General features: G+C 63.2%; 45 protein-coding genes (2 of these 45 only partly in view). 17 read left to right on the top strand and 28 right to left on the bottom strand.

Features of this window, described 5'->3' with window-relative positions; translation table 11 throughout:
- The 3 genes from OPIT5_14935 to OPIT5_14925 form a co-directional block, all read right to left on the bottom strand.
- A protein-coding gene (locus OPIT5_14935; GenBank protein AHF91315.1) for a hypothetical protein crosses the window boundary here: on the bottom strand, positions 1 to 1,182 show its 5' portion. The gene continues 219 nt to the left of window position 1, outside the view; 1,182 of the gene's 1,401 nt are visible here — the first part of the coding sequence; the start codon lies at positions 1,180 to 1,182; the stop codon falls past the left edge of the window.
- 549 nt (positions 1,183 to 1,731) lie between these two features.
- Positions 1,732 to 3,606, bottom strand: coding sequence for a DNA ligase (locus OPIT5_14930; protein AHF91314.1), 1,875 nt, complete (start codon positions 3,604 to 3,606; stop codon positions 1,732 to 1,734).
- Between the two features lie 3 nt (positions 3,607 to 3,609).
- On the bottom strand, positions 3,610 to 4,443 hold the full coding sequence (locus tag OPIT5_14925) for a hypothetical protein (protein AHF91313.1): 834 nt from the start codon (positions 4,441 to 4,443) through the stop codon (positions 3,610 to 3,612).
- Between the two features lie 302 nt (positions 4,444 to 4,745).
- Here OPIT5_14925 and OPIT5_14920 point away from each other — a divergent pair, with 302 nt between their 5' ends.
- Entirely contained in the window at positions 4,746 to 5,690 is a 945-nt protein-coding gene (locus OPIT5_14920) for a 4-diphosphocytidyl-2C-methyl-D-erythritol kinase (protein AHF91312.1), read from the top strand.
- A 193-nt stretch (positions 5,691 to 5,883) separates the two neighbouring features.
- Here OPIT5_14920 and OPIT5_14915 read toward each other — a convergent pair whose 3' ends face one another.
- Positions 5,884 to 7,479 (bottom strand): phosphoglyceromutase, encoded by a 1,596-nt coding sequence (locus tag OPIT5_14915; GenBank protein ID AHF91311.1) that lies wholly within the window; start codon positions 7,477 to 7,479, stop codon positions 5,884 to 5,886.
- A gap of 174 nt (positions 7,480 to 7,653) precedes the next feature.
- Between OPIT5_14915 and OPIT5_14910 the strand changes: the two genes are divergently transcribed.
- A complete protein-coding gene (locus OPIT5_14910; GenBank protein ID AHF91310.1) occupies positions 7,654 to 7,968 on the top strand; it encodes a hypothetical protein in 315 nt (104 codons plus the stop codon).
- Between the two features lie 21 nt (positions 7,969 to 7,989).
- On the opposite strand, the gene OPIT5_14905 is transcribed toward OPIT5_14910, so the two are convergent.
- The 7 genes from OPIT5_14905 to OPIT5_14875 form a co-directional block, all read right to left on the bottom strand.
- Positions 7,990 to 8,916 carry an ROK family transcriptional regulator gene (locus tag OPIT5_14905; protein AHF91309.1) on the bottom strand — a complete coding sequence of 309 codons (927 nt, stop codon included), beginning with the start codon at positions 8,914 to 8,916 and terminating at the stop codon, positions 7,990 to 7,992.
- Positions 8,917 to 9,054: 138 nt separating this feature from the next.
- Positions 9,055 to 10,920 (bottom strand): phosphomannose isomerase, encoded by a 1,866-nt coding sequence (locus OPIT5_14900; GenBank protein AHF91308.1) that lies wholly within the window; start codon positions 10,918 to 10,920, stop codon positions 9,055 to 9,057.
- Positions 10,921 to 11,239: 319 nt separating this feature from the next.
- On the bottom strand, positions 11,240 to 12,490 hold the full coding sequence (locus OPIT5_14895) for an Alginate lyase (GenBank protein AHF91307.1): 1,251 nt from the start codon (positions 12,488 to 12,490) through the stop codon (positions 11,240 to 11,242).
- On the bottom strand, positions 12,490 to 15,147 hold the full coding sequence (locus tag OPIT5_14890; protein ID AHF91306.1) for a heparinase: 2,658 nt from the start codon (positions 15,145 to 15,147) through the stop codon (positions 12,490 to 12,492). Before OPIT5_14890 ends, OPIT5_14895 begins: the two co-directional genes overlap by 1 nt.
- A gap of 48 nt (positions 15,148 to 15,195) precedes the next feature.
- Positions 15,196 to 15,855 (bottom strand): N-terminal cleavage protein, encoded by a 660-nt coding sequence (locus OPIT5_14885; protein ID AHF91305.1) that lies wholly within the window; start codon positions 15,853 to 15,855, stop codon positions 15,196 to 15,198.
- Positions 15,856 to 15,985: 130 nt separating this feature from the next.
- Positions 15,986 to 16,861 (bottom strand): anchor protein, encoded by an 876-nt coding sequence (locus OPIT5_14880; GenBank protein ID AHF91304.1) that lies wholly within the window; start codon positions 16,859 to 16,861, stop codon positions 15,986 to 15,988.
- 216 nt (positions 16,862 to 17,077) lie between these two features.
- Positions 17,078 to 17,941: an AraC family transcriptional regulator gene (locus OPIT5_14875; GenBank protein AHF91303.1), complete on the bottom strand. Its 864-nt coding sequence runs from the start codon at positions 17,939 to 17,941 to the stop codon at positions 17,078 to 17,080.
- 140 nt (positions 17,942 to 18,081) lie between these two features.
- Here OPIT5_14875 and OPIT5_14870 point away from each other — a divergent pair, with 140 nt between their 5' ends.
- Entirely contained in the window at positions 18,082 to 19,590 is a 1,509-nt protein-coding gene (locus OPIT5_14870; protein ID AHF91302.1) for an FAD-dependent oxidoreductase, read from the top strand.
- Here the strand turns inward: OPIT5_14870 and OPIT5_14865 are convergent.
- Together OPIT5_14865 and OPIT5_14860 are read right to left on the bottom strand one after the other, a co-directional pair.
- Positions 19,519 to 21,648 carry a beta-galactosidase gene (locus OPIT5_14865; GenBank protein AHF94412.1) on the bottom strand — a complete coding sequence of 710 codons (2,130 nt, stop codon included), beginning with the start codon at positions 21,646 to 21,648 and terminating at the stop codon, positions 19,519 to 19,521. The two genes, OPIT5_14870 and OPIT5_14865, sit on opposite strands and share 72 nt — an antisense overlap.
- A gap of 47 nt (positions 21,649 to 21,695) precedes the next feature.
- The gene (locus OPIT5_14860; protein AHF91301.1) at positions 21,696 to 22,553 is read right to left on the bottom strand and encodes an anchor protein; all 858 of its coding nucleotides are present in this window, start codon (positions 22,551 to 22,553) and stop codon (positions 21,696 to 21,698) included.
- A gap of 229 nt (positions 22,554 to 22,782) precedes the next feature.
- Here OPIT5_14860 and OPIT5_14855 point away from each other — a divergent pair, with 229 nt between their 5' ends.
- The 3 genes from OPIT5_14855 to OPIT5_14845 all read left to right on the top strand — a co-directional run bounded on the left by OPIT5_14855 (position 22,783) and on the right by OPIT5_14845 (position 24,424).
- Positions 22,783 to 23,007, top strand: a complete 225-nt coding sequence (locus tag OPIT5_14855; GenBank protein AHF91300.1) for a hypothetical protein — start codon at positions 22,783 to 22,785, stop codon at positions 23,005 to 23,007.
- The gene (locus OPIT5_14850) at positions 23,004 to 23,300 is read left to right on the top strand and encodes a plasmid stabilization protein (protein AHF91299.1); all 297 of its coding nucleotides are present in this window, start codon (positions 23,004 to 23,006) and stop codon (positions 23,298 to 23,300) included. The genes OPIT5_14855 and OPIT5_14850 overlap by 4 nt, the downstream gene beginning before the upstream one ends.
- 74 nt (positions 23,301 to 23,374) lie before the next feature.
- Entirely contained in the window at positions 23,375 to 24,424 is a 1,050-nt protein-coding gene (locus tag OPIT5_14845; protein ID AHF91298.1) for a LacI family transcriptional regulator, read from the top strand.
- 20 nt (positions 24,425 to 24,444) lie between these two features.
- Here OPIT5_14845 and OPIT5_14840 read toward each other — a convergent pair whose 3' ends face one another.
- The 8 genes from OPIT5_14840 to OPIT5_14805 form a co-directional block, all read right to left on the bottom strand.
- Complete coding sequence (locus OPIT5_14840) at positions 24,445 to 28,317, bottom strand: hypothetical protein (protein AHF91297.1); 3,873 nt, start codon at positions 28,315 to 28,317, stop codon at positions 24,445 to 24,447.
- A gap of 145 nt (positions 28,318 to 28,462) precedes the next feature.
- A complete protein-coding gene (locus OPIT5_14835; protein ID AHF91296.1) occupies positions 28,463 to 29,788 on the bottom strand; it encodes a dipeptidyl aminopeptidase in 1,326 nt (441 codons plus the stop codon).
- 94 nt (positions 29,789 to 29,882) lie between these two features.
- On the bottom strand, positions 29,883 to 30,578 hold the full coding sequence (locus OPIT5_14830; GenBank protein ID AHF91295.1) for a hypothetical protein: 696 nt from the start codon (positions 30,576 to 30,578) through the stop codon (positions 29,883 to 29,885).
- A gap of 117 nt (positions 30,579 to 30,695) precedes the next feature.
- Positions 30,696 to 31,805 carry a hypothetical protein gene (locus OPIT5_14825; GenBank protein AHF91294.1) on the bottom strand — a complete coding sequence of 370 codons (1,110 nt, stop codon included), beginning with the start codon at positions 31,803 to 31,805 and terminating at the stop codon, positions 30,696 to 30,698.
- A 55-nt stretch (positions 31,806 to 31,860) separates the two neighbouring features.
- Positions 31,861 to 32,658, bottom strand: coding sequence for an anchor protein (locus OPIT5_14820; protein AHF91293.1), 798 nt, complete (start codon positions 32,656 to 32,658; stop codon positions 31,861 to 31,863).
- Between the two features lie 253 nt (positions 32,659 to 32,911).
- The gene (locus tag OPIT5_14815) at positions 32,912 to 34,813 is read right to left on the bottom strand and encodes a hypothetical protein (protein ID AHF91292.1); all 1,902 of its coding nucleotides are present in this window, start codon (positions 34,811 to 34,813) and stop codon (positions 32,912 to 32,914) included.
- 159 nt (positions 34,814 to 34,972) lie between these two features.
- Positions 34,973 to 36,088, bottom strand: coding sequence for an XRE family transcriptional regulator (locus tag OPIT5_14810; protein ID AHF91291.1), 1,116 nt, complete (start codon positions 36,086 to 36,088; stop codon positions 34,973 to 34,975).
- Positions 36,089 to 36,179: 91 nt separating this feature from the next.
- Positions 36,180 to 37,571: a hypothetical protein gene (locus OPIT5_14805; protein ID AHF91290.1), complete on the bottom strand. Its 1,392-nt coding sequence runs from the start codon at positions 37,569 to 37,571 to the stop codon at positions 36,180 to 36,182.
- 217 nt (positions 37,572 to 37,788) lie between these two features.
- Between OPIT5_14805 and OPIT5_14800 the strand changes: the two genes are divergently transcribed.
- The 3 genes from OPIT5_14800 (at position 37,789) to OPIT5_14790 (ending at position 41,750) form a co-directional block, all read left to right on the top strand.
- Positions 37,789 to 38,679, top strand: coding sequence for an ABC transporter permease (locus OPIT5_14800; protein AHF91289.1), 891 nt, complete (start codon positions 37,789 to 37,791; stop codon positions 38,677 to 38,679).
- Positions 38,680 to 38,991: 312 nt separating this feature from the next.
- A complete protein-coding gene (locus tag OPIT5_14795) occupies positions 38,992 to 40,068 on the top strand; it encodes a spermidine/putrescine ABC transporter ATPase (protein AHF91288.1) in 1,077 nt (358 codons plus the stop codon).
- Between the two features lie 509 nt (positions 40,069 to 40,577).
- Complete coding sequence (locus OPIT5_14790; protein AHF91287.1) at positions 40,578 to 41,750, top strand: carbamoyl phosphate synthase small subunit; 1,173 nt, start codon at positions 40,578 to 40,580, stop codon at positions 41,748 to 41,750.
- A 244-nt stretch (positions 41,751 to 41,994) separates the two neighbouring features.
- Here OPIT5_14790 and OPIT5_14785 read toward each other — a convergent pair whose 3' ends face one another.
- Together OPIT5_14785 and OPIT5_14780 are read right to left on the bottom strand one after the other, a co-directional pair.
- Positions 41,995 to 42,783: a hypothetical protein gene (locus OPIT5_14785; protein AHF91286.1), complete on the bottom strand. Its 789-nt coding sequence runs from the start codon at positions 42,781 to 42,783 to the stop codon at positions 41,995 to 41,997.
- 66 nt (positions 42,784 to 42,849) lie between these two features.
- Positions 42,850 to 43,410, bottom strand: coding sequence for a membrane protein (locus OPIT5_14780; protein ID AHF91285.1), 561 nt, complete (start codon positions 43,408 to 43,410; stop codon positions 42,850 to 42,852).
- 358 nt (positions 43,411 to 43,768) lie between these two features.
- Here OPIT5_14780 and OPIT5_14775 point away from each other — a divergent pair, with 358 nt between their 5' ends.
- From OPIT5_14775 to OPIT5_14750, 6 genes are all read left to right on the top strand, one after another.
- Positions 43,769 to 44,950 carry a GntR family transcriptional regulator gene (locus OPIT5_14775; protein AHF91284.1) on the top strand — a complete coding sequence of 394 codons (1,182 nt, stop codon included), beginning with the start codon at positions 43,769 to 43,771 and terminating at the stop codon, positions 44,948 to 44,950.
- An 87-nt stretch (positions 44,951 to 45,037) separates the two neighbouring features.
- Positions 45,038 to 45,811, top strand: coding sequence for an N-terminal cleavage protein (locus tag OPIT5_14770; GenBank protein ID AHF91283.1), 774 nt, complete (start codon positions 45,038 to 45,040; stop codon positions 45,809 to 45,811).
- A gap of 168 nt (positions 45,812 to 45,979) precedes the next feature.
- Positions 45,980 to 47,602 (top strand): alpha-L-arabinofuranosidase, encoded by a 1,623-nt coding sequence (locus OPIT5_14765; protein AHF91282.1) that lies wholly within the window; start codon positions 45,980 to 45,982, stop codon positions 47,600 to 47,602.
- Between the two features lie 72 nt (positions 47,603 to 47,674).
- A complete protein-coding gene (locus OPIT5_14760; protein AHF94411.1) occupies positions 47,675 to 48,436 on the top strand; it encodes a hypothetical protein in 762 nt (253 codons plus the stop codon).
- Positions 48,437 to 48,513: 77 nt separating this feature from the next.
- Positions 48,514 to 49,500 carry a dehydrogenase gene (locus OPIT5_14755; protein ID AHF91281.1) on the top strand — a complete coding sequence of 329 codons (987 nt, stop codon included), beginning with the start codon at positions 48,514 to 48,516 and terminating at the stop codon, positions 49,498 to 49,500.
- A 26-nt stretch (positions 49,501 to 49,526) separates the two neighbouring features.
- Entirely contained in the window at positions 49,527 to 50,591 is a 1,065-nt protein-coding gene (locus tag OPIT5_14750; protein AHF91280.1) for an alcohol dehydrogenase, read from the top strand.
- 9 nt (positions 50,592 to 50,600) lie between these two features.
- Here the strand turns inward: OPIT5_14750 and OPIT5_14745 are convergent, their stop codons facing one another.
- Together OPIT5_14745 and OPIT5_14740 are read right to left on the bottom strand one after the other, a co-directional pair.
- Entirely contained in the window at positions 50,601 to 50,876 is a 276-nt protein-coding gene (locus tag OPIT5_14745) for a hypothetical protein (protein ID AHF94410.1), read from the bottom strand.
- On the bottom strand, positions 50,877 to 51,074 hold the full coding sequence (locus OPIT5_14740) for a hypothetical protein (GenBank protein ID AHF94409.1): 198 nt from the start codon (positions 51,072 to 51,074) through the stop codon (positions 50,877 to 50,879). It abuts the gene before it with no gap.
- Positions 51,075 to 51,127: 53 nt separating this feature from the next.
- Here OPIT5_14740 and OPIT5_14735 point away from each other — a divergent pair, with 53 nt between their 5' ends.
- Together OPIT5_14735 and OPIT5_14730 are read left to right on the top strand one after the other, a co-directional pair.
- Positions 51,128 to 52,426, top strand: a complete 1,299-nt coding sequence (locus OPIT5_14735) for an acetyl xylan esterase (protein AHF91279.1) — start codon at positions 51,128 to 51,130, stop codon at positions 52,424 to 52,426.
- A gap of 185 nt (positions 52,427 to 52,611) precedes the next feature.
- Entirely contained in the window at positions 52,612 to 52,794 is a 183-nt protein-coding gene (locus tag OPIT5_14730) for a hypothetical protein (GenBank protein ID AHF94408.1), read from the top strand.
- 103 nt (positions 52,795 to 52,897) lie between these two features.
- Here the strand turns inward: OPIT5_14730 and OPIT5_14725 are convergent, their stop codons facing one another.
- The 3 genes in view from OPIT5_14725 to OPIT5_14715 are tightly spaced (each overlapping or abutting the next) and all read right to left on the bottom strand, a layout consistent with a single transcriptional unit that may run on beyond the window.
- Positions 52,898 to 53,641 (bottom strand): N-terminal cleavage protein, encoded by a 744-nt coding sequence (locus OPIT5_14725; GenBank protein ID AHF91278.1) that lies wholly within the window; start codon positions 53,639 to 53,641, stop codon positions 52,898 to 52,900.
- Positions 53,638 to 57,339 (bottom strand): glycoside hydrolase family 42, encoded by a 3,702-nt coding sequence (locus tag OPIT5_14720; GenBank protein ID AHF91277.1) that lies wholly within the window; start codon positions 57,337 to 57,339, stop codon positions 53,638 to 53,640. Before OPIT5_14720 ends, OPIT5_14725 begins: the two co-directional genes overlap by 4 nt.
- On the bottom strand, positions 57,339 to 57,671 hold the 3' portion of the coding sequence (locus tag OPIT5_14715; protein ID AHF94407.1) for a hypothetical protein. It continues 600 nt past the right edge of the window; the window shows 333 of its 933 coding nt (coding positions 601-933); the start codon falls outside the window, past its right edge; it ends in the stop codon at positions 57,339 to 57,341. Before OPIT5_14715 ends, OPIT5_14720 begins: the two co-directional genes overlap by 1 nt.

Raw genomic sequence — 57,671 nt, 5'->3', positions numbered from 1 at the left:
GGGCAGCACGTAGTCGAGCCACGGGATGTTTTTCGTCTCGATGCGATAGCCGAGCGATGCGGCGAGCACCCAGGCCTTCGCCGCCACATCTGCCGCGTAGTCGTAGGCGCCCATCGGGACGAGGTCGGCGCCCTTCAGCGAATATTCATAGCGCGTGGCCTGGGTGGCCAGCGTCCAGTTTCTGAATGTGTTCACCATGTGGACGGAGGCCGCGTAGTGATGGCCGTCGTCCGTGCCGCCCTTGCCGTCGAGGAGGCCGAATTGCGCGGAGGCTCCGAGGTCGGTGGTGATGCCGTCGCCGCCGTTGTCGAAGCGATAAACGGCGCGGAGGTTGAACCGGTTTCCCTCGTCGTAGCCGGTGCCGTCTTCCCGGCGGACTACGTCGTAGCTGTAGCGGGCGCTGTCGCGGCTGGCGCCGTTGCCGTTCCATTCGCTCCGGAGGAACCAGGCGGCATCGAGCGTGAGGTTGCCGAGCTTGCGGGTGTATTTGACGCCGAGATCCATGTCGTCCGAGAGGCCGACGTAGTAGTGCTGGTCAAAGAACCAGCTCTGCGAAACGCCGTAGGGGCCGGGGCCGAAGGGGGCGCGGGTGAGGCCGGCCTCCACGCGGTTCACCGCGTCCTCGTAGCCGAGCCACACGTGGTGGACGAAGTTGTAGCCGTCGTACCAGCGGTATTCGGCGGAGCCGATCAGGACGTTGTGTTCGATGTCGGCGTTGAGACGGAACGTATCCAGTTCAAAATTACCTCTGTCTCCGCCGCGCGACGGTCTGCCCTGGTCCGGATAATCGCCGATCGTGTAATTGGCGCGGATCGCGCCGCCGATGCGCAGGGGGCCGAAGCGGAGATCACGGTTTTCCGCCGGCTGCTTGTCCGGTGTTTCCGGAGGTTTCGCGGCGGCAGTATTTGCAGCGGCTGCGGTTGTCGGGGTGGCGGCTTCTCCCGTGGCACCGCCTGTGGAGCCGTTTGCACCGGGACTCCGGTTGCGGGCTCGCAGGGCGGTGAGCTGAGCCTGGGTCTGTTCGAGTTGGGCGGCCAGTTCGTGAACCTTCCGCTGCAGGGCCGCCTCGTCCTCCGGGATTGCGCCGGCGGTGGTGACCGGGCTTGCGGTCAGATTGCTGATCCCGAGCAGCAATCCGACGAAAATTGTCAGACAGGTTTTCAGTAGTTTCTTATCAATCATCAGTTGGAAGGACTATGCCGGAGGGCCGGTATCGATAGCCTGTTGCAAGTTTCCTTGGTTAATGTTGGTGGCGACTGGCCTGCGCGTTGTGCGCAAACCACAAAAAATCCGGACTCACCCGGGCATAATGCGGACTCGCTGCAAAGACGTAAAAATGTCGTCTGTAGTCCGGATTGATGCAGTCCTGGAGAAGCCAAAGGGAGGGTTTCTCCAGACAAAAAAGCCTCAAGGGAAGAGGTGTGAAGGATCGTTCCCCTGAAAAAGGGGAGCGTGATCGCGATCAATGCAAGGGAAAATCGTCCGCAGCCCTGTAACTTTTTTCCGAAGGGAACAACCAGGATCAGTCTTCCAGCCATCTGCCAACGCCAGGGATCATCACCCGCTTGTCGCGGAAAGCACCGGTTCCGCTTGTTCCACGCGCGGGCATTTCATATTCAAACAATGGATACATTACCGGGCATGCAAGGCGGATTCCTTACGCCGTCTGCCTGGAGCCTCCGCATGGTCACATTCCTGTCGTCAGCGAATCCAGCCACGCCCGTTTTCCTCTCAGGGGCCCACACCAAGCTGCCGCAGGTCGTCCATCAGGGCGCGATTCACCGGATCGTGGAGCCATGAATGGATCGCGGCGGCCGAGGAATCGCCGACACCGTTGGCGCTGGCAAGAGCAGCCGGGCTGGCCGATATCAGCGCATCCAGCGTGTCGAAGCGTTCCACCAGAGCACGGGCGGCGGCCGGGCCGACTTGCGGGATCGAAAGCGCCAGCACGAGGCGATCGAGCGGACGCCGCTTGCTGGCGGCGATCGCCAGGAGGAGTTTCTCCGCGCTTTTTCCGGAACCGAGATCGGCGGCTGTCAGCCGGTACAGATCGGCGGGCGATGCCACCCGCCCCGATGCCACCAGCCTGTCGATACGCGCCGCGCCGAGGCCGGGGATGTCCATGCAGGGTTTGCCCGCATACCAGGCGATCCGCTGGCGAAGCCGCCCCGGACATGCCGACGACGGACACCGCCAGGCGGCCTCGCCGGCGACTCTTTCGAGCCTGTCTCCGGAAAACGGACATGTATCCGGAAACAGATACGGAACCGTTTTCTCCGGACGGGCCTCGGGGACGACCTCGACGATGCGCGGAATCACGTCGCCCGCTCGTTCGAGGACAACCGTGTCGCCGACGCGCAGGTCGAGGCGGGCGATTTCGTCGGCATTGTGCAGCGTGGCCCGGGCGATGGTCGCGCCGCCGACCGCGACCGGCTCCAGCTCCGCCACGGGCGTGAGCACGCCGGTCCGGCCGATTTGCAGCGTGATGGCACGGAGCCGGGTTTCGACGCGGGTCGTACCGAACTTGCAGGCAATGGCCCAGCGCGGAGCGAAACCGGTGGCGCCGAGGAGGGTCCGGACGGCGAACGCGTCCACCTTGACCACCACGCCGTCGGTCGGCCAGGGAAGCTCTCCGCGGGTGCGAGCCTGCCCCAGGCGTCGCACGGCGGCGAGGATCTCGTCCGGCGTGAGCGCGAGTTGCCAGTGGCCGATCACCGGCAATCCCCAGACCCCCAGCCGGGCGAGAAGCGCCGACTGGGTTTCGACAACCGGCGCCGGCTCCATCGCACCGATGCCATAGCACACGAGCGTCAGCCGCCGGCGGGCCACTTCGGCGGGATCGCGGAGCTTGATCGAGCCGGCCGCGAGGTTGCGCGGACTGGCATGCGGGGCGAGACCGGCGGCGATGCGCTGCCGGTTGAGTTCGGCAAAGTCGCCGGGCGTGATGCAGATTTCGCCGCGCACCTCGACCCGGGCGGGCGGCGCCTCTCCGTCTCCGGAGCGGAGGACAGGCGGAATGCCCGGGATGGCGAGAACGTTGGCGGTGACGTCGTCGCCGATCAGGCCGTTGCCGCGTGTGGCGGCGCGGACGAGCCGGCCGTTTTCATAGACGAGACTGATCGCGACGCCGTCGATCTTGGGCTCGACCGTGCAGGCAAGCGCGTGCTCGCCGGCCACTCCGGCGACGCGCCCGAGAAAGCGCCGCAGCGTGGCTTCGTCGTAGGCCTTTTCCAGACCCGGCATCGGCGCGCGGTGCCGCCACGGAGCGAACCTCGCCTCCGGCACGCGATCGTCCCCCACGGTTTCGCCGGCCGGCGCCCCGCCGCCTGCCGCTGCCGCCGCATCGGGAAACCGGCGTTCGAGCGCGGCCAGTTCGCGCTTGAGGCGGTCGTAGGCCTCGTCGCTGATTTCCGGAGCGGCCTTCCGGTAATAAAGATCGTCGTGACGGGCGATCTCCGTCCGAAGAAAATCGATACGGGCGCGGGCTTCGGTGTCGGTCGACGCCGCGTCACCACCGGCCCGGACGGTGGACGCCGGTCCGGCTCCGGGAGCGGCCGGAGCGAGGCATCCGAGCAGGAGAACGATGGCGGGTATGAGGCGGTTCATAAATCACTGGCCGTAGTTTTTCCACGTGCCGCCGAAGGGGGAACGCGGATCGGGCAGGTGGGCGTTGTCCACCCAGTTGACGATCGCGGTGTCGGAGCCGGCCGTCGCGATGACTTCGCGGTGGCTGCGGATGCGCACCACCCAGTGCAGGGGACGCTTGCCGGCGCGCGAGGCGGGCGGGATGACCAGACGGCGGTCCAGCAGGGGCGCCTTCGGTGCGCACCACACGGCAGTGGATGCGCCGAGCGGCAACGCCAGCAAGTCGACACGCCGGACGGCCACCTTGAACGTCGCGCCTTCCGCATGCAGAAAGATGCACTCCAGCTCCACCGGCACGTCGCCCGCGCCGCCGGTCGTGCGGCGCAGCTCGATGCGAAGGGCGGTATCCGTGGCAGAAACATAATCGTCACGGCGCACTTGCAGCCAGACGGCGCGGCGTACGAGTTTCTCGCCTCCGTAAACCGAAATGGCCCGGCCGGGCTTGAGCGGCGGGCCCTCCGCGAGCAGCCACGGCAGATCAACGCTTCCCCACGGTACAAAACGCCCGGCAGGCACCGGGTCAGATCCTGTCGCCTCGCCGGCAGGCAGGCGCGCTGGCGGAAGGACCAGGAATCCGTCCGCGAAAAGCTGCGTGACGGCGTGGCTCTCGCTCTCTCCCGAACGCATGCGCAGCCCGACCACGGCCGGCGCGTCCGGGGAAGGCGCCAGCGCCTTGCGACGTCCACTCGCGGTGGCAGCCTCCGCGGCAGAGGCGGGGAACGCCACGCCGGTGGCAGCCAGCGACAGCAGCGCGCCCACGAGAATCGGCATGAGGGAAACAAAGCCGGAGGGATTCATGAGTCGGTCCATTCATACCTGTTGATAACGGGCCTTGGCAAGGTTACGCTCGGGCTGCGGCCCATAATCCTGAAAACCGCAGTCGGGAGAACCGCTAAAGAACGCTAAACGACGCTAAAGAAATAGCTCACGGAATAAAATGAACACGCAATGGCTTCATCTGACATGACGGTCCCGGATTTCCGATTCATTCATTGTCTTGTTCATTTTTAGCGTTCTTTAGCGGTTCAAACTGCTGATTCGCCAACTACCGGGGCGCGTGCCACAAACCGGGCTGGCTCCGCCCGCGGGAAATCCGTTGCATGCCGGCCGTGCGCACCACTGTTTTCAGCCCGGCCAAGATCAACCTGTTTCTCGCCATCACCGGACGGCGTCCGGACGGGTTTCACGATCTCGTCTCGGTCGTCGCCCCGCTCGCGTTCGGCGACACGCTGCATGCGGAGCTGACGGACGCCGCCGCGATGTCGCCTGCCGATGCCGGCACGCCCCCGCCGCCGCCGCGCTTTTCCCTTTCATGCGATGTCGCCGGCGTGCCGGTCGATGACAGCAACCTCATCCTCCGCGCCGCGCGCCTGTTCGCCGGAGCGGCCGGCATAAAATGCGGCGCGCATTTTACGCTCGAAAAACGCACCCCCGTCGGCGCCGGCCTCGGCGGCGGCAGCAGCAACGCCGTCGCGGCGCTCCGCGCGCTCAACGCTCTGGCCGGCAATCCGCTCTCCGCCGGCACGCTCGCAACGCTGGCCGCGCAACTCGGTTCCGATTGTCCGCTGTTTTTGCACGAGGGCCCGGTCATCATGCGCGGTCGCGGCGAGCAGGTGACTCCGCTCCCGTCAACCGCCGCGGCGCGGCTGCGCGGGCAACGCCTGCTCGTGTTCAAACCCCCTTTCGGCGTTTCCACCGCCTGGGCCTATCGCCGGATGGCCGACCGCGGCACTCTCTACCTGCCCGCCGTCACCGCGGAAGCGAAGATCGCCGCCTGGCTCGCCAGCGAACATGCGCCGGCCGCCGATCTGCTTTTCAACAACATGGAGGCGGTAGCCTTTGAAAAACACCTTGCCCTCCCGGCGCTGCTCGCGCGTCTGCGCGAACGGCACGGTTGCACCGCCGTCCGGATGAGCGGCAGCGGCAGCGCCTGCTTCGCGCTGCTGGCGGAAACCGGCACGGCTGCGGCTATCGCCGCCCTCACCGAAACAATCCGCGACGCGTGGGGAGCGGAGGCGTTTGTCGCGGAGACGACGATCGCATAGGAGCGGCGGCATTTTTCCGCCAATCCCGCCGCTTTGCCGGACGGAGCATCCTGATACCTGAAAACATCCCGTGACACAGAATGTGTCACGACTTCGTGCTGTTTTTCCCGGCAAACGTGGCGAGGCGCATTGCGCCTCGTCGCAGCGGCAGGAATGCCGCCGCTCCGGGCAGGCGCGCGCGAGCCACTCGCGCTCAGCCGAGGATCAGGCTCTCGCCGGTCATCTCGGCAGGCTTGGGCAGGCCCATCAGCGCGAGCACCGTCGGGGCGATGTCCGCGAGGCGGCCGCCTTCGCGCATCTTCGTCTTCCCGGCGACGAGGCCCTCGCCCACCGTGAACACCTCGACGAGGTTGAGCGTGTGCGCGGTGTGCGGGCCGTGAACGGTGTCGTCCCACATCTGTTCGCAGTTGCCGTGATCGGCGCAAACCACCGCCTTGCCGCCCACCTGTCTGATCGCGGCGAGCAGTTCGCCGACGCCGGCATCGGTCGCCTCGCAAGCCTTGATCGCGGCAGGCAGCGAACCGGTGTGGCCGACCATGTCGGGGTTGGCGTAGTTGACGGCGATGAAACCGTACTTGCCGGAGAGGATCGCCTCCTTCGAGAGGCGCGTCACCTCGGCGGCGGACATCTCCGGTTGCATGTCGTAGGTCGGCACCTTCGGGCTGGCGGGGCAGGCGCGGTCTTCACCCGGGAAGGGCTCGGCGCGGTAATTGTTGAAGAAAAAGGTGACGTGCGGATTTTTCTCCGTCTCGGCGCAGCGGAACTGCGCGATGCCGGCGTCGGCGACGACCTGCCCGAGGATGTTTTTCAACTTTTCGGGCTTGGGCGAGATGACGTGCACCGGGAGGCCCGCCTCGTACTCGGTCATCGTGGCGTAGTAGAGGTCGAGTTTTTTGCCCCGGTCGAAGCCCTCGAAGTTATCGTAAACAAACGCCTTGGTGATCTCGCGCGGGCGATCGCCGCGGTAGTTGTAAAACAATACGGAGTCGCCGTCGGCAAAGGTCGCCACGGGTTTGCCGTCGGCGCCGGTGATCCACGTGGGGGCCACGAACTCGTCGCCCTTCTGGGTGTCGCTGGCGGGGTGGTCGTAGTAATGCCGGATGGCGGTGGCGGCGTCGGGCGCGGTGGCCTCGGCCTTCTTGCCGGTGAGCATGTTGTAGGCCCTGGAAACGCGGTCCCAGCGGTTGTCGCGGTCCATCACCCAGAAACGGCCGCAGACGCTGGCGATCCTGCCGATGCCGAGTTCGCGGCATTGGGCGTCCACCTGCTCCACGTAACCGACGCCGCTGGAGGGGGGCGTGTCGCGTCCATCGGTGAAAGCGTGGATAAAAACGCGGTCGGCGGGCACGCCGTCGGCCTTGGCCTGGGCGAGGAGTCCGTAAAGGTGCTCGAGCATGCCGTGGACGCCGGCGTCGGACACGATGCCCATGAGGTGGAGTCTGGCAGACGGGTTTTTCTTCACGCGGTCGATGGCAGCGAGCCAGACCGGGTTGGCGGCGAGTTTTTTCTCGGAAAACAGCTTGTTGAGGCGGACCAGTTCCTGGTCGACGATGCGGCCGGCGCCGATGTTTTCGTGGCCGACCTCGCTGTTGCCCATGATGCCGTCGGGCAGGCCGACATCAAGGCCGGACGCCTTGACGAGGGCATACGGGTACGTGGCGTGGAGCATGTCGTCGGTCGGCTTGTGCGCGAGGTTGACGGCGTTGGACTTGGCCTGTTCGGGATGGGGATTGCGGCCCCAGCCGTCGCGGATGACAAGGAGGACGGGTTTACGTGTGGTCGTGCTCATAGGTGGATCGGAAAAGATCGGTAAAAATTGTGGAAGCTGCCATTCATGACGGGGCAAGGGCGGGGGCGGAAGGCTATTTTCGACGCAGATTTTGCCAAGGAGCCGCCGGGGGCCGGGGCCGGAAAAATTGCGCGGCCGGACTTGGCAGGAATGCTGCTAGGAACAGCTTTCCGTATGACGCTTATCATCCGGGACTCATTGGTAAATCCGCCAACGTGGTTCGCGTCCTTTCGCGATCTCACGCTCTACTGCAACGTTTTCCTCAAGGATGACATTGTCATCGAATCGGAAGACCCCGATCCCTACGTGCGCTGGATGCGGCCGCGCGGGGGCATGGATTTTGTCGAGGACTTTGTCCGCCCCGGCAGCGAGGACGGCGTGCGGCTCGATACGGAGCACAATTACCCGCGCTCGGTCATCACCGACCGGATCGCGCCGGAAAACGTCCATCGCCTCATCGGCATGATCCGCGGTTGCCGCGGTCTGTAACCGCACGAAACACGCCGTCACTCAGCCGGCGGCAGCCATCGCCGCACCGTACAGGCCCGCGGTATCGATGTGCCGCGCCACGGTGACGAGGCGCAGCGAACCACATCCGGCGAGGGCGTCGCGCAACGCAGGGCCGAAAAGCGGAAATGCTCTGGCGATCTGCCCGCCAGCCACAAGGCATGTCGCGGAAAGCTCGTCAACGACCGGGCGCAGTGTTTCGCCGAGCGCACGGCCCGCGTCGTCAAACGCGGCCCGGGCGGCGGGATCCTGCCGGGTGATGGCGAGCGAGGCGATTTCAGCGACGTCGAGGCCGGGCGGTGCGCCTTGCCCTGCGTGTTCGCGATAGAGACGGATGATGCCGCGACGCGAAACGTAATCCTCCAGGAGGCCGTCGCGGTACGGTTTCCGAAAAAGGCTGACCAGCGGGCCGCCGGAGCCGTTGTCACGGATTGCGCCGTCGATGATACAACCGAAACCGACGCCGGTGCCGAGCGTGACGCCGATCACGCGCTCATGGCCGCACGCCGCTCCGCGCCCGTGTTCGCCGATAATGAAGGCGTGGGCGTCGTGGATGAACCGGAGCGGGATGTCGCCTATTTCCGGATACAACTCTCCCAGCGCGCGGCGAAGGTCGAGACCGCGGATTGCCTGGAACTTGTGCGTCATGAGGCTGGTGTGCCGGGCGTAGTCGAAGGGCCCGGGCGTGGATACGCCAATGGCGGCAATGCGACGAGCGGGCGTGGAAGCGGCGGCAGCGGCAAAGGCTGCCTTGAAGACTGAAACCCAGGCGGCAAGGATGCCGCTGGCGGGGCCTTGCGAATCGACAGGGACAGTGTGCTGCGTGCCGACGAGGATTTCGCCGTCGGGAGCAACGAGAGCGGATTTGAAAAACGTGCCGCCGGCGTCGATGGCCAGGATGCAGGGAGCGCTTTTGAGAGAAACCGTCATCGGGAGATATCTGATTTCAACCACAGAGACACAGAGGCACAGAGAAAGCACCGAGTGCAATCATGAGATACAAACGCTTCTTCTCCTCTGTGGTTTGTTTCTCTGTGTCTCCGTGTCTCTGTGGTTAATCTTCTACCCTTATTTCAGGAGGGTCTTGTGGACGACCACCGGTTGTTTGCCGGGATTGCGGATCGTGTAGGGACCGATGTTCGCCGGCACGACGACGATGTCGAGGTAGCTGGCATGGTAACAGCGCGCCGGGTCGGATTGCGAGGCGATGACAATCGCCTCGCCGTCCACGAGAGCGAGGACGTGGAAAACGCCGCGGGTGTTGTCCGGCGCTTGCCGGAAAGGCGCGATGTCGATGCGGCGGAGACTGAAATAAACGTCTTCGTGTTCGCCGACGAGCCACTCGCTCCAGCCCTCCGCTTCGGACTCACCCTTGCGCAGGAGTTTCGGCTCGGGAACGAGTTCGCGTTCGACCTGCGGTGCGACGCGGCGCGGATCGAGGACGTTTTCGCCATGATACGTATGGATCGGACGCGGGTTGCCGTCGAGATCGGCGCGCAGGTAGTCGTAAAGTTTGTACGTGTAGGAGCCGACCGTGAGGCTGCCGATCTCCAGCACGACCTGGTTCTGGCCCGAGGCGTGGATCGTGCCGCCGGGCAAGACAAGTTGCGTGCCCGGACGCGACGGTACGGCATGAACGAAGGCGTCGTGGTCCATCGGCGTTTTTTCGGCCTCGGAACGGCGGGCCTCGCGCATGAATGCCTCCTTCGTGACCCCCTCCCTGAATCCGAGATACGTCTTCGCGCCATGGCCGGTGGCGACGACGTAATAACTTTCGTCCTGCTGGCCGTGTTCGCCGTTTTGGTCGATGCAGTATTCGCGGGTCGGATGCACCTGGATCGACATGTTGCCGCTGGCATGCCAGGTGTCGTCGTAGTTGAAACGGATCGGGAAATATCCGCCGAAGCGTTTCACGGTCTCCGGGCCCATGAGCGCCTCGCCTTCTTTCTGGACGAAGGTGAAATAGGGTAACTCGATCTGGCGACCGGCGGCCGTTTCCACGACGATGCTGACTTCGAGCGGAATGAGATCGAAGACCCATGCAACCTTCACCATGTCCGCGGGGAGGTTGCGGATGCGCTGCACGAAGGAGCCGCCCCACACGCCTTCGATATAGACGGGACGGCAGCGGAAGGGCTGCCGGGCAAGCGAGGCCAGGGTAGCGTCGAGCGCGGCGCGGGGAAGGAGCGTGCATTCGCCGGCAGCGTTGCGGGCGATGTAGAACCGGAATGCGCCGGATTTTTCGTGCAGCAGCTCCCTGCGTAGTGCTCCGGCAACTTCAAAGTCCACATAATAGAGCCGGCGCAGCAGTTCCTTGAACGGACGCGGGTGGGTGTCCCCGATATTGGCGACGAGCCCGGCCTTGGCACGGAGGATGACGCGCTTCGGGGTCACGTCGAAATAGAGGATCGCGTCGTAGAGATCGCGGAGCGGCGCGGCGGTGCAACCGCAGCCGTAAACAAACAGGATGCCGTCGGTCGCTGAAGTGACGCTCTTGCGCACCCGGTCCACTGCGTCGTCGTCGAAGAGGTCTTCGAATCTCCCGTGAAAGCGTTTTCCGAAAAGCAGCACGGGATCCTGCACGCGATCGGTCGGCAGGTGGCCGGCCAGCTCGGCATCGAGAACGTGGGCCGGTTTGTAGAGGCCGCCGGTCGCGGCGGCGTTGATCGCAGTGGCACCCACCCCCTTGAGCGTGAGTTGCTGAAGCGTGAGGTTGAGTACATCGTCGAACCCGGCGCCGATGTAGCCCTCGAATGCAATGACCTGTTTTCTCCTCGTGGCAACGTGCGCGGCGAAGTGATTGGCAAGATGGACGGCAACCTCACGCGTTCCGTGAACGAGCGAGTCATCGACGCCGTCAGGCAGAGCGAGCCGATTGATCGCGTTGGGGTCGTCGTAAGGGTGCGGATTGAACATGAAACTCATGATGCCCATGACTACCGCACGGGCCTCCGGAGGGGACAAGGACGGTGCTTGATAACACGTTATTATCGTCGTCAGTTTCCATGAACGGTATCCGGTTTTCAGCAACAACATGACATCCATGCTGCCCAAGGAAGGCGCACGGGGTAATCGGAAGAGAGGGAAGCCGGATTGGCAGAAAAAGTGGCACGGGCATCCTTGCCCGTGGACGGCGCGAAGCGCCGCCTTCCGGAACACGGGCTGGAAGCCCGTGCCACGCCGGAATCATGGGCAGGATGCCCATGCCACCACCCCTTCCTTTCTGCCCGGGGGGGCAATTCCCCTTCGGGCTTCAAGAGCCTGCCGGAAGATAGCGCAGACGCCCCTGAAGAGAATTTCTGCTGCCGGTCTTGTCGATGAGGTATCTTGCCGCCTTGCCGAGTTCCGGAGTCCGGTAAACGTCCGCGGCCCCGCGCATCAACGGGAGAGCCGCGGCCTCGATCGCATTCATCTTGTCGAGATGCTTCCTCGGCCAGGGTTTGGCTCCCGTCAGATAAGGGATGAGCCGGTTAAAAGCGGTTTCAATCCCTCGTCCGTCGGATGTCCTGTAATGCCAGAGGTCGTCACCGACGGCATCACCGCAGCGAGCCAGCGTCACAAAGGCGCGCAAACCGTAGAGTGAATACCAGAAAGAGCGGTTGCGGACGAGTTCGCGCGGGAGTGTGCCATCCGGGGCGATCTGGGCAGCGATGAGGCGGCGGGCGTGTTCGAGCGTCCGGGTGAGGCGGCCGGTATCTCCGGCGTAGAGCGAGAACGCGGCGACCTGGGCCGCATGCCAGGCGCCATGGTTGTTGGATTCGGCGGCTTCCTTGCGACCGAAGGGACTTTCGACCAGCCAGGTGGTGAAGTCGGAGAACCAGCGGCGGAGAGCGGCGTCGTCTGCGGGAGTCCAGTGGCGGGAAGCGGCGATGAGCTTGACGGAATCGAGCATGCGGATGAAGTCCACACCTTCGATGATCCCGATGGGCATTCCGTCGTGAACACCGGGCTGGGCGGAGGAGTAGTCGAGATTCGGATTCATGCGTGTGGCGGGATCGATGAACCACACGCGAAGCAGTTCAGCCGCTTTGGCGGCGTGGCGCTCGTCACGCGAATAAAAGAAGGCCAGGCCGAGAGTGGCGATGCGTGTGCGCATTTCGCCGAGACGCCGCCGGTCGTAATCGGGTCCCCACGCATCGGGATTGGAGTAGCCGTCGCGGCGTATCCAGGGCATGCCGTCGGAGGTATCGGGATTGGGCCATGCGTATTTTCCGGTCGCGTAAAAGTCGTGACGGTCGCCGGAGGGAGGCAACGAGGTTTTCTCCATGACAGACCCGGCGGGTAACGGAAGGAGCCCGTCGGCTTTCCTGACAAGGACCGAGCGGGCTGCCGCCAGCGCAGCGGGCGGAGAGGGAGAGTCGAGTTCGGCGCGGATGGCCAGAAGTCCGGCGTAATCGAGCTCCACGAGCACGGGAGCGGAAGACGATGGAGGCATGGCGGCGGACGCCATGAGGGCGGAAGCAACGAGGACCAGCGGAAGAAGGGCGCGGGCGGCAGGAATCATCATTCGGGAATAAATTCGGTGGTGAACGTGGCGGATCGGGCAGGGCCGGTTTTTTCGATATAGAAACCGCAACGGTGGCCGGGCGGGGCGTCGGGCGTGTCGGCATGGACGAGGATAAATTTCCCTGTCGTAGAGAATCGGATACTCATGCGGCGTCCGCCCGCGAGTGTCACGGAGAGGGTGGCGGTATCGGAAAAGGTAGCGGCCCGGATGTCGTTCCACTGCCGGAAGGGTTCGGAATGAGCGGAGAGAAACGCATCGCGATCGACGGGTGCAAAGGCATCGGAAAGGTGCGGCGTTCCTTGCAGGTGAAGCGCAAGGCCCAGGCATGCATCGGGGGTGAGCGGATCGGTCAGCGCAACGGTGACTTCATCGACGAGGCGGGCATCCGCGCCCTCGCCGTCGATGCGCAGGGTCCGGGCGGCGGATGCATCGGGACGGTAGCGGGGCTGGGCCGCGATGACAATGGCGCGGGCCGGATCAAAGAGCAGGAGTTTGCCCGGGTCGGCAGGGGTCTGGCCTTCGCCGTTGACCAGGGGCACATTGTGACAGAGACCGCGCGTATAATATCCGCGGTAAAGCGGCGATCCGTAGCCCACCGTGCCCGGATCATGGGTGACATCGACGCCATCGAGGCTGGCGGACCAGTTGAGGGCTTCGGCCTGGGCATGCGAGCTGGCGATCTGGCCGTAATGAAAAAAGACTTGCCACGGGCCTCGCCGGAGAAGGGCAAAACGGGTGGACTCCATCGATCGCGAAACGACCGGAGGCAGTTCGGGAAGCGGCGCACCGGAATCCGCAGCCTCCTTCTTCACCTCCGTGACGAGGGAAATGGCTTCGGGCGGATCCAGCAGGGTGCTCCAGCCCATCGCCGTGTTTTGCCGGCGCTGTTCCTGGAGCCGGGCGATTCCCCATACCGTCGGAAGAACGCGGTATCCATCCTTCAACCACGGAGAGGGAGCGCGCAGGATTTGCGTGGAGTCAGCCGGATTGGGGAGGACGCCATCCGGGAAGCGGATCATGAGCGGGGCGAGCATGAGGTTCTGGATCATGGCGGCCTCCTCCCGCAGGAGATGACCCTTGCCCAGGAGCCCGGCGAAGAGCAGGAGCGGATGCGTGGCGTTTATGATGAAGTTGTTATAATCCAGCGACTGCTCGTACCAGAAATAGTCGGAGGTCACGCCGCGGCGGAATTGTTCGCGCAGACCCCAGGGACCTTCAAGCGCCCGGCGCCACATCGCGTCGTCGTCGAACAGGAGCGCCACACGGGCTTCGGTGGCCCGGTGCCATACTCCCTTGTTGTGGATAACCTGATAGTTGCCCGAAAGCATGTCGGCTTGCGGCCTGAAAAACTGCTCGAACCACATGCGGCGGCGTTCCGGCGTGAGGCCGGGATAACCGTCGAGAAGCCGGACCGTCTCGGTGAGACCACTGACCCAGAGGGTGTCATCGAGAGCCTGGTAGCCGAGACGGGAGTGTTCGTGGATATTGGGATGGAGGGGCCAGTTGGGAAGGTTTTGCGCGTAGTAGTCGATCTGGGCGGCCGCCCAGGATGCATAACGTTCCTCGCCGGTGATGCGGTAGAGACGGGCCGCTTCGGTCGCCTTGCCGACGTGGCGTGAGCGGAAACCGAATACCCATGCGTTGAGGAGAGCGGGCGTCACCTTCACCTCGTGACCGGAGCGGCTTCGGAACGTGTCGGTCTCTTCTCCCGGAATCCGGTCTTCCCATACGAGGAACGAACTGTCGCGCGGACTGATGAAGGCGTGGTAATAGCCGGCGCGCCAGTCGGCGCGGTCATGCGGATGGCGGGTCATCCATGCGTCGGTCTCACGCCGGCCGGAGGCGAGCCACTTTTTCCAGTGCGGGTCGGTCGCCACGAGACGTCGGGCATTCTCCCAGTCCTCGCGCGGCGTCCGGAGAGGCGAGCCGTCAGTCCCGGGGAGTTTCAGAGGCAGATGGCCGTCCGTGAAGGCCTTTTCGGGAAAGGGTTTGGGAAAAGCAGGCAGACGGCGGGCTTCGGACATCCATTCCGGAATGGAGTAACTGACGGCCTGCTGCTGGCGCAACGCCTCGCCTCCGGCAGAGGCGGGAACCCGGGTGAGGGTGAAATCGTCAAGCCAGGCGAGAACGGTGTTGGGAACGTAGGAACGGATCCAGAGGGTGGCGTGGGTGGCCCCTTCGGGCGCCGTGGCATGGAGGATGCGCTTTCCCCAAGCGTACTGAAGGGCGGGAAGGCTGCACTGGTATTTGTGTTCGGGGGACATGTGCTTGCCCGCGGCGTCCACAAAGATCATGTGTACGGACAAGCCTGAACCCTCGACATTGCGCCCCCAAAAAGTGACTTCGTAAGTGGCGCCGGGGGCAATGCGGAACCGGTTCAGATAAAGGCTGCTTCCGGATTTTGTATCCCTGTCATAGATACGAAGTCCGCACTTTCCGGTGCGGGCGGCTTCGGGCGAAGCCGTGCTGCGACCTTGGTCGGATGCGGAAACGAACCACCCTTTCAATCCCTCTTCAAATCCCGGGTTGGGCAGGGCAACTGGCTGGGCGCACAGCGTGGCGCCAAGACCGGCGGTGAAAGCAAGCGCAGCAACAAGCGCGGGAAGGCGAATCGCAAATGACATGGCAAGGGCAGGCAAGCGACCACGAGGCATCGCGTTCGTATTCGATAAAATGTGACAGATTCAGGAGGGACGATGGTGTCAGTTGGTCAACTTGAAACGCGGATCGCTTCCCGGAATGATTCCCTGGATGGATTCGATGTGACCATCGACAAAGAGATAGTTGGCACGGTCGCCGGGATGGCGACGCACGACGTCGGCAGAGCCTCCGGTTTCTCCGTTTCGGTCAACTTCGATGACGAGGAAGTTTTTCGAAGGCGTCGCGATCGCGCTGCGTTGATAGGCGAGAGCAGTATTATCACCTGGCTGACGGATTTGCGTGTTGTACGCGTAGGATTGATTGCGCTCGGTCGCAGGCGGATTCAGATCGGGCCATCGCCAGGCAGGGCAGACAAGAACACCGACGTTTTTGGTTTCATCAAGTGTAACCCCGATCCGTCCGTCTGCGATGCCGATGTAAGGAGCGAGCTGCATCATCCAGGTTTTTTCGTAGTTGGGATTGGTCTGGGTTGTACCGTCATGATAACGCATCGGAAACATTCCTTTGCTTTCGTCGGCAAAGAGATTGAAAGCGGTGCCGAGTTGTCGGAGATGCGAAACGCATTGCGCGGCGCGGGCCGATTGCCGCACGCGCCCGACCGTGGGAATGATGATCGCAGCCAGGATGCCAATGATGGCAATGACCGTAAGCAACTCGATCAGCGTGAAAGCACGAGGGGGCAGGTGGAGGTGTTTTTTCATAACGGCAGGATTGAAAGGTCGGGTGACAACAGGGGACAAGCATTCTGATCGATAACACGTTATGCCCGGCAATGAAGATCGCAGGCGCACGCAGATGCACAATCAGAAGCAGGAAAAATGCCTCTGCGGATCATGGATGTTTCCGGAATTTGCGAAGCATCGCCGCAAGGACGACAACCGAGGCTCCGGCAAGGAGGGTCCATGTGGAAGGCTCCGGGATGGTCGAGCCGGCGGTGAAATCGACGGAGAGGTTGGAAAAATTGATGTCGGAACGCTCAGTACCGTTGATGATGAGGAAGGAGAAGGCGTTGAAGGTCGTGAAGGGAGTCGCGTCATCGATGATGCTGGTGGCGGTGACGCTGCCGATTTGCGAGGTGACGGCGACGCGATTGCCGGAGAGCAGCTCGATCGTGAAGGAGCCGGTGTATGCGACGCCGTTGGCAGGCGTGAAGGTGAAGTTCGACGAATCCTGATCGCCGACCAGAGGAGACACCGTGCCGGTGGACCACAGGACGTCGTTCGTCCCCGTGCGCTCGCGTATTCCATTGCCGCTGTTGCTGGCTCCGTAGTCTGCGCGATAGCCGGTCGCGTTGCCAAAGCCATTGGTCGTGCCGGTCGTGTTGAAAAGTCCGAAGCGCAGGGTTTGCCCGATGTCGGTGCGAAGATTGGTGATCGTGGCGGTGAAGCTGAGGCTGAGCGTGTCGCCGACAGTGGTAAGCGACCGGGAGTTGAATTTGCCGACAAAATAATCGAGCGTGTTGGCAGTCGTCACGCCGTTCTGGAACTGGAGTTTGGTGTGGGGCACGGGAATGGGGTTGCTGCCACCGTAGAAAAACTTCCCGCTCCCTGTACCACCGGCGCCGGTACCGCTGCCGCCGGCGGCAAAGATGTCCGTGCCTTCCGTGGCGGTTGTCCAGTCGAAGAGCTGTTCGGCGCGGGCGGTGCAGGCGAGGGCGCCTGTCAGGATGATGGCGAGGGATGCAGTTTTGAGGAGCGGGTTATTCATGGCAATATGTTGGAGTGGTGATTGGCGGGTTGTCGTCCGGAGTGTCTGCGGGAGGTGTATCGCCGCGGATCGTTCCACCGACGGGAACAGAAATCTGGGCCGCCTGGCTTGACGCCTCCAGCCGAAGTCCATGCACAGGGGGAATGAAGATATGGAGAAAACTCCGATAGAGGTGCGCCCGGAGAGGGAAGCGCCGCCGTGTGATGCCGGTTACGTCTACTTGCGGAGCGCGGTGGGGGCGACGTCCCAGTGTTCGTGGAAGCGACGGGAAAAATAGAGCGGGTCGCTGAACCCCACACGAGCCGCGATCTCCTTGATGCTCAAGGTGGTGGTCTGGAGAAGGGTCATGGCTTCGCGCATCCTCAGTTGTAACAGATGCGCAGATACACTGTGCCCGGCATAGCGGCTGAACAGGAGCCGGAAATGGTTCGGACTCACGTCGAGGATCTCGGCGTGGAGGAGTTTTATCGCGTCGGGACGGCGAAAGTTTTCTTCCAGCCAGGTCAGACCGCGCCGCACGGAGGGATGCACGCGACGGCGGCTGGCAGAACCGGCCGGGGCCTGATCTTTGGCCGGGTCCCAGGGGCGGGCGGAGACCCAGAAACGCACCATGCTGGCCTTGAGTTCGCCTTCGAGTTGCAGGGCGATTTCACGAGGAAGCGCAGGATCGCCATGCGGGCTGGCACGCATGTATCCGGGAAAAGTCCAGAGGCGAAGCATGCGAAGCAGTGACGCCTTTTCGAGGCTGCGTCTGCTGTCATCGGCGAGGTAGAGCGTGCCGGTGCCGGGATCGAAGCCGGGGGCATCGAACTGACACCAGACGAGTTCGCAGACTTCGCCTTCGGGTACACGCCAGTAGCGGTGAGCGTGGCGGGGGACAAAAAAGATGGCACCCTCGTCGAGCCGGGCGTCATTGCCGTCGATCGTGTAGGTGAGGCTGCCTTTGAGAATGCGGATGTAGCGGTGGGAAACGAGGTGCTCGTCACGCGTGCGGTGGCCGCTGAACGTTTCGCGACAGGTGCAGATAATCTGGAGCGGGGCGCGGAGGAGGTGTTCGAGCTGGTCGAGCGGGAAAAGCATGTGCCGGGTCTAGAGGCGCGGGACAGTTTTGCAACCGGGAGGAAGGAGGGAACCGCGATTCGTGCTGGCCTGCATGTTTTCGTGCGTTTTGTGAATGTATCGATGATTGGCCGTGCCGGGATGGATCGCAGGGTTACGGGATGCGCAAATCGGGTGTCACTCACAGCAATGGCAACGGGCCGGAGCCGTCGGACGGGATCGATTGCATCGTGGAACCGGCACGTCGTGTACCGGTGGCCTTTGACGCGGAGGTATGCGTCGTGGGCGGTTCCTGCACGGGTGTTTTCGCCGCGGTACGCGCGGCGCGGGCAGGGCTGCGCGTGGCGCTGGTGGAACAGGGTGTGATTCTGGGCGGATCGGCGACCGCGTCCCAGGTCAACGAATGGCATTCGCTGGCCGATGCCCGGGGGGAACGGCGGGTGATCGGCGGGTTGACCGTAGAGGTCATCGACCGGCTGCGGCGGCGGGATGCCGTGATCGAGACCTTGCCGGGGCGGGCGGACACGCGGTTCCGTTTCAACAGTGCGGAGCTGGCCACGGAACTGGATGAACTGGTCCGCGAACATGCCGGCATCCGTGTGTTTCTTTCGGCGCGTTGCGTGGCGGGAATCCGGAACGGCAGGAAGGTCACGGCAGCCGTGATCGAGGACAAGAGCGGGCGGCGGGCGATCCGGGCGGAGTTTTTTATCGATGCGTCCGGTGACGGGGATTTGTTGCGGCGGTCGGGTTTCGCCGCCTGGCAAAATACACGGTTGCAGCCGGTGAGTTATCAGCAACTCGTCGCCGGACTCGGCGCGCTGTCAGCGGATTTTGGAGGGAAAATCCGGAATATCTGGACAGAGGTGCGGTCCCGGGCTCCGGAGTTCGGCTATCCGACAGACAATGCCAGCCCCTGGTTCTTCGACTATCCGGCGCCGGCATCGGCCGACGTCTGCAATGTTTTCGGAGCGCGGCTCAATGGCGTGGATGCTTCCGACGCCGATCAGCTCACGGCGGCGCTGACAGAAGGACGCCGGCGGCAACGGGCGTTGCTCGATATGATCCGGGCCGTGTGTGGAAAAGGCCGCGGGGGAGCGGGTGTGGTTACGGCCTTGTCCCATCCTCATGCGATCGGCGTGCGGGAAACATGGCATGCAACATGCCTGCACAGGCTCACCGCCGACGAGTTGCTGAGCGGTGTCGATTTCCCTGATACCGTGGCTGTCGGAACGTATCCGGTGGATGTGCATTCCCCGAAAGGCACGCTGCTGCGCTACCTCGATGGCACGGAAAAACTCGTGGCGCTCGATGGTTCTGTCTCGGAACGCCGCTGGAGAGCCGCGGAGAATGCGAACACGCCGCTGTTTTACCGGATTCCGTTTCGCAGCCTTGTGCCGGAAGGGGCGGAAAACCTGCTGGTCGCGGGGCGACTGCTCGATGCCGATCGCGAGGCCTTTGGCGGTGTACGGGTGATGGTCAACTGCAACCAGACGGGCGAGGCGACCGGGGTGGCGGCGGCCTTGTGCCTGCGCGACGGATGCACGCCCGCGAAGCTGGACCACCGCACGCTGCGCGAAACGCTGTTTCCCGACACACCGTCAAACCTTGCGAGCGAGGAGGACAAGCGTGTCGTGAGCGTCGGGACGAACGGAAATCACCGCGTTTTTTGACGGTCCCTTGGGTGATGAGAGCGTTTTCCCGGTTTCGAGGTTGATCAGTTCCTGATAACGGATTGCCGGATTCACCGTAATGCGCGCGGTGGCGGACCGGGCAGCATGATTGGTGACAACCAGCAGGTCGTGGGTGTCTGCCGACAGGACATTGACTTCCAGCGGATCTCCCTGCACGACGGCGCGCGGCGCCACGCCGCATTCCCGCGCAAAATCGACGATAAGGGATTCGGCTCCGGGATCGGGTTTCCTCTGGTATCCGATGCACAGATACGTTCCGACCATGAAAGTGCGTCCCTTTCCGTAAAGACCGGAGATCGCGGCCGCATGGCCATCGGCATAACGGGCCCGGATGCGGGCGTCGGGAGAGACCGGAGTCAGACACTGGCCGAAAAGCCAGCCCTGGATTTTCCGGCGACGGGGGGACGTCTGACTGAAGGAGAAAAAGTCTTTTTCCACCAGCAGATTGCTTTCCTTGCAGCCGAGGACCGCCGCGAGTCCGGCGCCGGGATTGGTGTCATGGAGATGTGAATGCGCGCCGCGATACGCGAAATGCCCGTCGGCCCAGAGGGCGCCGCCCTCGTGCACATAGCGGGCGATATGCGCTCCGGTTTCGGCCGTGACGAGTTTGGCGTAAGGCGCATAGAGAACCTTGTAGCGTGCGGGATCGAGCGCCCCGGAGGCGATGTCGTCGGGCGTCACGAAATCGACCGCGATGTTGTGCCGCCAGAGCGCGGTGTAGCAGCCGACCATGGCACGGGTTGTCCATTCGCTTTTCTCTTCACGGAATGCGAGCGACTGCGATTCGGGGGAGTAGAGAAGGGCAACCCGGGCGGGCACGGGTTTGGCAGCGGTGACGAGATCGCGGTGTTTGTCCAGGATCGCGCCAGCGGCGGAAGCGGCGCGGGAGCGGTCGGTATCGGAACCATCAACGCCGTCAACGAGGCTGAATTCACCACACTCCCAGGAACTGCGCCAGGCCTGCCAGAGCCAGAAGAGGAGGCCGCTGGAGCCTTTGCCGACGGCCTGCCAGATCCATGCCTTGATATTGGCGGCGGTCGGGGAAAACGGGCGGTGACCGGAGTTGATGTTGGGCCCTGCCTGGAGCTCGGAGACCCAGAAATCCTTTCCGCCGGCGGCGCTGCGCATGAGGTCGTTCATATACGCATAGGAAGCGTGGGGATCAAAAATGAGCGGGTCGGTGGTCGTAAGAGCGCGTTCGTAAAAGTGGCAGGGATGGACGGAGGCCCCTACGGAATCGACGGAGGCTGCGATTTTCCATGGATGTGCGCCGCTCCAGGTGCCGTTGTAGAGGAGCTGGTTGGGGTTGGCGTGGGTGGGGTGGACTTTGTCGATGGCGCGGATTTCGTCGGCGATCCAGCGGATATTTTCGGCGAGGTTGTCCTGCGCAAAGGCAAGCCAGTCCAGAATCCAGGGGTAGTTGCGTTTTTCGGAGAAAAGCGTGGCGGCGAGCAGCGGAAGGTCGAGCGTGTCGAAGCTGGCGGGCGCGAGCGTGGAATTGAAGACGTGGTTTTCGCGTCCCCATTCGGCCCGGAGGTCTTTTATGGAACCGTATTTTTCACGAAGCCAGCGGCCAAATTTTTTCCCGGTGTGCGGACAGGTGCAGGGACGTTTGACGGGTTCATTCCAGACAAACCACATGAATTGCGCCGGATGATCCTGGTAGCGGCGAACAACCGCTCGGATAAAGCGCGCGCACGGTTTGTAGAAATCGGGAATATCGAGGCACTGGTAGCGGTCGGTGGTGAAGAGGTTTTTGCGGCGGAGTTCGTCGCTCATCCAGAACGGCGGATAGACGCCGAGGGTCTGGGCGATCCGGATACCGGCTTCCCGGGCGGCGTCATAGAGGTTGTCATACAGGGTGAAATCGAAAGCCCCTCGATTCTCCTCGAGATGTTCCCACGAAATGAACGAACGGATCACGGAGAAATGATGAGCCCGGATACGGCGCATGTCGGCAACGAGCGTTTCGCGGGTGGCGTGGGGATCGGGCCAGTACATCGCGCCGAGCGCGAACGGGTCTTGGGTCGAGGTCATGGGTTGGGCTGAAATGCGGGAGAAAGGCAAAGGGTGGGGGCGGTTGATCAGCGGGCTACGTGACGGCGCCACACGCACAAGACAAGCAATCCGGCTCCCGCGAGCAAGGCTGCATGCGCAGGTTCGGGAATGGTCGAAGCCGGGACGATGGCAAAACCGGAGAACGTGGCGGCATTGGCCGTGTTGCCGCCGACATTCATCATCTGGAGATACGCGGCGGTCTGCCCGGTAAAACCGGTGCCGCTGACGGTTTTGGATTCCGAGGAGGTGGAGCCGGCAAAAAGTTTCACCGTGCTGGCCTCACCATCCAGCGTGAAGCCGAAGGTTGTCGTGGCGGGATCGATACCCGCCAGCGATGCGATTTTTGTCCCGGCGACCAATGCGATGTTGTTTTGGGTCTTCTGGTAAAAATCCACATTATAAGTGGACGATGGCGAATCCCACGTCAGGCAGAGTCCCATGACATAGGTGCGTGCATTGGCCGGGTCCGCCACATCGAGCAGGGCGGAGTCGGCAGTGCCGCCGATGAGGTAGAGCATGACGCGCCCGGTGCCGGAAAAGGGAGTGGCCAGAGTAAACTGATACGTGACGGGCGTCTCCTTGTTGATGTCCTTGGCCCAGGTGAAATCGGTGGCGGCGGTGCGCACGTAGCTTGTCTGATAGTTGGTCGTGGCGGTGGAGAGCGTGAGCACGCCGTCCGCACCGGCGTCGCAGGAGCCGGCGCTGCCGCCCCGGGTCAGGGAGGCCGGAATAGCCGTGCCGGTGAAGGATTCGTTGACCGGTGTCCAGGCAAGGGCCGACGGAGCTGCCATCAAGGCGGCGAAGGCCGCAGCCATCGTGATAATCGGGACTGAAAACCGGATGACCGGGTGTGCGCATGCAGTGAGGGAGGAGTAGTTTTTCATGGTGTGCCTGATATTCGTTGTCAGTGGAGAAACGGCATCGCCGTGACGAAGGGATGCCTGCGGGTATCAATGAAACCGGGTGGCTGGCGAACAAGTCCGGTGATTCATAACACGTTATTGATCGTTGCTCCGTCACATGTTTCCCTTGTCAGTGACAGTCTGGCGCCGCTTGAAACCATCCCCGAAAATCGGATTTGTTTTTCGGGTTCGGATGCGTAGCTTGGAAACCATGAACACAGTGGCCGAGATCAAACAATCAGCCGGACAATTGCCGTTACCGGAGCGGCAGGAGTTGTTCCGCTGGCTCGCAACGCAAGACGATATTCTCGGCGGCGAACGTGACGAATTGCTCAACGATCTTGATGTGGGCCTCTCGCAAGCGGACCGGGGCGAGCTGATCTCCGGGCCTTCGGCAATCAAGTCCCTGCGCGACAGACTTCGCCCGTCCAGGTGAGCCGTTACCACCTCACACCTGTCGCATTGGCGGACGCGACGTCCATTCAGGACTACATCGCCCAGGACAGCCCCGGTGCAGCGGTCAGATGGCTGGATGCATTGGAGCAGTTGCTCTCAAGGCTGGCTGAAAATCCACAGATGGGACGGCCTCGTGAAGAATTGCGCCCCCGGCTGCGAAGCATTCCGCTGGGCCGTTACGTTGTGTTTTACCGGGAGTCGAAACGAGGGGTTGAAATCATCCGTGTGCTCCATTCGGCCAGAGATATCCAGACGCTGTTTTCCCGTTCCTGACGCGGGTGCTCCACCGAAACATCTGCGCTCGAATTCTTGCCTGCTGCCCGTCAATGGTCTGAATCACCCGCGACATGCAGGGAAACACGCTCTCCACTCCCACCTATCGAGACATCGCCGCGCTGGCCGGAGTGAGCGTGTTTTCGGTGAGTTGTGCGCTGCGCAACCGGCCGGGGATTTCCGCGGAACGGCGGGCACACATCAAGGCCGTCGCCGAACAGGCGGGGTACCGGCCCAATCCGCTCGTCACCGCATTGATGACCCAGCACCGGCGTCCGACGGCACGGCGCCAGATGCGGGCCATCATCGCGTGCCTGATGTCGGCGCAGACGGAAAAACTGATCGAAGAGCGTTCGTCACAACGCGAACGTTACGAGGGGGTGCGCGCGGCGTGTGAGCAGGCGGGGTTCCTGTTCGAAAAACTGCGCTGGGATGATTTCGGAGAGTCCTCACGACGATTGTTCGCAGGGCTGCGCACGCGGCGCGTGCCGGGCGTGGTGTTTCAGGGAGGGGATGTGCCGGAATGGTGCCTGTCCGGCTGGGATAACTACGCGCTGGCTTCGGTCGGAAACCGCCGCATCAATCTGCCGTGTCATTTCGCGAGCACGGATGACTACCGCAACGCCTGGATCGTCATGGAAACGCTGGCCGGGCTCGGCTACGGCCGCATCGGGCTCGCGATGGCGCGGGTTCCCCGCGTCGTGCGTTCGGACTACCGGGCTTTGGCCGCATTTCAGGCATGGACAACACAGTCGGGCCGCAAGGGCCGGGCGGCGCCGCCTCCGTACTGGGAAGAGAGCTGGAGCCGCGAGCCATTTCTCCAATGGTACAGGAAGCACCGGCCCGATGTGATCATCGCCATCGAACGCACGCCGCTCGATTACCTGAAAAAGGCCGGCCTGCACGTTCCCGATGACGCGGGCTTCGTGCACCTCGATCTCGATGCAGGCTGGCAGGATCTGGCGGGCATCCGGCAAAATCACCACGAGGCCGGCCAAGCCGCGGCGCATCTGGTGATCGACCAGATCAACCGCAACGCGTATGGCGTGCCGGCCCATCCGCGTTCGATCCAGATCACGGGCGACTGGTTTGCAGGCGCGACCGTGCGGAGCCCGCTTTCGTAAGCGATATTCTGTGCCGGCCGTCATGGTTGCAGTGTCAGCAGCGTCCGGCCGGCGGCATCGGTCGCCAAGGAATAAACATCCTGCTGGCCGGTCCAGCCGACCGTCAGGGTGGCGGGCGAGGACGCGAGCGTGGTGGCCGGCAGCGGGTCGCCGGTGAGGTGCGGAAAGAGCAACACCCGGAACTCCGGCTCGACCAGGGAGGTCGTCGTGAATTTCAGCCGCACTCCCTGTCCGAAGGTCTCGTCCCTGCCGGTCTCGGGCGAGTTGGCGATGTCGTAGCTTTCGAGCTGCCACGCTCCGCTCACCGCGCCGATCATGCGCACGAGCAGGCGGCGGTCATCCGGCGTAGCGGTGCTGCCGAGCACGACTTGGCCGGACTGGCTCTCCTTGATCTCCAGATCGTCGGGAACCTGCATCAGCCAGGTGTAGGTGTGCGCGGCGTTATCCTTCCGGATATCGTCCACGACGAGCACGTACGGATGGGTCGCCCGGCGCAGCGCGAATGTCCGGAATGCCTTGGCCAGCGGATTGTACGGTGTCTTGTACGTATAGTTGAGGCCCGGGCTGTTCCACGGCGTTTCCTCGTAACCGGGCTCGGCAGCCTCGGCGAAAAACTCGCGCACGCCGAGATAACGTTCGGGCTCCCAGGGCAGAAAATTGCGGTAGGGTTGCCCGATGCGGCTCTTGAATTCGTAAGCCCAGGCATACGGATAGCGCGAATCCACGCAGGCGAGAGCGAGACCGGGCTCGTCACTCGACCCGACCCAGCGGCCCGGCGCGGCAAAATACCCCTGCCCCACCCCGTCGATCAGGATGAGCGAATGATCCTTCGATTCGGAGATATGATAGCCGCGATCGATGGCCCACTTCCGGCCCAGCGCGGAGAGGGTGAAGTCGCCGCTGTTGGAGTGGGCGTGGGCCGGCCCCTTGAGGCCGGGGTTGGTTTCGACATGAAGCGCGAGCGCATCCTTGTCCCAGCGGTCGCGCGCGATGAAGAGCTTGCGCTCCGAACCTTGCCAGCTCAGGGGCAGCCCGAGGGCGGCGACGCCGGCCACAGGGTCGCTGTCCGCGCCCGACCAGTCGGAGGGAAACAGCGCGGCCATCAGCAAATCCCGACGGTCGACAACGCGCGAATAGTCGGGATGCGCGCGATTCTTCCAGACAAAATTCACAATCGGATCGTTCGGCCACACCCACTTCATCACGACGTAATTGGGCAGCAGGCCGCCGCCATCGTCGGGGGTGTCGTCGTGCATCGAGAAGGCGCGGCCAAACGGTTCCATCGCGTGCACCTGCCAGTTGTACAGCCGGCGGTAATGGTCGGCGCCGAAAAGGTTGTCGCCGCGGCGGGCCATGGCGACCAGCGCGGGCGCGCCCTTGGCCATGCCGAAGTTCAGGTAATGCATGTCTTCGAGCGGCGCCCCCTGCCCGTCGATGCCGTAGGTGAGGTAGTCCTGCAACACGGACACGCTGCGCGGATAGATCGTGGCATCGTAGCCGGTCTCGCCTTCGATCGCCAGCGTCATGAGCAGGAGCTTCATGCCGTGCGGGCTGAGGTTGTCCCGGCGATGAGAGGCAGGGGAATTCATCCCGCTCGATGATTTTCCCGCCGTCGCGGTCGCGATGATACCGCGCACGGTGTCGCGCTGGGTGGGGGTCATGTAGTCCCAGCCGAAATCATAGGCGTAGCCGATGAACTCGTCGATGCCCTCGCTCGCCTTGTAGGCGAGACCTTGCGTAATCTGCGCATAGGTCGTCAGGGCGGCGGCGCCGTTGGCGCCGCGCGTGGCATTCTGGTCGATCAACGCGAGGAACGCCTCGTAACAGACAACAAAACCCATCTGGTCGCGCCACCAGGCATCGTCGGTCAGGACGGAATTCATGGCATTGAGGTTCCCGACGAGGAGCTGGTCCCACGCGGCGCGCAGCGGTTTGCCGGTGCCGATGGCGCTGTCGAGAAACGACGTGATGCCGTTGCGCGCCTTCACACCGCAGGCGGTGGCGAGCAGGCGGGCGCGGACATCGGGCATGTCCGCTGCGCTGACCAGGATGCGCGGATGCACGCCGGCGGCGGGCGCGACGCTGAAGCGACCGGCCGTCACGGGATCGGCAGCCGGCAGCACGGGATGGTTGCCGGTGGCCTCGGTGCCTTCGATTTCCCAGGTGAGGATTTCGAGAACATAGCTGACCGTCGTCCACGGCGCGTCCACCTCGCCGTTGCTCGCCGCATAACGCAGCTCGACCGAAGCGCGCACGTCGGCCAGCCAGCCGGAGAGCTGGGCGGGCGTGGCGCCGCCGTCGGTGCTCCACCATTGATAGATGCATTCGAGCAGGAGAATGGCCTCGTCGTACTCCGCGGCGCGCGTGGCGAGTTCGTCGGCATACGCCCCGGTCGCGGCAAGCGCCCGGGCGACGGTCGCCGGATCGCCCTGCAGGCCGCTGGCCGGATCGATGGCGGACCAGACGAGCGACCAGAGGTTTTCCTTGGCCGGGAGGATAACGCCGACGGAAAAATTGTCGTAACGCAACACGCCGTCGGTGAAGCCGGTGCCGCCGGCGTTGTTGTTGACAAAGCTGATCGTGGACAGCGTGCGGAAAACGGATGCGAGCGGCGCGGCATCCGTGAACGAAGCGACGCGCTGGCCGTTGAGAGCGAGCGAGAGGTCTCCATCCGGCCACCACACGAACTCCACACGCGTCCAGCCATCGGTCGTCCAGGCGCCGGACGGAAGGCTGGCGGTGACGAGCGTGGTCGCGCTGCCGGGATCGCCGGAGGTGCCGCCGCCGGAGGTTTTCTGGATGCGGGCCTGTGTCCGCGACAGGTAGATGCCGTAGCCGGGGGTGAACCAGTTGTAATTGCCCGTCGTGCCGCCCTGCAGGTACCAGCGGGTATCCCAGCTGTTGTCGCCGGCGTCGGCGATGTGCAGGTCGAAAGCCAGCCGCAGACCGACCTCCGGCGGGATCGTCGTCGACGCGGCCGCGGGGCTGAAGGCGCCGGTCGTGCGCACGGAGCCGCCCGGCGTGGAGAGCACGCGGTTGGCCGGGACGAGCGGATCGGCGGCGACCTTGTGGATCGTCACCGTGGCGCCGGCGCTGAACCAGTCGGACGGGTTCGCGTCGATGGCGAGCGTGTCGAAGTCGCTATGATGCAAAACCTGCGAAACGCACACGTTGTCGTAACGCAGTACTCCATCCTCGAATACGGGCGGACCCGACGCGTCGTTGTTGAGAAATCCGATCGTCGTCAGCGTGCGCATGGCCGGCGCGAGCGGCGACGGGTCGGTAAAGGTGGCGACCACGCGGCCGCCGAGCGAGAGCCGGAGCCGGCCGGCGGCGAGCCACTCGAACTCGACGCGCGTCCAGCCGTTGGCATTCCAGTCGCCGGGAGCGAGGCTGGCGGTGGCGACCGTGGTTGCGCTGCCGGGATCGCCGGACGAGCCTCCGCCCGCCGTTTTGTGGAGGCGCACCTGCGTCGGCGAAAGATAGAGGCCGTAGCCGGGTGTGAACCGGTTGTAGTCGTCGGTCGTGCCGGTTTGCAGGTACCAGCGGCTGTTCCAGTTGTTGTCGCCGGCGTGGGCGATGTGGATGTCGAACGAGAGCCTGAGGCCGACGTCGGCCGTGATCGCGGAGGAACCCGGCAGCGTGTGCCAGGCGCCGACCGTGCGCGAGATGCCGCCCGGAGTGGCGAGCACATGATCGGACGGATCGAGCGGATCGACAGCCACGCGCAGGCTCGTGGGCTGGGAAGGCGTGTTCCACCAGCCGGGTGGCGGGGAACCGGTGGGCAGGGTGTCGAACGTTTCCTGGGTGACGACGGCAGCGCCGGCAGGCAGCGCGATGAGCAGACAGCAAAGACGCGCCAGCGTGCGCCACGGGGACGGGATCGGGTTCATGGTTTCTTCGGGGGGTGATTGGACGGACGAAAAAACGGTCCGGCCTCCGCAGGGATTGCGGCGAGGCAGGAAAAGGCCGTATCGGAAAGCGGAAAAATGAAGAGAAAAGCGAAGCCTCGAAGGGAATCACGCGCAGGCGGCGAACCTATCCGGATGGCATGATCATGCGGCTGGAGACAGAAACGGGGCGATCATCGGAAACGAGCGCGAACCAGGCCGCGCCGGCGTGCTCCGCGATGCCGGACGGGAGAACGGCTTCATAGCGACCGTCACCCTTCGCGACGGCGCGGATTTCTTTCCATTCGCGCTTCGGCCAGCCACCCTCGTCGGGCGGCAGGCTATACCAGACGGCGGCGGCGGTGACGGGAGCCGGACCTTGCACGCGGAATCGTAACATATCACCGGATACGGGATTCGCGTCAGCGGCGGAGAAGGGATCGACGGTGATGACAGGAAAGGGTTCTCCCTTGCCCTGGAGGTGAAACGCAAACCAGTCCGCCGCCATCGCGGCGGCGCCGCCGGTGCCGGTGACTCCGCCGGGGAGCGGGAGCTTGTGATGGGCGTTGGGCGCATGAACGCGGTTAAGCCCCGGAGCGGTGATTGCGGCGAGCGTGCGCTCGACGGCAGGCGGATAAAAAAAGGTGTCGTTGGTGGCGCCGGCGATAAAGAACGGAGTCTTAATGCCGGGAGCGCGGCGGCCGGCATCGAGTTGCGCGAGCCAGCGTTCGCGTTGCGGCGCAGGCAGCTTGAAAATGGAACCGCGGAAGGTCGTGTCCTCATAGAAGCCGCAACCGTAATTGGAAAAACCGGCGCGCACCTGGTCGCCGAGGAGGCCGCAGACCATGGTGGTGGTGTAGCCGCCCCAGGAGGTGCCGGTGACGCCGATGCGGGCGGGGTCCACGTCGGGCCGGGCGCGGAGAAGAGCGAAGGCGTCGAGCGCGGCGGATACGCCCTGGCAGATCGTCGATGCGGTGAGGTCGGGTGTGACGGTCCAGCGCCCTTCCCCGTAAGGAAGCCGGGTCCATTCGCCAGCGGAGTGCGGCGTGCCCTTCGGGTTGGCGATGCCGGGGAGGTCGAGCGTGAGGACGACATAACCGCGCGCAGCCCAGGCGGCGGCGGGCGCGGTTTCCTGGGTGGCGTTGCCGCCGCCGCCGTGGAGAAGGAGGAGCGCAGGGAGTGGATTCGCCCCCTTCGTTTCGGGACGGGCGACGACGGAGAAAACCTCGTTAGTAATCGTACCATTGATACGCGATTCAAACACAAACCGCTCAAGGACCACACCGGCCGGAAGCGGCTTCGCGGAGGAATCCGCCTCCGGCCCGATGTGACGCAGAATGCGCGGGGGATGCTGGTTGAGATGATCGGAGAAAGGAGCGGCGTCGGGCATGACCGCGGCAAAAGAGGACATCACTCCCGCGAGCGCAAGCGCGCTGCCCGGGAAGAGAGACCGGATGAAGGAAAGCGGGAACATGGATGACGGGTGATGCAATCGGGCCGTGGATGGCAAGAAAACCGCGTCTTCCATTCAAAAGGGAGGCGGCGATTGGTCCGGTCGGGGCGAAGACTTACGGGACCACTTTCCACCAGGAGACTTCGCTCCCGGTCTTGTTCACCTCCGATGCCGGCATGAATTTGACGCCAAAGTTACTCATCAGGACATTGACACCGGCACCGTGAATACGGGCGTTGTTGTCGTCATCCCCATACGGTTTTCGTGAGTTGATCACGCCGGCGTTCAGATGATTCATATAGTCAGACCCTCCCTTGTCTTTGGGCTGATCGGCGATAAGGATCCGGTCGGGAGGGAGATTCGCCATCCTCGTGGGCCCCTTGGGGGCATTGCTATAGACACCCCCGGCATACCGCGGAATAACCTGGGCATTGCACCAGTAACTGACGTCGGAATCGACGGCTGTATCACCGGTCAGATTACTGCGCCGGTCATTGCCCGGGCAGATGAAAAGGGAGGGCCGTCTCCGGTCCATCACGTCCTTGCCCATATAGGGATTGAGGCGCCAGTACCAGCGCGCTCCGGCGGGAGAATAAAGGGAATCGGGGGCGGCATCGTTGACGGGCAGGAGATCACGATTGTCGGCGGCAAAGGCGACAATGGCATTTCCCATCTGGCGAAGATTGGAGATGCAGTTGGCCGCACGGGCCTTCGCCCGGACGCTTCCTACGACCGGGATCAGAATCGCGGCGAGGATGCCGATGATGGCGATGACCGTGAGGAGTTCGATCAGGGTGAACGCAGCGCGCAGGCTATGAGCGCCGGGGTACAGAGTATGGCGGGTGGTTTTCATAAGCGGGGGAAGAGCGGTGTGGAGTCCGGAGTTCAGGGTTGGCGTTTTCGGGAAGCGGTGGGGGCGGTGCGCGTTTCAGGAGAGCGGGATGCAGGCATTCCAGGCGCGGGTCATTTGCTGGAAGCCGCCGGGACCGTCGGCCATGGCGGCAAACAGGTGCGTCGCGTCGCCCTGCTCGTCAAGGAGCACAAAGGGACGCTCGACCGAGCCGAGGGCGTCGCGCCGGCCATCGTCCCAGCGCACTTCGCGGGAATATGCCTTTTTCTGCGGAGCGAGGGTCCAGTCGAGGCAATCACGCGAAAGGGCGTGGACGCCGGCATGGTATTCGCCGCAAAGAGCGCCGGTCATGTCCTTGGCGACGAGTTCGAACGAGGCGCCGTTGTGCCAGAGAAACGGGTCCTCGACTTCCCCTTCGCCGCGGGGCCCGACGATTTCCATGCGACCCGGCACCGCGTACGGGCCGCGCGGGTTGCCGGCCGGCGCCCGGGCGACGCCGAGCAGCATGCGGCCGTGGACATTGCCCTCATAGCGGCGCGATTTGAAGATGAGCGTGACACCGCCGTCGGGCGTGAGGCAAGGCGCCGGGTTGGAGGTGAGAAAACTGTAAAACGTATCCGGCCTCGTCGGCAGGATCGGTTCGTCGAGGCGTTCCCAGGGGCCGTAAACGGATTTCGAAAACGCCACGCCGACGCGCTTGGAAGCGCGGGCGGCGACCACGCGGGGATCGGAAAACTCGAACGGCTCCCCCGGCGTGATGTCGGGAAGAGGATGCGTGATGCCGGTGTAATAGAGCGCGTAACCGCCATCGCGCAGGCGGAGGATGCGGGGATTGTGAGTGGCCTTGCCATCCCAGTACTGCGCGCCGCGGGCCGGCAGGATCGTCGAATGATACGTGTAGGGGCCTTCGGGACTGGCGGAGGTCGCAAGCACAATTTCGGAGGCGAGCAACCAGCCGGGATGAAAGGGAAGTTTTTTGGTCCAGCGCGAGGCGAACATGGCATAGGTGCCGTCCTCGGCGCGGATCACGGATGGACACCAGACCCAGTAATCCGGAAGTTCGAAACCGCCGCCGGTGATCGCCGGTTGCAACCGGTCGAGGAGCGGACGCGGCCCGGCGACCCGGGCCGGCGTCGCGCCGGCTTTGTGTGGCGCCACCGGCAATGGGAGTGTTTCGGGGAGAATCATGAGGCAGAAATGGTGAACAGATGACGGAAAATCGAACGATCCGGCCGGTCCTGCATCAGCGGAACCGGCGGGAGTTGCGCTGGCGGCAACCGGCGCCGATCAGGAAAACCGCCGCCGACAAAATCGCCGCGACGGTGGCGGGCTCGGGGATGGGAGCGACAGCGGAAATCTGCACGTTGTCCATCAGCAGAACCCTGCCGGTCACCCCTGCGCCCGCGTCGTTGGTGCAGAAACTCTTGTACACAAGGCGGGCGGCACTGATGTCGTAGGTGGCATCGGTTCCCGTTGCCACCACGGTCCCGTTGATCGTGAGGGAAAAACTGCCGTCCTTGAGCCATTGCAACGAAAGGCTGTTCCAGGCATCGGTCTTCCAGATGCCCGCCAGTGGACCGGAATCCAGCGACGCGGAACCGAGGGAAACGGCTCCGGAACCATTGAGCGTACTCCAGCCCTGGGGATATTTGTAGAGGGTCGCCGTCGTGGGTGTAATGGAAAATCCGTAACCGGGCACGGCCGAACCCAGGCCCGTGAGCAGGGCTGCACTCAGATTCCACGAATTGTCACCGGCATTGCCCGAATACAGGTCGAACGAAAGCACCATCGAATCGTTGAGAACCGTGTCGGTGTTCTTGCGAATCGTGACGGTGCGGCCGGTCGGCGGCGTGCTCAGCACGGTGTTGGCCGGAACCAGCGGATCGGCAACCGTAGCGTAGCCGGTCACCGAGCCGTCCCAGGCGACCCAGCCGTCCATGCCCGTTTCGAAGGTGTCGGAAAGCACAGTCTGGGCGGCCGCCGGGAGCGAGACACCGGCAAGCAGGGCGGCGGCAAGGAGAGGGAGACGTTTTGTTTTCATGATGCGGTAGCGGATGCGAGGGGCGATGGTTTGAACCGGGGAGAGGCGCAGGGCGGAAATGCTTCGTCGGTGAGGTCGGGATGGTTTTGGAAATCGGGGTCGTTATCTTATGATAACTAGATATGATCATATGGTAATTTCAAGCAATTTTTTGGAAAATCCGGTTTTTTGCGGAGGGCCCTGATCGGGCGGAAGTTGGAGTGGCGAGCGGGGCGCGGTAACCGGAAGAAAAGGACGGGGGCGAGGCGAACGGTCAGGGCGCGGGCGCGACGCGGAGTTCGTTGGTGGCGGTGTTGTAGTGGATAAGCATTACAGGTGCGCCTTCGCGGGTGACTCGCGCGGCAAGGATGCCGGCCGGGCCGCGTTCGCGGATAATCGTGGCGGCGGAGTGGCCGGCGCGGGTGAGGGTCGCCCCGTAACCGGCAGCAGCAGGAGAAGAGGTGGCGGAGGTGAAGTCGATCCAGGCCTCGGTGTTGTTTTTCCCGCGCGCGCGGGTGCCGGCGATCCGGTCACCGGAGAGGGTCAGCGTGAGGCCGGCGGTTTCGTAGCGATGCGCGGTGGCGGTCCGGGTGAGCGGCTGCCCGAAGACGAGAACGCCGCGCGGGGTGTGTTGCGGAGCGGGTTTGGCCAGGGCGGAGTTGTCGGGCGCGACTTCCAGCCAGCCGGCAAGGCCGCCGGCGTCGGCAAACCAGACTTGCGCAAGCTCCCACCCTTCGGCCGGCGGCACGTCGGGTTCGCCGAAAACGGCGCGGCGCGGATGAAAGGCGGAACCGGCGGCGATCCACCCTTCCTGTTCGTTGACGAGGCCGGCGTGACGGGCGGCTTCATCGGGTGGTATCATGTAGAGCGATACGCCGCGTCCGCGGTAGCTGCCGGAGTCTTTGAGAAAAACGGGAAGGGCGGCGGCTTCCAGGTAGTTGGCGAATCCAAGATTCAGGCCGGGCCGCGTGAGCGTGGCGCCGACGGCGGTGTCGCCGTAGGGCATCTGCGGCATGACAACCTGCCAGTCGCCGCGGCGGAGAAGCGGGCCGTTGATGTTGCCGCTGAGCCGGCAGGCGTCGGCGCCGGGCCGGACGGCGGAAATGTCGATGTCCGCGCGCCAGAAATACATTGCCACATAGGAAAACCAGTAACGCTGCGCGGCGGAAAGGCGGAGTTCGGCGAGGGCGCGGGCCACGGGATCGCCGGAGAGGCCGGCCACGATTTCGGCGCCATGAACGGGACCCCCGGTGCTCCAGTGATGTTTCCACCAGGTGGCGGAAGCGCTTTCGAAAAGGCCGTTGGCGAGGGCGTCGTGCGTGTAGGGGGCCATGGCGACGAGGATGCGGCGGGCTTCGGGGTCGCGGGTAAGCTGGTAATAGCGGCCGAGAAAGGTGGCATCGAAACCGAAGTAGAGCGAGGAGGGACCGGAATCGCGGATGTAGGAGAAGGCGCCGCCGGGAAGCTGATGCGTGGCGGCCGCCCGGACGAGGGCACGGGCGAGATCCGTGTAACGCTCTTCTGGATACAGTTCACCGGCCAGCGCGAGGACGGCGGCGGACTGGAGCAGGGCGTTGGGCGCAACCGTGATCCAGTCGGCATCGGGAGCGCGGTCGATGCCTTTTCTGTTGGCGGTGTAGTTGTGCTCGACGGAAGCGCGGGCGGCGGCGAGCCAGCGCGCCCGTGTGGCGGAGTCGGCAGCGGCGTGTTTTTTCCAGAGACGGATGCACTCGAGGAGGATGGTGATGTCCCAGTGGCCGTTGGGCTTGGCGGCAAGCCGGGCGGCCAGGTCATCGGTGGCCTTGCGGGCTTTGGCCAGGAGAGCGGAGTCGCCGCGCAGTTCGCTTTCGTCGGCGAGAGCGCCCCAGACCAGCCAGAAAATTTCCGGTTTTGCGTCGCGGGCGGCGGAGGCGGCATTGCGACGGGCGAGCGCCAGATAAGGGTTGCCGGAAGCGACAGGGGCGTCGGGGTCGCCGAGCCACCGGGTGTCAGGATCAGGATTTTCAGCGGAACCGGACGCGACAGCCGGAGCGGAAGCGCGAGCCGCCGGGGAGAAGACAACCCCGGAGAGGGCGACAAGAAAAGCGACGACGAGAGCCGGGAGAAGGACGCCCGGAGCAGCAGGCGAGAACGACGGGACGGAGGTCGCGGAGAGGGCGAAAGATTTGGCGGTCATCGGTCGTCAGGTGGCAGTGGCGGAAAATGGGGTGAGCGCGGCGGGCGTTTGCGGTGGCGAGACCGCAACCCTCAATTATCATATGATCATTGCAAGGATTTTTTATCAAAAAAGATTTTCCCGGCTTGCGGGTGCCAGCCGGAGTCCGGCGGCGGCGGATTACCGGGAGGCCGTGGCCGGGACGGTGGCGCCGAGGGCAGCCGTGCTCTGACGGACGAGCAGGGATGGCTGCACGAAGATGGAAACGGCGGCGGGAGCGGCGCCGGCCCGGGCGGCGGCCGGTTTGGCGGCGGATGATCCGGAGGCGACGGCTTCCGGCGTAGTTTGTCTTTCGATACACTCGATCAGCGCGCGCATGGCACGGGTGCCGATCTCCCCGGGTTTCTGGTCCACCGTAGTGAGCGGCGGGTTGCTCATGGCGGCGATGTCCACGTTGGCGCAACCGACGACCGAAATGTCATCCGGCACGCGGAAGCCGGCGCGGATGAGTTCCTGGATCGCGCCAAGCGCGGCGTGGTCGGACGGAGCGACGACGGCGGTGAAATCGTGCCGCCTGCGGGCGGCGAGGAGGGTGCGCGTGGCCTCGGCGCCGGATTCGAAACGGAACCCGTCGCCGGTGATGAGGGCTTCGTCGGGTGTCAGCCCGGCGGCGACAAAGGCGGCGCGGAATCCCTGTAACCGCTGGACAGATACGTCGGCCTCGCTGTAACCCCGGATGCAGGCGATGCGGCGGTGGCCGAGCGAGAGGAGATGCTCGGTCGCGAGACGGCCGACCTCGACGTTGTCGTTGCCGACGAAAGGCGCCTCCACGTCATGCACCGGTGAATCGACGAGGACGAAAGGAAAGCGTTGCTTCCGGAGTTGCCGGTAGAGGTCGGGGTTTGCGGTCGAACTCGATGGCGTGATGAGAATGCCGTCCACCCGGTATTCGCGCATCGTCAGGATGCTTTTTTCGATCACATCGGGATCGCTGTGACTCTGCGCAAGGAAGCACTGCAATCCATGTTCGCGCGCCTCGTTTTCGGCCGCGCGGATGATCTCGGAAAAAAAGGAGCGCCCGATTTCCGGCACGATGATGCCGACCACATGGCTGCGTCGGGTCTTGAGCGCGCGGACAAGGCCATTGCGCTGGTAGCCGCTGGCCTTGAGGGCATCCTCGACTTTCTGGCGCGTCTCCGGGCGGATGAGATGTCCGCGGCCGTTGAGCACATGGCTCACGGTGGAACGCGAGACCTGCAACTGGCGGGCGATGGCAGCCTGGGAGAGAGATTCCATGGGCGGCCAGCATAGCGAAAAAACCGGAAAACGGAATCGTTATCCTATGGTAATCATCGATGTTTCCGGACCCGGACTCGTTGCCGGCCAGCTACCGGCACGTCGCGAAGGCCGTGGTCTCGACCGTGCCGAGCTTGTCCGTCTTCGCCGTCACCGTGATCTTCGCCCGCCAGGGGAGCGGCACGGCGTACCACGTGGGTGTCAATTCCAGAATGCGCTCCGTCGATCCCTTCTTCGCCGGCTTCACCTCGACGCGCAGCCACTCGGCATCCGTCTTCGCCACGACCTCGCCGACCGCGCCCACGCCCTTGTCGAAACGGAGCGTGATCTGTTTCACCTTCGCCGCGTCGTCCCCGCCGCGGCGGATCTCGTCGGCTGTCCACGACACCAGACGCGGCGCCAGTTCCATCGCCGCCGGGATCGTCACGGCAAACTCCAGCCGCACCGGCTTGTCGTCCGCGTCGTTGAACACGTCGATCCAGTTGTCCTGCGCGCCGACGCGGTCGCCGACCTCGAAGTGCACTTTCAGCGTGCCCTTCTCGCCCGCCGCGTAAACCGCCTTGTCCGGCTTCCCGGCGGTGCAGTTGCAGCTCGTCTTGATCGACGTGATTTTCACCGGCTGTTTGAACGCGTTGGTAAAGGTGAAGGTCGCCTCCGCCTTTTTCTGGCCGGGGGTCAGGCGCATCTCGATCCGGCGCTTGTTCCAGCGAAGCGCCCCCTTGGCCCGCTCCGCCGCCTCGGCGGCCGCCCGCGCCGCGCCGTCCTTGTCGAGGTATGACCGGATATCCTCCAGCACCTTGCGCGGCCCGACGTATTTTTCCTGATTCTTTTCCTCCTCCTTGCCCTCCGCTGTCGTCACCTTGACCTTTTCCGTAATGTAGCTCGTCGAAAGCACCTTCCCCGCGCTGGTCAGGAAAACGAGATTGGGGATTCCCTTTTTTTGCAACCGCCTCGTGCCCGCAAGGGTGGTCGCCTTCTCGAAATCGACCGCGGGCCACGGCATCCCGGTCTCCCGGAAATGGGCGAGCATCTCCGGCGCGGATTCGTCGTAGCTCATGTAAATGATCTCGAAAGCGGGGTACGCCGCCTTGAGCTCCTTGTAAGCCGCAATCAGTTCCGGCGTGAACCGCCGGCACGATCCCGACCAGCCCGCCGCATAGTAATACGCGAAAAACCGGATCGCCACCGCCTCCTCTTCCGGCACGGGCACAAACGTGCCGTCCTTCACGACAACGAGGGATTCGGCGATCTGCTTCATTTCCTCGGCCCGCGTCAGCTTGACCTCCGGCACCTGCGGTTTCGCCTCCTCCGGCCGCCCCCCCTGCCCGGCCCTGCGCGCCTCCCACTCCGCTCTCCTCCGCTCGCGCCGTTCCTCGCGACTCTCCTGCCACCCCGGCCCTCGCTCCCGCTGGCCCACCGCGGCCTGCACGGCGACAACCACGAGCACGAGAAGAAACGAGAAACGCAACGACAGCGATAACATGCCCGCCAGCACAACGTCCCCGCCCCCGCCCGTAAAGCAGAAGCCAGAGGCCAGATGTCAGAGGCCAGAAGAGAGCTGAGGGTCGAGAGACAGACTTCGGCGACCATGACTGCCGGTTTTCTGCGCTCCGGTTTCTGTCCTCTGGCCCCTGTCTTCTGGCCTCTGGCCTCTGACATCCGGATTGCGGGAGAGGTTTTTTTGCTGTTCCTCCGTCCGCATGAACGCTCTCGCCCTTCCCGGCTCCGACAACGCCCATGCGCGCCACCCGCGCGTGTGGGGCTGGGTGCTGATCGCGCCCATGCTGCTCTGGCTCGCCCTCTTCGTCGTCGTGCCGATGTGCATCCTCTTCGTCTACAGCTTCTGCCAGCGTGACGACCTCGGTCGCGTCGTCTTCAGCTTCACCTGGGGCAACTACGTCCGCGTTTTTGATCCTGTTTACCTCAAAATCCTCGGGCGTTCCGTCGGTTATGCAGCGCTCACCACCGTCCTCTGCACCGCCATCGGCTACCCGGTCGCCTGGTTCATCGCCCGGCAAAACGATTCGCTCCGCAACCGGTTGCTGCTCCTCGTCATGATCCCGTTCTGGACGAGTTTCCTCATCCGCACCTACGCCTGGATTTCCATCCTCAAGAGCGAAGGCCTGCTCAACGGCCTGCTCCAGTTCACGCACGTCATCGCCGCCCCGCTCGAAATCCTCTACACACCGTGGGCCGTGGTCATCGGACTCGTGTACGCCTACCTGCCGTTCATGATCCTGCCGATCTACGGCAGCGCGGAAAAACTCGACAACGCCCTCGTCGAGGCCGCGCACGATCTCGGCGCCGGACCGGTCAAGGCTTTCTCCGAAGTGATCATCCCGCTCACCATGCCCGGCATCGCGGCGGGCATCCTGCTCGTGTTCGTGCCGGCCATCGGGATGTTTGCCGTCACCGATCTGCTCGGCGGCGCTCGCGTGCCCATGATCGGCAACGTCATCCAGAACCAGTTTTCCAAAACCGGCCGCAACTGGCCGTTCGGCGCCGCGCTCGGCGTGATTTTCACGCTGATGTTTATCGTCTCGTACCTGCTCGCCCAATGGCGCGCCTCGCGGGTGGCGGGCAAGGAGTAGATGTTGGAAGTTGGAAATTTGAAGTTGGAAGTTGGTCGCAAGCGTACCTCCGCAATTCCCCCTGTGATTTCACACTCCCGACTGCCAACTACAAATTTCCAACTTCAAATTCCAAATTTCCAACTCCCAACTTCAAACTCCCCCGGCGCAGCCGGTCCGAAAATTCACTGTTTATTTTCCCCGGCGAGCGGTTAATCACGCACCCATCCACACGATGCTCCCTCATATGAATTTCAGACTCGCTCCGGTCCGTCCCCCGACGCCCGACGGCGTTCCCTTGCCATCCCGGCCATGAGCGAAACCCGCCCGCCCATGATCGAGATCAACGGGGTGACCAAACGCTTCGGTGCGTTCACCGCCGTCAACCGCGTCAGCCTGCAAGTCCACGCGGGCGAATTCATCACCCTGCTCGGCCCCTCCGGCTGCGGCAAAACCACCCTCCTCCGGCTCCTCTCCGGATTCGAGCACCCGGACGAAGGCTCCATCCGGATCGCCGGCGAAGACGTGACGCATCACGCGCCCTACCGGCGCAACATCAACCAGGTCTTCCAGGGCTACGCGCTTTTCCCGCACATGACCGTGCGCCAGAACATCGCCTTCGGGCTGCGCATGCAAAAACTCCCCGAGGCCGAAATCCGTCCGCGCGTCGCCGAAGTCATCGACCTCATGGCGCTCACCGGCTTCGAGGAACGCAAACCCCACCAGCTCTCCGGCGGACAGCGCCAGCGCGTGGCCCTCGCCCGGGCCATCGTGCCGCGCCCCTCCGTCCTCCTGCTCGACGAGCCGCTTTCCGCGCTCGACGCCAAGCTCCGCCAGCAAATGCGCGTCGAGCTCAAGCGGCTGCAAAAGCACCTCGGGCTCACCTTCGTCTTCGTCACCCACGACCAGGAAGAGGCGCTCACGCTCAGCGACCGCATCGCCGTCCTCAACAACGGCCGGCTCGAACAGCTCGGCACCGCCACCGAAATCTACCACGAACCGCGCACCGCCTTCGTCGCCGACTTTATCGGCGAGGCCAACCTCATCGAAGCCGAGATGGTGGCCCGCAACGGCGTCTATGGCCGCGTCCGCCTCGAAGGCGGCCTGGAGCTCAAGGTCTCGCTCAGCCGCTGGCCGGCCGAGCTCACCAAAGCCGTGATTTCGATCCGCCCGGAAAAAGTGCATGTCTCCAAAACGCCGATCCAGGCGGAAAACGTTTTCGAGGCCCGTGTGACCGAGGAAGTTTTCCAGGGCGCGCTCGACCAGCTCGTGATCGCCAGCGACGCCGGCACCCGCCTCAGCGCCATCGTGGCCAACGAAAGCGCCATCATGGAGCCGATCCACGACGGCGACCGCGTCTGGTGCGGCCTGCACGTGAACGATCTCGTCGTCGTCTGCGCCGACCCGTGACCGGTCGAAGGTCGAAAGTCCAGATGTCGAACGTCGCCACCGTCCTGCATGAGCAGGACAACCCTGGGGAGGGGGGGCGGGAGGAAGGAAGCGCCACAACGTGAAGCCGCGGTCGACCTTGGACTTTCCGGTTTTTGACCTTCGACCCGACTCCAGGCCAGTCCGCCGGAACCGGCTCCCCCCCCCTCTCCCCTTCGCACAATCGTGGCGAAACCATAAACCTGGATTCAGAAATTGAAACCGCTAAAGGACGCTAAAAGTCGCTAAAAGAAAACAGGTTGATGATGGAATCAGAAGACCGGGACATTCACCTGCCGGGTGAAGGCATCGTCGGATTCTCCCGCCTGACAATGTCTTTGTTTAGCGTCCGTTAGCGTCCTTTAGCGGTTCCCTCTGCTGCGGTTTTCAGGATAAAACCCGCTGCTTCCCTGCGACTTTCCCGGCAACGGAGCTAAAACTTGAAAAACCAACTTGCGGGACAGGCGCAGGGGTTTTTTCGTTCATTTTTAATGTCCACCTCCAAGCCTGCCGTGCTCGCCCTTGAAGATGGCTCCGTTTATCGCGGTCGCGCGTTCGGAGCCGATGCCACCGTTTCCGGGGAATGCGTCTTCAACACCTCGATGACCGGCTACCAGGAAATCATCACCGATCCTTCCTACTTCGGACAGATCGTCACCATGACGGCGCCGATGATCGGCAACTACGGCATCGCCAACGAAGACAACGAAGCCTCCCGCCCGATGGCCTCCGGTTTTGTGGTCCGCGAGCTCTCGCCCGTCGTCAGCAACTGGCGCTCGCATGCCTCGCTCGGCGACTACCTGCGCAAGTACGGCATTCCCGGCATCAGCGAAATCGACACCCGCGCGCTCACCAAGAAACTGCGCGTGGACGGCGCCATGAAGTGCTGCCTCTCCACGCTGCCGCTCACCGACGAAGAGGCCGTGTCCCGCGCTCGCGCCTGGCAGGACATCGCCGGCAGCGACTACGTGAAAGACGTCACCTGCGACGCCCCCTACGTGTGGAGCGCCGAGGACCCCGCCAACTACAACCTCGCCTACCTGCCCGCCGGCACCACGCTCGGCGCGCCGCACCCGGTGACGAAGCGCTTCAAGGTCGCCGCTTTCGATTTCGGCGCGAAGCACACGATTTTTCGCAAGCTGGTCCGTCACGGTTTCGACGTGCTGGTGTTCCCCGCCACGGCCACGGCCGCGCAGATCCGCGAACATGCGCCCGACGGGCTTTTTCTCTCCAACGGCCCCGGCGATCCCGCGGCGCTGGCGTATGTGCACAAGACTGTCACCGATCTCCTGCCCGATTTTCCGACATTCGGCATCTGCCTCGGCCACCAGATGATCACGCATGCGCTCGGCGGCACCACCTTCAAGCTCAAGTTCGGCCACCGTGGCGGCAACCAGCCGGTGAAAAACATCGAGAACGGCAAGGTCTCGATCACCGCGCAAAACCACGGCTTCGCCACCGATCCGAAGAGCCTGGAAAAGACCGGAGCCCTCGTCACCGAGATCAACCTCAACGACAACACCGTCGAGGGCCTGCGCCACAAGGAGCTGCCGGTGTTCTGCGTGCAGTATCACCCGGAAGCCGCGCCCGGCCCCAACGACGCCGACCCGCTCTTCACCGATTTCTATCAGCTCATCGAGAAGCGGAAGGCCGGGGCAATCTGAGGCGTTGATGTTACGCAGCGCCCCTCGTGGCACGGGCTTCCAGCCCGTGATTTCGTAGTGGCAGGCGTCTCTGCCTGCTGTTCCGAACAGGCGACACTGCGCGTCGTGCCACAGGCACGGAGGCCTGTGGCTGGTAGGTTCACTGGCCAAGCCCGTGGACGGCACGAAGTGCCGCTCTCCGAAAACATGGGCAGGGATGCCCGTGCCACGCCATGGCACGCTGGCCGCGTCTGCCTGCGAGGAGTTACTTTGAAGCCGGGAACGAAATCGCCGGAGTTTCGCCCGTGCTCGCCGGCGCGGCGGCATCTGTCGCCGCGGCAGGAACCGGCGTATCGGCTTTTTCCTTCGGCGTCTCAGCCGACGCGGGGAGCTGGGCCTTGAGCATCAGGCCGCGCTGGGCCCACATGCTGGAGGGAGCGATCGAAAAAATCTGGTCGGCGAGCTTCGCGGCGTCCTCGTTCTGGCCGGCTTCACGCAGCAGGACGGCGAGGTGATAAGCGGCTTCGGCGCGGACGGGAGCGGGGAAACTGATCTCGTCGGTGATCTGGCGAAGGGCGGCGCGGCCGGCTTCGGCCTGGCCGCCGAGCACCTGCGACATGGCGGCGCCCAGGCGGGCGCGGGCGGCGAACGGCGTGCCGGCAAGCGTGGTGACCGCTTCGTTGTAGGCGGCGAGCGCGGCGGTGTAGTCCGCCCTGGCATACGCGGCGTCGGCCACTTCGAGATTGGCGACCGCTCCGAGCACATGACGCGAGTTCTCGCTGGCGAAGGCGCGCAGCGCGGCGTCATCGCCCGTGGCGGCATTGTAGGCATCCTGCACCGCTTCGTCGTGACGGGCCGCCAGATGTGCCATCACTCCGCGACCGACCACAAGCAGGACGGCCAGGGTGACAAGGGCGAGAACGACCCGGGAGTATTTGCCCCAGAAGATGCGCAACTTGTCTTCGAAGCTGGCGGCCACGTAGGTTTCGTCGAGGTTGACGAGGTTGCGATCGTCGCCGGCGAGTGCTGGAGATTTGGTTTTCCGGGAGGACATGGTTGTTACGAAAGGGAAGAGGCAAACAAGTCGGCCAACGTGCGTAAAGCCGGGAATTGCCCCGTTTCACAAGACCGGCTTGCAGGGTCCGGCCTCGGTCAGCCAGCGGACGACCGGGCGAAACGGCGCCAGCAGCACGAGGGCCATGGCCAGCTTCACGCCGAGATCGCCGGCGGCGAGTTGCATCCAGTTCAGGCCGCTGCCGTGGAAGGCGATGGAAAAAAAGATCGCCGTATCCACGACCGAGGCCACCGCCGAACCGAAAAGAGGCGCTTTCCACCATGACTGGCGGCGGAGCCGGTTGAACACGGCGATGTCGAGCAGTTGCGACGTGATGAATGCCGCGCCCGAGGCCAGCGCGATCTGCGGCGTGGCCATGAGGAGCGAAAGGAGCACGCCGACGACAAATCCGGCCCACGCCACACGCCGCGCCATCCGGGGGCCGGACCAGCGGTTGCAGACATCGGTCACAAAATAGGTGACCGGGTATGAAAATGCCCCCCACGTCAGCCATTCGCCGGCGGGATACTGCACGAGGATATTGGACAGCAGCACGATAGCGGCCATCGCCAGCACGGGCAACAGCACGGTCTTCCGCCAGTCTTCGCCGGTATGTTTTTCTGCCATGAAAGGGAGTTGAAGCGTAATCATCCGGAACAGTTGCCGGGCATCCCTGCCCGTATTCCGGTTAATTTTGCCCCGAAAGAGAACGGACGCCGTTCCCTTGTCACTTCCTTATTTGCAGGCTCTCCTTTCGTCGACCGGGCATCGGCCTCATGGCATGGGATTCACGCGCGGCGTCACCTTGGGATTTACCAAACATTCAGCCTGTTTTTGTCTGGTAAAACCAGAGATCGGGTCGATCCTATGAATTTATGATTTCATTAGGCATTTTAAAACATGGTTTTACCTGATCAATTTTCTATTCTTGATAAATGGAAAAAATCCTTGATTTACCAGACATAATCCAGATTATGTTTGGCAAATGCCCGCTACCTCCACCACCTCCGCATCGTCCTCCAGATCGAAACTCGAAGCCGTTTACGAGCTTCTGAAGGGCCAGATCGCCGACGGCAAGTGGCAGGTGGGCGAGCAAATCCCCACCGAAGTCGAGCTGGCCCGCGAACTCGATTGCAGCCGCTCCACGATGGGCATGGCCATCTCCCGCCTCGCGCACGACGGCCTCGTCGAACGCAAGACCCGCGCCGGGACCCGCGTCCTCCGCGCCACCCCTGCCCGCAGTGTTGCCGCACCTTCTTCGGCCGCGCCCGCCGTCACCCCCGTGCAACTCGACGCCTTTGCCTTCATCTATTCCAGCGAGCTCCACGAAGGCATTTTCCGCACCGTCCAGGGCTTCCAGCTCGCGGCCCGCGAGCGCAACCGCCGCGTCGTCACCCTCACCACCGGCACCGATTACCACAAGGAAGCCGAATTCATCAGCCGCCTCGCCGAGTTCGATGTGAAAGGCGCCGTCATCAACCCCCTCGTTTCCACCGTGCAGGAGCAGATGTTTTTCACCAACGCTCTCCGCACCTCCAGCGTCCCCGTTGTCCTCGCCGGCACCACGCTGCCCGGCTCCGGCCGCCCCTGCGCCCTGGCCGACAACTTTCACGCCGGCTATACCCTGACGCGCCACCTCATCGACCGCGGCCTGCGCAAGATCGGATTTTTCGCCAACCATGCCTGGGCGCACTTCATCAGCGACCGCCACCAGGGCTACCGCTGGGCGCTCAAGGAGGCAGGCCTCACCGCCCCCGAAGCCACTGTCTGCCTCGAAGAAGCCCGGCACGTCAACTTCACCGATCCCCTCGCCGAGCCTACCGCCCTCGCCCGTGCCTGGCTCTCCCGTGTTGAAGCCGGCGGCTTCCTCGCCGATCTCGAGGCCGTGGTCTGCGCCGACGACATCCTCGCCATCGGCCTCATCCACGCCGCCCTCGAAAAAGGCCTCCGCGTGCCACGCGACCTCAAAGTCACCGGACTGGGTGACTTCGCCCTCCAGCCCCCGGAAGGCATCACGCTGACAACCTACCGCGTGCCCTACGAAACGATCGGGCTCGAATCTTTCCACCTGCTCGAAGCCAGCCTTGCCGCCCGCTCCGCCAGCCAGCCCAACCCCGCCAACATCCTTCTCGAAGGCCAGCTCGTCATCCGTTCCAGCACCGCCTGACCCCGCCACGCTCCGCCGTCCCCCTCCCCTTCTGTCATACCGCCCTCGTTCCTTCTGTCTGCCTCACCCAATCCAAGCCCATATCCCATGCACACGCCCAAACACCACATTCGCCCCTCCATCATTGCAACCCCGCCTTGCTCCTGTAACGGAATCCGGACTACACAGACCCGCCTCCGCGCCTTCACGCTGATCGAACTCCTCACCGTCATCGCCATTATCGGCATTCTGGCTGCGATCATCATCCCTACTGTTGGTCGGGTTCGCGAAAGCGCCCGCCGTGCGGATTGCGTAAGCAATATGCGCCAGATCAGCCAAGCGCTCTTTCTCTATGCGCAAGATCATAAAAACATATTGCCAGCCGTGTCCAAAAACTGGCCGCCCGGAGACCAGACCGACACATGGTGCTACGCCATCTGGACCTATGCCGGATACAGCGAAGCCTCGTTTAGAGTCGGCACCAACGACTTTGTTAACAACGCCACGCACCAAAGCCAGAATCTCTTCCAATGTAAAAATACACGCACAAAGCCCAACTACGGACCTGGAATCACGCCGGGGACTGGCTGGACCTGCTACGGCCTCAATGACGGTCCCCTCTACGGAACAGGAGCCTCCACCAAAACAACTCCCGTTGCCCTCAACCTCGTCGAAACTCCCTCCAAAACCGCAATGGTTCTCGAATCCCGCTATTATTGGGCCAACGACGCCGCTTACAAAAACTACTACGGCCTGATCCCTCACGGCGACGCCTCCAACATCGTTTTTTTCGACGGTCATGTGGAACTCAAAAAATGGCCTGAAATCCAGGCTCGTGGTGGCCAGGAAAGACTCTTCTGGTGCGGCCGCGGCACCTGGTAGCCCTTCCACCTCATCCTCTGTTCCCTCCCCGTCGCCTGTTTACCTGCCTGACCGCTCACTCACCACGCTTCGGTTTTCCCCCATCCTCCCCATCTGCTTCCTCCATGCTCACCTGCATCTGTGGGCAACGGGAATCCTGCGTTCCCTTTTATCAGCACATCCTTCCTCATGTATCCAAAAAACAATTTTATCCGTCTGTCGGGCATCCTGCTCACCGTCATTGCCGTTTCACTCGTCTTCAATGCTCTCCTGTCCGCGCAGGTACAGATACAGGCATCGGCGTCAAAATCACTTGCGCAACCCACCGGCAAACGCGTCGTTGTCCTCAATATTACTGGAAATACCCTCGCCACCCGCCCTGAACTCTACGGCCACAACATGACGGCCAACGACTGGCACGGCACCCTCAACAACAACCGTCCCCCCATCCTCTGGGATACCGCCGCCAACCGCCCCGACCCCGCATGGACTCCCCTTACCCACGCCTGGCCCCTGCGCGTCATGCGTTACCACTCCGGCAATTTTTATCCCTGGCGCGACGCCTTCGGTCCAGTCTCCGAACGCAAAATCATCAAGGACGAATACCGCCGCACTCTCCGCCCCGACGCCGGCCTCCAGGAATTTTTACGGTGGCTCGAAACCCTGCCCGACCCCCGCCCCGAGCCAATCCTCATCGCCAGCCCCTTCCGCCCTGTCCAGGAACTCGCCGATCTCGTCGCTTACTGCAACGCCACCACCGGCCCCATGGCCGACCTGCGCGCCGCTCACGGACACCCCGCCCCCTACAACGTCCGCTACTGGGAACTCGGCAACGAAACCGACTGGATCAACCGCGACGACCTGGATGTCACCCGCGCCGAAACCGAACGGGAAAAGAAAAGCAAGCTTCTCCCCGCCGAATACATCGCCCGGTGCCGCGAACGTATCCATGCCATGCGCGCCATCGATCCCACCATCAAACTCCTCGCCCACGCGCAAACCGCTCCCTGGCCCTCCACCAATCCGCACTGGCGCGACTGGCACCGCGAAGTCATCCGCGACCTCGGTGATACCATCGACGCCATCACCATTCACCCTTACTACGACGGCCACTCCGTCCCTTATGTACTCGCCTCCATCGATGCCCTCATCGCCGATATTCGCGAACTCCAGCCATCCCGTCGCAACATAACCGTCGCCGTCACCGAACACTCCCGCTGGGTAAACTACAAAAACCTCGACGAACGCCCCCAATCCTGGGGACTCCAGGGCGCAATCTCCGCCGGCGATTTTCTTCTTCGTGCCATGGCCCGCCCCGAAATCTCCAGCGCCAACTACTGGTGCTACCTCCACCGCGGCCCCTGGCGCGTCCTCAACGCCGACTGGGATCAAGGCACCACCCACAAATTCGGCACCGGTGCCTTCATGCTGTATCAACTTCTCAACGACTCCCTTCTTCCCCGCTACGAACTCCTCACGCCCGAGCCTCCTGGAGCCTCCCGGGCCCGTTCCAACGCCTACCCCTATCAGGTAACTACCGCCCACTTTTCCGACGTCGCCACCGGTGCGCATGCGCTCGTTGCGGTCAACCGTTCCGCCACCGAACCCGTCATCCTTCTCATCGAAAACATCCCCCCTCCCGCTTCCGGAAAGCTCACTTTCTCACTCGTAACCGGAAATTCGCTACAATCCACCAACGTTCCCGCCACCCCCGACGCCGTCACCCTGCAAACCCGCGCCATCGATGCCCGTTCCGACGCGCCCCTTCGACTCGAACTCCCCCCGCGCTGCGTCGCCTCCTGGCGCTGGTGAGTTACCCATCCGTCCCCCTTCGCCCACACCCTTGTTTCGTCACCGTTACTTCACCTCCCCGCACCAAACATCATGAAAACAACAATACACCACATCAGCCGTATTATTTCCGCCCTCGCGGCGTTTTCCCTGGTTTCCGCCCTGCACGGGACGACCACGCCCGTCGCTCCTGTCGTCACCCTCACGGCCTACGACAACCTTCCTGTCGACGGCACAGGCAACGGTCACAACGCCGCCGGCGACAATATTTCTTCAGGTGAACAGGATGATGCCAACGCCAAGCGTCTTGATCGAGCCGTCATGGTTTTCAGCCTGCCAACACTGGCTGAAGGCGAGGTTCTCGTATCTGCAACGCTCAGGTTTTATGTGCGCACAGTCAGCACCGATAGCGCCACGCCGGATGCGATTCTCTATCATTCACAGACTCAGAATCGGACAACCAACAACACGGCCTTCTATGAAGACGCAAGCTATGCCAACACCGGGCTGTCGGCCGCCAATACCTCGATGATCGCATCGGCCTCCGCACCACTCCTTGTAACCCTGGACGTTACCCAGTGGGTAAAAATCGACTACCAGTTGGACTCCGGGTCCGTGGTCAGCAGCTTTCGCATCCAGGTGGACAACCTGGAATTTGTGGACGACAACCAAAGCAGGCGCTATTCCTTCTTCGGGAAAAACTCCGAGAGCTACGCACCCCAACTCGTCATCGAAACCGGCCCTGCAATTCCCGAACCCGGTCATTTGGCCCTGTTGTTTGGAGCCACCGGTCTGTCTGGAGCCCTCGTGTTTCGTTGCTGCTTTCGCAAAGGCCAGGCCCTCGTCGTTGAATAACTGACCGGAGATCAGTGGGCTCCAAACCACCGGACGAGGCACATTGCGCCTCGCCTCATTCTCTCCCGTTTTTCCTTATGAAAATTGCAGTCATCGGAACCGGAAACGTAGCCACGGAGAATTACCTGCCGTATTTCGCCGCCCAGACCGGCATCCAGCTCGGATATCTCGACAACAACGCCGACCGCGCCCGTACCGCCTCGGAAAAATTTGGCGGCCACACCTTCGCCTCGCCCGCTGAACTCATCGCGTGGCGACCCGATGCCGCCTTCGTGCTCACCAACGAAATGTGGCACTATGACGCAGGCCTCCCGCTCATCCAGGCCGGACTCCCCCGCGTGCTCTTTGAAAAACCCCTCGTCGCCGCCAAAGGCCAGGCCCATGTCAGCGAAGCCGATTTTTCCCAAGGCAAGGAACTGCTCTCGCGCGCCGCTCAAACCGGCACCGAAGTGGCGATGCTCTTCAATTATCGCTTCTTCGACCAGACCATTACCGCCCGCCGCATTGTTGCCGAACGATCCTTCGGTAAACTCATCAGTGTGTCCGGAAAAATTCACTACGCCTGCTGGAGCCATTGCATCGACCTCGTTCACCATTTCGGCGGAGCGATCGCCACGATCACCGCGCTGGAAGGCGCGCCGGAACGCGAAGGACAAGGAATCGTCGCCCACGACATCGTTGCCGCCTTCACGCTCGAAAACGGCGCGACCGGCACGCTCATCGGCACCGCCGGGCTGAAGTGGCAACACCCGCTCTTCGAGTTGATCCTCACCTACGAAGGAGGTCGCCTCCATATGCGCGACATCGACGGCGACATTGAAATCCTCGATGGATCAACCCGAACCCACGAACGCATTTCCATGGTACGCGACACGTCACGCTGGCAGCACTACACTACATCGTTCCACAAAGCCCTGACCGCCTACCTCGACGCCGTCCGCGCCGGGAAACCCGCCCCCGTGTCGGAAATCGACGGTTTGCGCGAACTTCAATTCGAAGCCGCCCTCCGACGCTCCATCGCTGAAAAACGTCCGGTGCAAATCGCACAGGAATTTCCACTGTAAGACATTCGCCCCCCTCCTCCCCTCCGATGAAAATCCTCCACCAGCTCGGCAACTCCCGACTCGCCATTGAAGATGTTCCCACGCCCGCGCCCGGCCCCGGCGAAGTTCTCATCAAGACCGCCGTCTCCGCCCTCTGCGGCAGCGAAATGTCCACCTTCCGCGGCAAGGATGGACGCCTCCACGGCAACATGGGACACGAAGCGGCAGGCGTGGTCGCTGCGTTCGGTCCCGAAGCCGACGTCATTTTCAACCCCGTCACCCGCACTCCGCTCAAGATCGGCGACCGCGTCGGTGTCAGCGCCATCGCCGGCTGGCCCGGTGAAAAACCGGCCGCACCCGATCCCCACTACACGGCCGGACGCTATACGTGGTGCGACAAATTCACTTTTCACTGCGACATGCACGCCGAGTATTTCACGATCCCCGCGCAAGCCTGTCATGTGTTGCCCGACGACATTTCGTGGGACATTGGCGTGCTCATTACCGGCGATGGATTCGGCGTCCCCTGGCACACTTCCACAAAACTCCACGCCCTCCCAAGCACTCCCGCACAGCAAACCGTGACCATCTTCGGACTCGGTCCCATCGGCCTTGGCAATATCATCATGCAAACGCATCTCGGACGCCGTGTCATCGGCATCGACCGCGCCCCTGCCCGCCTCGAACTCGCGCGCCGCCTCGGGGCTACTCACATCATCGATACCACCGACGCCGCAGACATTCCCGCCACCATCCGCAACCTTACCCGCGACACCGGAGCCGATGTCGCCATCGAAGCCGCTGGCGTGCCCGCCACCGCGCGCCTCTGTTTCGCGTCCGTCTGCAAAGGTGGCATGGTGATTTTCAACGGCGAACAACCCGCGCTCGAACTCTCCCCCAGCGAAGATTTCATCCGCCGCGACATCGCCGCCATCGGCTCCTGGTTTTACCACTTCTGCGAATATCCCGACATGCTCGCCCAGACCCGTAACGGCCTGCCCGTCGCCTCCCTCATTACGCACCGCTTCCCCCTCTCCAAAGCCGCTGACGCTTATCACGTGATGCAATCTGGCCTTTCGGGCAAAGTGCTGCTGACCTACGCAGACAAATAGTCCCCAGGCCTAGTCGTTGACCTCCTCAATTCTCACTACTCGCACCTCCTTGGCCGCGTGGTCGGTCCAGAAAGTGACAAGCCAGTCGCCATCAAGAACGATTTCATGGACTCTCCCGTCAGCGTCGCTTTCATGCAAGTCGCCCGCTTGAAACGGCTCTGACTTGATACGGTCAAGCAACCTGCCAATGCGGCGTTGTCCCGCCTTCGATGCGGCGACTAGCCTGAACACTGCTGCCTCGCTCAAAACCAGCTCGTAACCCAAACCGCTCATCACACCCGCCAATCAGTCGAGTCCGAGCTGACGTTTCAGATCCTCCCAACGAACCTTCCTTCCCTCATCCATGCGTTTGTGAATTTCAGACAATGCGAACCGGTTTTCCTCCGTATTGGCTCGCATCCGGTTTTTCAAAAACGCCAAGGCCTTCTGCATTTCTTCCATTGGAAGTTGTTCGATCTGCGGTTTGATGTCCGTGAAAACCATATCGCCAAAATGCTCCACTCCCTCGAATAATCAAGTTTTACAATCTCCATCCTGTGAAATCCCGCCCCCTCCTGTTGCTCCCGCTCTTTTTCGCTCTCACCGCCGCCTTCTGCTTTGCCGGCGACCTGCTGCTTCTCGGCGGGAACGACAAGCCGACCCCATTTTACGCTCCCGGTGAAAAAATGATTTTCGAGATTCGCCTCGAAAAAGACGGCCAGCCCGTCACCGGCACGCGCCTTTCGTGGACGCGCACCGGTGACGACGGCCTCACCGAAAAAGGCGAAGCCGTCTCCAACGTCACGCCGCTCGTCATCACCACCTCGACCGCCAAACCCGGCTTCGTTCGCATCCTTGTCAACGCCATCGGTGCCGACGGCCAGACACTCGTCAACGATAGCAAAAAGAAAGTCGTCTTCGATGGCGGCGCCGGCGTGCAGCCCGAAAAACTGCAAAGCGTGCCCGAGCCCACGGACTTCGATGCGTATTGGGCCGCGCAAAAAGCCGCTCTGGCCAACGTACCGCTCGAGGTTCTCGAAAAAAAACTGCTCCCCGAAACGCATCCCGGTGTGGAAACCTTCGACGTGAAAATCGCCTGCGCTGGTCCCATCGCCGCCGGTGACACCGCGCCCAAGCCCGTCTCCGGTTATTTCAGCAAAACCAAAAATGCCGCGCCCCAATCCGCCACGGCCCAAGTCAATTTTCACGGCTACGGCATCCGCTCCGCTTCGCGTGATGACGCGCAAGTTGCCAAATCCTCGACCCCCATGCTTGTATTCAATATAAACGTACATGGGATCGAGAACGGACAGTCCGCCGAATTTTACACCCACCTCGGCAAGACCACGCTAAAAAGCTACGCGTTCAACAATCAGGAAAACGCCAGACCCGAAACCTCCTACTTTTATGGCGTCGCTCTCCGTGCCCTGCGCGCGCTGGAGTTCATCAAGGCGCAACCCGAATGGGACGGCAAAACACTCATCGTCAATGGCGGCAGTCAGGGGGGATTCCAGGCGCTGCTCGCCGCCGGTCTCGATCCCGACGTGACTCGCTGCAACGCATGGAAACCTTGGGGATGCGACCTCGGCGGCGTGACACTCAACCGCCTCAAAGGCTGGCGTCCCGACTACACGCGGGCGCTCGACTATTTCGATCCGGTCAATCACGCCAAACGCATCCGCGCCGAGACCTGGATCACGTCGGGCCTCGGCGACTACGTCTGCCCGCCCTCCGGCGTTACGGTCCTCTACAACAATCTCCCGGACTCCGTTTCGAAGCACATCGAATACCAGCAAGGCACGACTCACGGCGATACTCCTCCCAATGTAGCGAAGTTCGTAGTGAGTAACAAATGACTCCATCGGCGCAACGCGGTTTCCCGGGGTATAAACATATGTCTCTCAGCCGGACCTGTGTTATTTCTCGAAAGTTCGCTACTGTTATCTGACCGGCGAGGGGGGCCAACGGCGCGCCGAACTGGTCGTGGAAATCCTGTCTCCCTCGATGGCGAAATTCGATCCTGGTCCGAAGAGGGACATCTATGCCCGGACAGGGGGGCTGGAATTACTGGATTGGCGATCCCGCCGCGTGTGTCGTGAAGGTTTACAACCTGGCGGAAAACGCCGACGTCCCCCTTGCCACCCTCACCGAAGGTCGCGTACTGACAAGCCCTCCGCTGCCGGACCTGAAAATCAGCGTAACGGATCTGTTCGCGGCTTCGTAGCTCCCTTCCGACGTTTCAGACATGGCCGGAGCCGACTGCTTGCAAGGCGGAGGGAGACTCGCAGCCTTGTGGCGTTGCTCGACCGGGGAGGCGAAGCTCAGGGCTACTGTTGTTCCCAATAAGACGACGCCTTGGGATAGCTGTCTTCCCAATAAAAGGGTTGGCCGTTTTTGCTCCAGACAATGCCACCCTCGGCTTCGGTGAGATTGACGTCGTTTTCGTTCTCGTCGGCATTGTAAACGCCTTTCCGGTTCAGGACAGCGCCGGAGGACATCAGGAGGTTTATTTTGCCGGAATGCCGATATTTTGGATGGAGAAAACTGCTGTGGCGTCCGGTGTAGGCAGAGGTGTCCTTGGCCGTTTTGTCGCCGGCAGCAGAGTCCCAGAGCAAAGGGGTGCGCGAGGGGTTCTGGATGAGGTAGAAAGGCATGTTGGAAAGGTTCCGGTTGAACTGATAGCCGCGATAGCCGAGGTTCGTCCAGGTCTGGGTCGGGAAATATTCGGAGAACCGGCGGGCGAAATCCGGGCAGCAGAGCCTGGACTCGGCGTTGCGGTTTTTCATGCTGAAGTAGGGAGCCAGGCTGTCCTGCCAACTGCCGGCACGCGGGAGGCGGCCCCGGTTGTCCTCGGCAAACGCCGTGGCGGCGATTCCATATTGGCGAAGGTTGGAGATGCAGTTGGCATTGCGCGCGGCGGAGCGCGCCTTGCCGACAACGGGGATGATGATGGCGGCGAGGATGCCGATGATGACGATGACGGTGAGCAGTTCGATCAGGGTGAAGGCGCGCAAGGATGCCGCGGGGTGCGAGCACGTGGGGGTGTTTGCAGCGCGGGTGTTCGTGTTCATGGGGTGGAGGGGAGAAGTTCGACGTTGGCGGTGCAGATGGCGCGATCCTGTTGCCGTCCGTCGTTCCAGCGAGCGACGAGCGGGGGAAGGTCGGGGCCCGGATGGGTGGCGGCGTCGGCGGGGACGGTGACCTGGAAGGTGTATTCCCTGATCGTGTCGGGCGGGAGTGCGTCGGTGGTGATTTTTTCGGGTGCGACCGTCCATCCTTCGAGAGCTTCGAGGCGGAGGACGCCTCCGGCGGGGAGCGAAGCGGCAGGTTGGAGGAGTTGCACGGTCACAGGGAAAGTCTGGCCGGGTTTGACGCGGGCGGCGTGTTTGTCCGGGGCGGGCGCAACGCCCCGGATCTGGGGAATGCCGAGAAGGGGGGCGTAATTTTTGAGGAGATAAATGACGCCTGCGGTTTCGAGTTCGGGCAACGCAATGCGATAGCGGTCGTCGCCGAGTGCCTGGAGAGGGAGGAGGCCGAGACCGGCGTGTTCGGCGGGAGCGTAGACGGCGACGGACCAAGGGCCGCCGGGAAGGGTGAGTTCAGCGGTGGCGGCGGGAAAGACGGGCTGGCGGTCCCTGGTGCGACGCGAGGCGTCGGTGCTGTAGGTGAGAACGAGGTTGCCGTTGGCGTCGGTGTTGGGCTGTTCGAGACGAACCCAAGGCTGGAGGGCATTTTGGGCCTTCGGTGATTTCACGGTATAAGCCGGCCGGATACGGTTGCGGGCGAGATATGCGGCGATCAGACGTCCCTCGCGGAAACGGGCGGTGGATTTCTCGACAAAATCCTCGCCGGTGTCGGCGGTGTTTTCGGCGGTGGCCTCGTAAAGCTGGCGCAAGTTCTCGACGTCGTCGGGCGAGTACATGGAACCCAGTCTGAAAGCGAAATGGAGAACGCGACCCTTGCCCTGGCTTCGTTGGGTAACGAGAGGATGTCCGTCGGGCGTTTTTTCGAGAACGGTGGCCGTGCGAACATCGAACGGAACGAGGCCGTTGACGGTGATGCCCTTGTAGTCGCCGGAAAGTTCGTAACGCGTGGCTTTGTCCCAGCGTTTGAAGGCGAGGCCGAGGAGATTTTCGAACTGGCGGCGGACGCGGTGGTGTTCGTCGTAGTGGCCGGGGCGTTCGTCGGCGACGAGGAGCCCGCCGGTTTCGACGTAACCGGTGATGGCGGCGGTTTCGGCCGGGGTGAGGTGTTCGGCGCCGGCAAGGAAGAGGGCCTGATAGCGGGCGGGGGTGAGATACGGGGCGGCGAGTTTGTCGTAAGGAAGAATGTCCACCCAATAGCCCTGTTGACGCAGCCAGCGGTAGAGCTGGACGCGGTTGTTTTCGGGGCTGGCCCACTTGCTGGGAGTATGCGGAGCAGTGAGACCGATGAGGGCGTCGCGACGCGGGAGGAGGAGGGCGACTTTGGGAAGGGCGGCGGCGGGCTGGACGTTTTTCCAAAGGGCTTCGGTGCGGTGTATCATGTGCGCCCAGCGGGCGGCGTAGAACATCTTGTCGCGCGGCAGACCGGTGACGGAATCGATGTGCCCGAAAGTGGCGTAGTCATTTTTCGCGCCTTTGTAGCCAGGGGCGAAATAGTTGGTGGCTTTGAGTCCGTTGGGGAGAACGCGCCAGTAGGTGGCGGCCCACTGGTCGCCGGGACCGTTGTGGTTGTTCATTTCGGGGGTCATGACCCCGTAAGGACCGGGTCGCGCGGCGAGGGGCTGGATACAGTGATAGATGTAATTGATTTCATAGGACTGACGGTCGCCGGAACCGTAGATGTTGACGCCGTAGAGGCCGCCGCTGATGTCGCGCATGAGGTTGGCGAAGCGTTCGTGGTCAAACGTGCCGCGCGTGCGCATGACGATCGGCATGTCGATGGATTGCTGGGTGCTTTTGTAAACAACCGGACGATGCAGCGGATCGGCCTCGTTGAGGGTGTGCGCGGATTCCGACTGAAAATCGGTAAAGGCTTCACTCTGGAACGTGTACCAGTCAAGATACGCGCCGGGCTGGAGAACAAAATCGTCGCCCCGGGCGGGATTGGCGGCGGCCTCGGCGAACGTTTTGTAAGCCGGTGCGGAAACGGACGCGGCAGCGGCGACTGTGAAGGCCGTGTTTTTCGGGTATCTGGCGGCAGCCGCGGCGGCGGACGAAACGTCAGGCGCCCAGGCTTCGTTGAGAGCGGCGATGTTGTTGTCGTAGGTTTTGGCGAGCCAGTCGGCGAAGGCGGCTTTGGCTTCGGGGGCGTAGTTGAGACTGCCTTCCCATTCGTTTTCCATGCCCCAGAAGAGGGTGGGTTTGCCAAGCGGCCAGGTGGCCCCGACGACTTCGCCGGTGACGCGTTTTTTGGCGATGTGGTGGGCGCGGCGTCCCGGGCTGAAGATGTTGAAGGCTTGTTTGGATCCGCTGCTGAGACGTCCGGGATCGCCGTCCTCGTTCATGCCGAGAGTGACGAGGCCGTAGCCAGGCGCCTCGGCGGGGAGTTTTTTCATGTCCAGCGGCTTGCCGTCGGCGCCGGGCGGCATGGATTGGTCTTTGGCTTGCGTGTAACCGAACATGCCGTGGGTGAAGAGGGCGGCGGTATCGTCGGCACCGCGTTTGGTGGTGGTAATGGCCTTGTTGTTTTCGGGGCGGGCGACCTGGTAGTCCTGCCAGAGGTTGAAGCCGACGTGGGCGACGAGACGGACGACCTGGGGCGGCGTGCCGCCGCTACGCAGGCCGATGGGGAAATAGTCTTTTGTCGGAAGGCCGTCCGGGGTGATTTCGAGCGAGTAGGCGGAGGTTTTTTCGAGAGGGTCGGCGGCGATCACGGGCGCGGCGGTGCGGGTTACGGTGACGTTGGTGATGGCAAAGGTGTTGCCGCGGCGCGCACCGCCGATGGCAAGGGTGTCGAACCGGGTGAGCGGCGCTGCCGTCTGGCCGGCGGGGAGCGTGGTGATGATGGCGCAGGCCTGGCCGGTCGTAATGTTTTTCCATGACGCCCGGAGCGTCATGTCTCCGGCTGGCTTGCGGGTGATCGCGAATACGAGATGAAAGGCGTCCGCGAGGTTTCCGCCGGCGTCGGGGGTGGCGGGTGCGCCGTAAAAATAAAACCCTTTGCCGTCGGGTTCGCGTCCGAGCGAGCCGGCGTCATGGCGGCCGGGCAGGCCTGCATCGAATTGGTAAAAATTTCCGTGGGCGTTGGCCTGCCCCCCCGCTTTGCCGGCGCGGGCGTCGGCACGAATGCCGGCAAGATAACCGCGTCCGCCGGCCAGGGAGCCGGAGCCGTTGCTGTCGGCGAGGCCGAAGAGGATCCGGTTGCCGGTGTTGGCTTCGTAGCTGACACCTTTGTAGTCGAGGGAGAGGGTGAGTGTTTCGCCGGGCTGGAGCGTGACGGGCGGGAAGGTCGCGCCAGCCGCGTGGCGGTCGTCCGCCTTGTCACCCGCGCCGGTGTGCGCATACACGGCGGCAGGCTTGCCAGCCGAGGGACTTTGCGCGGGCGCGGTGACTGCGCTCAGCGAAAAGGCAGGATGGGTGGTTTTCCATGCCGGACCGACGCCGGTTGCAAAGTCGTCGCTGAAGAGCGTTTCGGGCTGTGCCGCGGCGGCAGTGACGGCAGAAATGAAGCAAGCCGGGCTGACCAGGGCGGCCAGCAGGCGAAGAGAGAAAGACATGGCGGTGAAAAAGAAGCGTGCGGGCAGACTTGGAAAGAAAACGTATAGGGGGAGGGGGGGAAGGAGCATCACCGACGCTGGCGGAGAAACGCGCAAGCCAGCAGCGCACCGAGACCCAAAAGGGTTGCAACGGTGGCCGGCTCGGGGATGGCCTGATAGTCAACCAGGACGTTGTCCACCGCGAAGTAGGTTCCCCGGCGTGATTCGCCGATGTTGATGGTGTCTAGCGTGTAGGTCGTTACATCTTCAGCAGATATGACGATGGTTGAGGTAAACGAAACGGGATTCGCCTCGGTGGAGAGTGTTTTGTTCAGAAAGGTTGAAAGAAGAGTCAGGTCACCGTTGGCCTCACGGGTGATGGACAGGCTGAAGTGAAAAACATCATCAATATAGCCGTCTGT

This window comes from Opitutaceae bacterium TAV5 (assembly GCA_000242935.3).
GTDB lineage: Bacteria > Verrucomicrobiota > Verrucomicrobiia > Opitutales > Opitutaceae > Geminisphaera.
This window is presented reverse-complemented; position numbering and strand designations above follow the sequence as displayed.

Excerpts from the sequence above, each read along its gene's own strand:
- OPIT5_14930 (AHF91314.1), bottom strand. The coding sequence starts at position 3,606 with ATGAACCGCCTCATACCCGCCATCGTTCTCCTGCTCGGATGCCTCGCT.
- OPIT5_14925 (AHF91313.1), bottom strand. The coding sequence starts at position 4,443 with ATGAATCCCTCCGGCTTTGTTTCCCTCATGCCGATTCTCGTGGGCGCG.
- OPIT5_14920 (AHF91312.1), top strand. The coding sequence starts at position 4,746 with ATGCCGGCCGTGCGCACCACTGTTTTCAGCCCGGCCAAGATCAACCTG.
- OPIT5_14915 (AHF91311.1), bottom strand. The coding sequence starts at position 7,479 with ATGAGCACGACCACACGTAAACCCGTCCTCCTTGTCATCCGCGACGGC.
- OPIT5_14910 (AHF91310.1), top strand. The coding sequence starts at position 7,654 with ATGACGCTTATCATCCGGGACTCATTGGTAAATCCGCCAACGTGGTTC.
- OPIT5_14905 (AHF91309.1), bottom strand. The coding sequence starts at position 8,916 with ATGACGGTTTCTCTCAAAAGCGCTCCCTGCATCCTGGCCATCGACGCC.
- OPIT5_14900 (AHF91308.1), bottom strand. The coding sequence starts at position 10,920 with ATGGGCATCATGAGTTTCATGTTCAATCCGCACCCTTACGACGACCCC.
- OPIT5_14895 (AHF91307.1), bottom strand. The coding sequence starts at position 12,490 with ATGATTCCTGCCGCCCGCGCCCTTCTTCCGCTGGTCCTCGTTGCTTCC.
- OPIT5_14890 (AHF91306.1), bottom strand. The coding sequence starts at position 15,147 with ATGCCTCGTGGTCGCTTGCCTGCCCTTGCCATGTCATTTGCGATTCGC.
- OPIT5_14885 (AHF91305.1), bottom strand. The coding sequence starts at position 15,855 with ATGAAAAAACACCTCCACCTGCCCCCTCGTGCTTTCACGCTGATCGAG.
- OPIT5_14880 (AHF91304.1), bottom strand. The coding sequence starts at position 16,861 with ATGAATAACCCGCTCCTCAAAACTGCATCCCTCGCCATCATCCTGACA.
- OPIT5_14875 (AHF91303.1), bottom strand. The coding sequence starts at position 17,941 with ATGCTTTTCCCGCTCGACCAGCTCGAACACCTCCTCCGCGCCCCGCTC.
- OPIT5_14870 (AHF91302.1), top strand. The coding sequence starts at position 18,082 with ATGCGCAAATCGGGTGTCACTCACAGCAATGGCAACGGGCCGGAGCCG.
- OPIT5_14865 (AHF94412.1), bottom strand. The coding sequence starts at position 21,648 with ATGACCTCGACCCAAGACCCGTTCGCGCTCGGCGCGATGTACTGGCCC.
- OPIT5_14860 (AHF91301.1), bottom strand. The coding sequence starts at position 22,553 with ATGAAAAACTACTCCTCCCTCACTGCATGCGCACACCCGGTCATCCGG.
- OPIT5_14855 (AHF91300.1), top strand. The coding sequence starts at position 22,783 with ATGAACACAGTGGCCGAGATCAAACAATCAGCCGGACAATTGCCGTTA.
- OPIT5_14845 (AHF91298.1), top strand. The coding sequence starts at position 23,375 with ATGCAGGGAAACACGCTCTCCACTCCCACCTATCGAGACATCGCCGCG.
- OPIT5_14840 (AHF91297.1), bottom strand. The coding sequence starts at position 28,317 with ATGAACCCGATCCCGTCCCCGTGGCGCACGCTGGCGCGTCTTTGCTGT.
- OPIT5_14835 (AHF91296.1), bottom strand. The coding sequence starts at position 29,788 with ATGTTCCCGCTTTCCTTCATCCGGTCTCTCTTCCCGGGCAGCGCGCTT.
- OPIT5_14825 (AHF91294.1), bottom strand. The coding sequence starts at position 31,805 with ATGATTCTCCCCGAAACACTCCCATTGCCGGTGGCGCCACACAAAGCC.
- OPIT5_14820 (AHF91293.1), bottom strand. The coding sequence starts at position 32,658 with ATGAAAACAAAACGTCTCCCTCTCCTTGCCGCCGCCCTGCTTGCCGGT.
- OPIT5_14815 (AHF91292.1), bottom strand. The coding sequence starts at position 34,813 with ATGACCGCCAAATCTTTCGCCCTCTCCGCGACCTCCGTCCCGTCGTTC.
- OPIT5_14810 (AHF91291.1), bottom strand. The coding sequence starts at position 36,088 with ATGGAATCTCTCTCCCAGGCTGCCATCGCCCGCCAGTTGCAGGTCTCG.
- OPIT5_14805 (AHF91290.1), bottom strand. The coding sequence starts at position 37,571 with ATGTTATCGCTGTCGTTGCGTTTCTCGTTTCTTCTCGTGCTCGTGGTT.
- OPIT5_14800 (AHF91289.1), top strand. The coding sequence starts at position 37,789 with ATGAACGCTCTCGCCCTTCCCGGCTCCGACAACGCCCATGCGCGCCAC.
- OPIT5_14795 (AHF91288.1), top strand. The coding sequence starts at position 38,992 with ATGATCGAGATCAACGGGGTGACCAAACGCTTCGGTGCGTTCACCGCC.
- OPIT5_14790 (AHF91287.1), top strand. The coding sequence starts at position 40,578 with ATGTCCACCTCCAAGCCTGCCGTGCTCGCCCTTGAAGATGGCTCCGTT.
- OPIT5_14785 (AHF91286.1), bottom strand. The coding sequence starts at position 42,783 with ATGTCCTCCCGGAAAACCAAATCTCCAGCACTCGCCGGCGACGATCGC.
- OPIT5_14780 (AHF91285.1), bottom strand. The coding sequence starts at position 43,410 with ATGGCAGAAAAACATACCGGCGAAGACTGGCGGAAGACCGTGCTGTTG.
- OPIT5_14775 (AHF91284.1), top strand. The coding sequence starts at position 43,769 with ATGCCCGCTACCTCCACCACCTCCGCATCGTCCTCCAGATCGAAACTC.
- OPIT5_14770 (AHF91283.1), top strand. The coding sequence starts at position 45,038 with ATGCACACGCCCAAACACCACATTCGCCCCTCCATCATTGCAACCCCG.
- OPIT5_14765 (AHF91282.1), top strand. The coding sequence starts at position 45,980 with ATGTATCCAAAAAACAATTTTATCCGTCTGTCGGGCATCCTGCTCACC.
- OPIT5_14760 (AHF94411.1), top strand. The coding sequence starts at position 47,675 with ATGAAAACAACAATACACCACATCAGCCGTATTATTTCCGCCCTCGCG.
- OPIT5_14755 (AHF91281.1), top strand. The coding sequence starts at position 48,514 with ATGAAAATTGCAGTCATCGGAACCGGAAACGTAGCCACGGAGAATTAC.
- OPIT5_14750 (AHF91280.1), top strand. The coding sequence starts at position 49,527 with ATGAAAATCCTCCACCAGCTCGGCAACTCCCGACTCGCCATTGAAGAT.
- OPIT5_14740 (AHF94409.1), bottom strand. The coding sequence starts at position 51,074 with ATGGTTTTCACGGACATCAAACCGCAGATCGAACAACTTCCAATGGAA.
- OPIT5_14730 (AHF94408.1), top strand. The coding sequence starts at position 52,612 with ATGCCCGGACAGGGGGGCTGGAATTACTGGATTGGCGATCCCGCCGCG.
- OPIT5_14725 (AHF91278.1), bottom strand. The coding sequence starts at position 53,641 with ATGAACACGAACACCCGCGCTGCAAACACCCCCACGTGCTCGCACCCC.
- OPIT5_14720 (AHF91277.1), bottom strand. The coding sequence starts at position 57,339 with ATGCTCCTTCCCCCCCTCCCCCTATACGTTTTCTTTCCAAGTCTGCCC.